A 57,671-nucleotide genomic window follows, 5' to 3' on the forward strand; every position below is an offset into this window, starting at 1 on the left:
TTCGCGCATGCGGATCATTGGTATCGGCTGAAGCTGAGCGGGCACGGCAAGCGCCGGCTGCGCTTCAATGGCCTTGCAACCATCACCGAAGTCTGGCTCGACGACGTCAAATTGCTCGACTCGGATTCGATGTTCATCGCGCATGATCTCGATGTCGAACTGAAGGGCGAGCACGTGCTGCACCTGTGCTTTCGTTCGATCGCGCCCGCGCTCGCCGCGAAACGGGGCCGTGCGCGCTGGCGTCCGAAGCTCGCGCAACCGGCCACCTTGCGCAACGTGCGCACGACGCTGCTCGGTCACATGGCGGGCTGGTGTCCGACAATCCAGCCGGCCGGACCGTGGCGCGCGGTGGAACTGATCGGCGAAGCGCAGGGCTGTATCGAGTCGATCGACATGCGTTCCCGCGTGGAAGGCAATGACGGCGTGCTCGATGTCACCGTGCGCTTCTTTCATGCGCAGGAGGCCGCGCCGGTGCGGCTCGAATGCGGCGAAGCGCATGCGGTCATGCAATGGCAGGACGCGCATACGCTGACCGGCCGCGTGCAGGTTCCGGACGTGCGCCTGTGGTATCCGCATACGCACGGCGAACCCTTCCGCTATGCCGTCAAGCTTGGCGATATCGCGCTGGGCCAGATCGGCTTTCGCACCGTGCATGTGGATCGCGGCGCGGATGGCCAGGGCTTTCAGCCGGTCGTGAATGGCGTGCCCGTGTTCGCGCGCGGCGCGTGCTGGACCTCGGCGGATATCGTCGCGCTCGACGCGCCGCATGAGAAGCTCGAAGCCCTCTTCACGCTGGTCCGCGACGCGGGCCTCAACATGATTCGCGTCAGCGGCATCACGCTGTACGAGTCGGATACGTTCTATGAACTCGCGGACCGTTACGGCGTGCTCGTCTGGCAGGACTTCGCGTTCGCCAATTTCGATTACCCCGATGACGAAGCCTTCCATCTGAGCGTGCAGCGTGAAGCCCGCCAGTTCCTCGCGCGCACGCGGCGTTTTGCTTCGCTGGCGGTGCTGTGCGGCGGAAGCGAGGTGCATCAGCAGGCCGCGATGCTCGGCCTGCCCTGCGACGCCTATCAGCAACGCCTGTTCACCGAGTGGCTGCCCGAGGCGATCGCTGCGGAGCGGCCCGATGTCGCCTATGTCGTGAACTCGCCGAGCGCCGCGCCCGGCGATACCGAGTCGATGCCCTTCGGCACGCGCGGCGGCATCACGCATTACTACGGCGTGCCCGCGTATCAACGCTCGTTCGATGACGTCCGCCGCGCACAGGTCCGCTTCGCGTCAGAGTGTCTGGCGTTCGCCAACGTGCCCGACGATGTCGCCTTGCGCGCGCTGCCGAATCCGCGCGCGCACGAGCCGCGCTGGAAAGCCGGCGTGCCGCGCGATCCGGGTTCCGCCTGGGACTTCGACGACGTGCGCGAGTACTACATGCAGTCGCTCTATCGACAGGACGTGCCGCGCTTGCGCTATGAGAATCCCGAGCGCTATCTGGAGCTGTCGCGCGCAGTGGTCGCCGATGTCATTGGCGCTGTGTTTTCCGAATGGCGCAGGCAGGGCTCGACCTGTGCGGGCGGCATCGTCTGGAATCTGCTCGATGTGAGACCCGGCGCGGGCTGGGGCGTCATCGACGTGCTGGGCGCGCCCAAGAGTGCACTGCATGGCCTCGCGCGCGTGCTTCAGCCCGTGCAGGCGCTGTTGCTCGACGAAGGGCTCGAAGGCCTCGACGTGCATCTCGTCAACGAGACGGCGCACGAGATTCGCGGGCGTGTGGAACTGGCGTGCCTGCGTGAAGGGTCGGTGAAGGTCGCGGGCGGCGCGTGCGATATCGTGCTGCCCGCGCGCAGCGTGCAGCGCATTTCATCGAACCGGCTGATCGGCGCCTTCTTCGACAGCGCGTATGCGTACCGCTTCGGCCCGCGCGCGCATGATGTCACGCACGTGGTCCTGCGCGATGCCGGCACCGGCGAGACCTTGTCCGAAGCCTTCCATTTCCCGGATCCGTCGATCGGCGAGCGGCGCGACATCGGCCTCAAGGCGAGCGTGGAGAAAGACGGGGCTGGCTGGAGTCTCGTGATCGAGACCGCGCAGCTGGCGCGCTGGGTGCACATCGATGACCCGGACTATCGCGCACGCATCGACTGGTTTCATCTCGCCCCCGGCCAGCCGCGACGCATTCCGCTCGTGGCACGGCACGCAAATGTGCGCGCCGCGCCGGAGGGCGATGTGTGCGCGGTCAATGCTTCGCGCAGTGCGCCTTATCGGGCGTCATGAACGCCCGAAGGCCTCGGTGCCGACGATGCGTCCGTTCAGGAACGCATCGGCAACGAGGCGCAACGGACGCACATCGACGTCGCTCGTGTTCGTCGCGATGAGTTCGTGAAAGCGCTCGTACAGCGCGGGATATTCGCGCTCCGGGCCTGCGTCGGTGTCCTTGCCCGCAATGGCAAGACGCTTGCCGCCCTCACGCAGCGACAGACGGCCGCCTTCCGTTTCGATATCGATGTCCCATTCCTCGACCGGGCCATGCCGCCAGTCGAACACTGCGCGCACGGGCGCGCCGTTGCTTGCAACGCAATCGAGTTCGGCGGCGATGGGCGTCGCGGTATCGGCGGGCGTGGTCAGCGTCGCGCCGCGCAATGCGACCTCATGCGGCAGGATGCGGGTCACGATGGAGAGCGCGTTGATGCCGGGATCGAATACGCCGAGACCGCCTGGCTCCCAGATCCACTCCTGTCCCGGATGCCAGCGCCGCACGTCCTCTTTCCAGCGCACTTCCACTGACCGCAGCGCGCCCGCTTCCCGCGATGCCAGCCATGCACGCGCCGCTTCGACAGCCGGCGCTGCGCGTGAATGCCACGTCGCAAACAAGGTGCGGCCACGCGCCCGGGCGATCTCATGCAGGGCCTCGACCTCGCTCACGCTCGCGCCCGGCGGCTTCTCCAGCATCACATGCTTGCCGGCTTCGAGCGCGGCCCGCGCCTGTTCATAGCGCACTTGCGGCGGCGCGCACAGCGACACCGCGTCGATCCCTGGCTCGGCAGCCAGCAGCTCGCCGACATCCCGATAGTTGCGCACGCCATCCACGCTCGCATGACGGCTCGCGCAGGCGACGAGCTCGAACCCGGGCTGGGCGGCGATGGCCGGCAGATGCTGATCGCGCGCGATCTTGCCGATGCCCACTACGCCAAGCCGAACGACTCCTTCCATGTCCTCTCTCCTTTGCATGAAGGCGTCACGATACCCTAGCGGGCCCAGCGCAACACCAGCGGATCGAGACGGCGCGCGATGGCGATGAGTTCGTCGCGCGTTTCGCGTCCTATCGCAGGCAGCGGATGACGCGGCGCATCGCAGGCAATGACGCCGCCTTCCTTCATCAGCGCCTTGGTCGCCAGCAAGCCGGCCTGACGGTTTTCGTGATTGATGAGCGGCAGCCAGCGCTGATAGAGATCGAAGGCATCGTCGGTACGTCCTTCGCGATGCGCCTCGATGATCGGCCGGATGCCGTCCGCGAAGCCGCCGCCCGTCATCGATCCGGTCGCGCCCGCGTTAAGGTCCGCGAGCAGCGTGATGGCTTCCTCACCGTCCCACGGACCTTCGATGGCTTCGCCGCCGAGGCCGATCAGCTCGCGCAGCTTGTTCGCCGCGCCCGGCGTTTCGATCTTGAAGTACGACACCTGCTCGATCTCGCGCGCCATGCGTGCCAGGAAGGCCGCTGAAAGCGGCGTGCCTGCGGCGGGCGCGTCCTGGATCATGATGGGGATCGTCAACGCGTCCGAGAGGCGCGCGTAGAACGTGTAGATGGCGCTCTCGGGCACCCGGAAGGTCGCGCCATGATACGGCGGCATGGCCATGATCATCGCGGCGCCCAGCTCTTGTGCGCGACGGCTGCGCTCCACGCACACGCGCGTGCCGTAGTGCGAGGTGGTGACGATCACCGGCACGCGGCCCGCCACATGTTCGAGGATCGTGCCCGTGAGGACGTCGCGCTCGTCGTCGGCCAGAGAGAACTGCTCGGAGAAGTTGGCGAGGATCGCCAGGCCGTCCGAGCCCGCGTCGATCATGAAATCCACCGCGCGCTTCTGGCTCTCCAGATCCAGTTCGCCGCTGTCGGTGAAGGTCGTCGGCACGACCGGAAAGATGCCGCGATAGCGTGGACTGACGTGACGGCTCATGCTGGCGTCCTCATGGTCTCGGGTTCTTCAAGCGCACTCAGTGCGAATGTCTCGGCACCGCCGCACCGCGCATGCCGACGAGAAAGTCGAGGTCGCAGCCCTCGTCCGCCTGCAACACGTGGTCCACATACAGCCGCTGATAACCGCCGTCGCCATGCGAACGCGGCGGCTTGCGGTCGCTCATGCGGCGCGCCAGCTCCTCTTCGCCGATGTCCAGATGCAGCGTGCCGGCGTCGCAATCGAGTTCGATCCAGTCGCCGTCGCGCACGACCGCCAGCGGCCCGCCCGCCGCCGCTTCGGGCGCCACGTGCAGCACCACCGTGCCGTACGCCGTGCCGCTCATGCGGGCGTCGGAGATGCGCACCATGTCCTTGATGCCCTGGCGCAGCAGCTTCGGCGGCAAGCCCATGTTGCCCACTTCGGCCATGCCCGGATATCCCTTCGGCCCGCAGTTCTTCAGCACGAGCACGGAGTCCTTGTCGACATCGAGCGATTCATCGACGATGCGTTCCTTGTAGTGCTCCAGATCCTCGAACACCACGGCGCGGCCGCGATGCTTCAGCAGTTCCGGCGTGGCGGCGGAAGGCTTCAGCACCGCGCCGCGCGGCGCGAGATTGCCGCGCAGCACGCGGATGCCGCCGTCCGCGATCAACGGATGATCCAGCGTGCGGATGACTTCGTCATTGGTGATCGGCGCGGTCTTGACGTTGTCCCACAGGGACTTGCCGTTGACGGTCAGCGCGTCCGGATGCGGAATGAGCCCGGCTTCGCCCAGCCGCCGCAGCACGGCGGGCAGCCCGCCCGCGTAATAGAACTCTTCCATCAGGAAGCGGCCCGACGGCATCAGGTCGACGATGGTCGGCGTGTCGCGGCCAATGCGCGTCCAGTCTTCGAGTTCCAGCGGCACGCCGATGCGCCCCGCAATCGCCTTCAGGTGAATCACCGCATTGGTCGACCCGCCGATTGCCGCGTTGGTGCGGATCGCGTTCTCAAAGGCCTCGCGCGTCAGGATCTTCGAGAGCGTGAGACCTTCCAGCGCCATCTCCACGATGCGGATGCCCGACATGTGGGCGAGCACGTAGCGGCGCGCATCGACGGCGGGAATCGCGGCGTTGTGCGGGAGCGAGGTGCCGAGCGCTTCGGCCATGCACGCCATGGTCGAGGCGGTGCCCATGGTGTTGCAGGTGCCCGCCGAACGCGACATGCCCGCTTCCGCCGAGAGGAACTGATGCAGGTCGATCTCGCCCGCCTTCAGCGACTCGTGCAGTTGCCACACCGCCGTCCCGGAGCCGATGTTCTTGCCATCGAGCTTGCCGTTGAGCATCGGGCCGCCGGTCACGACGATGGCCGGAACGTCGCAGCTGGCCGCGCCCATCAGCAGCGCGGGCGTGGTCTTGTCGCAGCCCGTGAGCAGCACGACGGCGTCGATGGGATTGCCGCGAATCGCTTCTTCCACGTCCATCGCGGCGAGGTTGCGCGTGAGCATCGCGGTCGGGCGCAGGTTCGATTCGCCGTTTGAGAACACCGGGAACTCCACCGGAAAGCCGCCCGCCTCGTAGACGCCGCGCTTCACGTGTTCCGCGACCTTGCGGAAGTGCGCATTGCAGGGTGTGAGTTCGGACCAGGTATTGCAGATGCCGATGATCGGCCTGCCGTCGAACTCATGGTCCGGAATGCCTTGGTTCTTCATCCAGCTTCGGTACATGAAGCCGTTCTTGTCATTGGTGCCGAACCATTGCGCGGAGCGCAGCTTGGGCTTGGGGGCGGACATGTGTCTCTTCCGTGTCAGTTCGTTATGCGCCCGAGTGTATGCCTGCGGGTGATAATCTACTAATGAAAAGATGGACTTCATCGATAACCATTCCGGCATCAGTAATAACCCGGGTTCATTCATGAATACGAGTGTCTCGAACGTCCGCAACCATCTGAAGACGCGTCAGCTGCTGCTGATCGCGGCGCTGGCGGAGGAAGGCAATGTTCATCGCGCGGCGGCGGCGCTCAACATGACGCAGCCGGCTGCATCCAAGACCCTGCGCGAACTGGAAGAAGCGCTCGGCGTCACGCTGTTCGACCGCGAACCGCGCGGCGTACGGCCCACGCTGTATGGCGAAGCGGTCATCCGCCACGCGCGCGCCGTGCTCGGCAGCCTCGATCAGGCGCAGGAAGAACTGCTTGCGTTGAAGTCGGGAAGGCTCGGTCACGTGAGCATCGGCGCGATCACGTCGCCCGGCGTGCGGCTGCTGCCCGCCGCCGTCGCGGCCGTCAAGCGCCTGCATGCGGACATTCGCGTGTCCGTCGAGATCGACGGCAGCAATGCGCTGCTCGAACGTCTCGCGCAGGACAAGCTCGACATCGTGATCGGGCGCCTCTCGGCGGAACAGGACAACGTGCAGTTGCGCTATGCGCCGCTCGCGGGCGAACCGGCGCGCGCCGTGGTGCGCGCGGAGCATCCGCTGCTGAAGAGAAAGAACCTGGCGCTCGCCGACGTGCAGCAGGCCGCGTGGCTCGTGCCGCCGGCGGGCAGCGTGCTGCGGCATCGCTTCGACCTGATGTTCCAGCGCGCCAGTCTCGCGCCGCCGTCGAACGTGGTCGAAACGGCGGCGATCCTGTTCGTCACCCAACTGCTCGAACAGAGCGACATGATCGCCGTGCTGGCGGAAGACGTGGCGCGCTATTACGCGCGTCATCGGATCGTCGAGATCCTGCCCTTGCAGATGGATTGCCGCATGGACGACTACGGCATCGTCACGCGCGCCGACCGCCTGCTCACGCCCGCCACCGAAACCATGGTGCGTGCGCTGAAGGCCGCCGCGCTCGACGTGTATGGCGCTCAGGCCGTCGCCCTGGATTCCACCGGCGCGCGATAGCTTGCAAGCAGCCGCTCGCGCTTGACCTGCACCGCCGCCATGTTGCGTTCCTTCACATGGCCGAAGCCGCGAATCTCATCTGGCAGCTTCGCGAGTTGCAGGGCCGTATCGAGGCGCGCGTCGTCGAGCGTGGCGCAGAATTCATCGGCCAGCGCCATGTAGTCCGCGATCAGACGGCGTTCAGTGCGGCGCTCCGCGGTCTTGCCGAAGACATCGAAGGGCGTGCCGCGCACGCCCTTGAGCCGCGCGAGCGCCCGGAACGCATGCAGCGTCCAGCCGCCGAAGCGCTGCTTGACGAGATGCCCGTGCTCGTCGCGTTTTGCGAACAGCGGTGGCGCGAGATGAAACGACAACGCGTAGTCGCGGCCCGGCTCGCCTTCGAACTGGTCGCGCAGCTTGTCGAGCCACGCCGGATCGGCATACAGGCGCGCCACTTCGTATTCGTCCTTGTACGCCATCAGCTTCGCGAGGTTCACCGCGACCGCGCGCGTCAGCGGCAGCTTCGCATGGCCGCCCAGGCCTTGCTCCCTGGCGCGGATACGCTCGACCACGTCGCGATAAGCGCGCGCATACGCCGCGTTCTGATACGCCGTCAGCAGGGCTTCGCGCGTGGCGATCACCTGTTCGAGCGACTCGGGCATCTTCAGCACGATGGTCTGCCGGCCTGCATCGAGCAAGCTGCCCACGCCGTGCTGCGCCACATGACGTCCCCATCCGAACGCCAGCCAGTTCTTCTCCACCGCCACGCCGTTCAGTTCGATCGCGCGCTTCAGGCTCGCCAGTTCCAGCGGCAGCCAGCCCTTCTGCCACGCGAAGCCCAGCAGCAGCGGATTCGCATAGAGCGTATCGCCGAGCAGCTTCAGGGCGAGCGCATTGGCGTCGATGAACGCGCAGCCCTCGCCCATGCTCTCCGACAACGCCTGTTCCGTCTGCGTGGCCGGGAAGCGCCAGTTGGCGTCGGTGATGAAGTCCGCCGTCGGCGTGGCGCCGCTGTTGATCGCCGCCTGCGTGATGCCGTGCCGCGTGCGCGACAGCACGTCCTTCGACGCCGACACCACCGCATCGCACCCGATCACGAGCCGCGCCTCGCCGGTCGCGATGCGCGTCGCGTGCAGCGCCTGCGGCGTGGGCGCGATCTGCACGTGGCTCAGCACCGCGCCGCCTTTCTGCGCGAGTCCGGCCATGTCGAGCACGGTCACGCCCTTGCGTTCGAGATGCGCGGCCATGCCGATCAAGCCGCCGATCGTCACCACGCCCGTCCCGCCGACGCCCGTCACGAGCACGCCATACGGCTTCGCCAGCTCGGGCAGTGTGGGCAGCGGCAGCGCGTCGAAGTCGGGCGTGGCGCCTTTTGCTGCGCGCGGCTTCCTGACCTGTGCGCCCTCGGCGGTGACGAAGCTCGGGCAGAAGCCCTTCACGCAGGAGAAGTCCTTGTTGCACGCCGACTGGTTGATCTTGCGCTTGGTGCCGAGCGCCGTGTCCAGCGGCTCGACCGAGAGACAGTTCGATTGCACCGAGCAGTCGCCGCAGCCTTCGCACACGGCGTCATTGATGAACGCGCGGCGGGCCGGATCGGGATAAGTGCCGCGCTTGCGGCGCCGGCGCTTTTCGGTGGCGCAGGTCTGATCGTAGATGAGGATCGTGGTGCCCGGCGTGTCGCGCAGTTCGCGCTGGATGCGGTCCAGTTCGTCGCGATGATGCACGCTCACGCCTTGCGGCAGCACGACCGTCGCATCGTACTTCTGCGGCTCGTCCGTCACGATGACGATCCGCTTCGCCCCTTCCGCGAACACCTGATGCGCGATCTGCGGCACCGTCAGCACGCCGTCGACGGGCTGGCCGCCGGTCATCGCCACCGCATCGTTGTAGAGAATCTTGTAGGTGATGCTCGCGTTCGCGGCAATCGCCGCGCGCACCGCCAGCAGGCCCGAATGAAAATACGTGCCGTCGCCGAGATTGACGAACACGTGCTTGTCGCCCGAGAAATGCATCTGGCCGATCCACGCCACGCCCTCGCCGCCCATCTGGCTGAAGGTTTCCGTGTTGCGGTCCATCCACATCGACATGTAATGGCAGCCAATGCCCGCCAGCGCGCGCGAACCCTCGGGCACGCGCGTCGACGTGTTGTGCGGGCAACCCGAACAGAACCACGGCTTGCGTTCAGCCTCCACGCGCGGCTTGCTTGCTTCGCGCTCCTTCGCCTCGATGGTCGCGACCCGCGCCAGCATGCGCGCGCGCACGTCGGCGGGAAGGTCGAGATGCGCAAGACGCCGCGCGACCGCCTTCGCAATCAACGCCGGCGAGAGTTCATGATGCGCCGGCAATAGCCAGTCGCCGCGCGGCACGGACCACTCGCCGCCTTCGTTGTTGCGTTCGTCGAACTTGCCGTAGATGCGCGGTCGCACATCCTCGCGCCAGTTGTAAAGCTCTTCCTTCAGCGCATATTCGAGGATCTGCCGCTTCTCTTCCACGACGAGAATCTCTTCCAGACCCGTGGCGAACGCGCGCGCGTCCTGTGCATCGAGCGGCCAGACGCAGCCCACTTTCAGCACCCGCAGGCCGATCTGCGCGCAGGTGTCATCGTCGAGACCAAGGTCGATCAGCGCCTGGCGCACATCGAGATAAGCCTTGCCCGCCGTGATGATGCCGAAGCGCGGCGTGGGCGAATCGATCACGACGCGGTTCAGCTTGTTCGCGCGCACGTAGGCGAGCGCCGCGTACCACTTTTCGTCGAGCAAGCGGGCTTCCTGCGCGAGCGGCGCATCGGGCCAGCGGATGTTGAGGCCGCCTTCCGGCATCGCGTAATCGGTGGGCGTGACGATGTGCACGCGGTCCGGATCGAGATCGATCGACGCAGTCGACTCCACCACGTCGGTCACGCATTTCATCGCCACCCACAGGCCCGAATAGCGGCTCATGGCCCAGCCGTGCAGGCCGTAGTCGAGATATTCCTGCACGTTCGACGGATACAGCACCGGCATGCCCGCCGCAATGAACGCGTGATCCGACTGATGCGCGACCGACGACGACTTCGCCGCATGATCGTCGCCCGCCAGCACCAGCACGCCGCCATGCGGGTCCGTGCCTGCCGAATTTGCGTGCTTGAAGACGTCGCCGGTGCGGTCCACGCCCGGTCCCTTGCCGTACCACATGCCGAACACGCCTTCGCGCGTGGCGCCGGGCCACAGGTTGATCTGCTGCGTGCCCCAGATTGCCGTGGCCGCGAGATCCTCATTCACGCCCGGCTGGAACACGATGTCGTGCTCCTTCAGGTGCGCCTTCGCCTTCCATAGCGACTGATCGAGCGCACCCAGCGGCGAACCGCGATAACCCGAGATGAAACCCGCCGTATTCAGCCCCGCCAGCCGGTCGCGCGCTTTCTGAAGCATCGGCAGACGGACCAGCGCCTGCGTGCCGCTCAGGTAGACGCGGCCTCGCTCCAGGGTGTATTTGTCGTCGAGTGAAACGTCGGCGGAAGCCAGCGCAGCGCGATCGGGTGCATTCATGGGGCTCGTCTCCAGATTCGGGATTTTTTAGTTTTCCCCGAGTATAGGAAGGCGGTCCGCCATCGTAAAATCATGAATAAACAACTCTGGTATCTGAAAATCAGATGACGTTCGATCTCACCCTGCGGCAATTGCGCTATTTCGTGGCCGCTGCGCAAACCGGGCAATTCTCGATGGCGGCCGCCAACCAGCACGTGTCGCAATCGGCGATCACCCACGCGGTGCAAGCGCTCGAAGACGCGCTCGGCACGAAGCTGTTCGAACGCCTGCCGCAGGGCGTCGCGCTGACGCCCGACGGTCAGGACTTCCACAATCACGCGCGCCGCGTGCTCGACGCCGCCCGCGACGCCATGCACAAGCCGCCGTTCCGTTCGCACGACATGCGCGGCGTCGCGCGCATCGCGGCCTCCTACACGCTGCTCGGCTATTTCCTGCCCGAGTTGCTGGCGCGTTTTCGCGCGACCTATCCGTTCATCGAATTCGATCTCCGCGACATGGAACGGGCCGACATCGAAACCGCGGTGGCGAACGGAGAGATCGACATCGGCGTGGTGCTGCTCTCCAACCTGGAACGCGCCAGCCGCTTTCATACGCAAGTGCTGATGCGCTCGCGCCGGCAGTTGTGGGTCGCGCCTTCGCATCCGCTGGCGCAGCGGGAGGCGGTGTCGCTCAAGGACATCGCCGCGCATCCGTACATCATGATTACCGTCGACGAAGGCGAGCACTCCACGATGCGCTACTGGCGCAAGAAGCGCATCGAGCCGGCGGTGACCTTTCGCACGAGTTCGATGGAAGCGCTGCGCGGGCTCGTGGCGCACGGCTTCGGCGTCACGGTGCTGTCCGACATGGTGTTCCGGCCGTGGTCGCTGGAAGGCAAGCGCATCGAGGCGCGGCCCGTGCACGACGTGATTCCCCACATGGAAGCCGGCATGATCTGGCGCAAGGGCGCCGCACTGAACGGCCCCGCCACCGCATTGCAGCAGTTCCTGATCCACGCGTGCGGCGGCTGAAGTCGCCCGGACTCACGCGCATTCCGCTATTTTTTCGCAAGCGACGCCATTAAAAAGCCGCAGTAGAATCTGAGCAGTGCCGGAAATCTCGCATCGCCCGTTCCATCCGAAATTTGACATGCAATCTGATTGACATGCAAACCATGGAGGTTTGGAGATGAAGAAGAGTTCGTCCGCCGTCTGGATCCTGGTCGCGATGGTTATCGGCATCGGGCTTGGCTACATGGTCTTCACCAGCTTTCCAGACAAGAAAGCCGCGACCGAGATTGCCGGTTACATCTCCCTCGTCTCCGATGTCTTCCTGCGGCTGATCAAGATGCTGATCGGTCCGCTCGTCTTCTCCACGCTGGTCGTCGGCATCGCGCACATGGGCGACGCCGCCTCGGTCGGACGCGTGTTCGCCAAGGCGCTCGCGTGGTTCGTCACCGCGTCGCTGGTCTCGCTGCTGCTCGGCCTGCTGATGTCCAACCTGCTGCGGCCCGGCGATAACCTCGGTCTGCCGCTGCCCGACATCGGCGCCTCCGCCAATCTCGCCACTTCCAAGTTCACGCTGAAGGACTTCGTCGGCCACATGGTGCCGCGCTCGTTCGCCGAATCGATGGCGAACAACGAGATCCTGCAGATCGTCGTGTTCTCGATGTTCTTCGGCGTCGCGCTCGCCGCGCTCGGCGAGAAAGGCAAGGTGCTGCTGGATGCCATCGACCAGCTCTCGCACGTGATGCTCAAGATCACCGGCTACGTGATGAAGCTCGCGCCGCTCGCAGTGCTCGCCGCGATGGCCGCGACCGTCGCGGTGAACGGGCTGTCGATCCTGATGAAGTTCGCCGTCTTCATGGCCGACTTCTATCTGAGCCTGTTCATCCTGTGGGGGCTGCTCGCGCTCGCGGGCTTCTTCTTCCTCGGGCGGCGCGTATTGAAGCTGCTCTCGCTCATCAAAGAGGCGTTCATGCTGTCGTTCGCAACGGCGAGTTCGGAAGCGGCCTATCCGAAGATCCTCGACGCGCTCGACCGCTTCGGCGTGCGCCGCAAAATCTCCAGCTTCGTGATGCCGATGGGCTATTCGTTCAACCTCGACGGCTCGATGATGTATTGCACCTTCGCGTCGCTGTTCATCGCGCAGGCCTACAACATCCATCTGTCGCTGACCACGCAGCTCACCATGCTGCTGATCCTGATGCTGACGTCGAAGGGCATGGCGGGCGTGCCGCGCGCGTCGCTGGTCGTGATCGCCGCGACGCTCAATCAGTTCAACATTCCGGAAGCGGGCTTGCTCCTGATCCTGGGCGTCGATACCTTCCTCGACATGGGCCGCTCCGCGACCAATGCCGTGGGCAATTCCATCGCCAGCGCGGTGGTGGCGAAGTGGGAAGGCGAGTTGCTGTCAGAGCGGGACGCGGACGCCAACGCCGCGCGCATCGAAGCCGAACAGGACGCCTCGCTGGCGCATCCCGCACAGGTCTGAAGAGGAGCGTCTCATGAAGATGCCCCGCTTCTGGAAGTGCGCGGCGCGGGCTGCGCTCACGCTGTCCTGCGCCACGCACGCCGTCTACGCCGCCGATGACGACGTGCAGCCCGCGCGCCCCGTCAACGATCCCTACGCGCCCGCTACGCTGACCGGCACGCTCGCGAAGGTGCGCGACTCCGGCACCATCGCGATCGGTTATCGCGATGCGTCGGTGCCGTTCTCGTATCTCGACGCACGGCGCACGCCCATCGGCTATTCCATCGAACTGTGCAAGTCGCTGGTTGCGGCCATCGAAACGTCCATACACCGGACGCTCACGATTCGCTGGGTGCCGGTCACGCCGGATACGCGCATCGATGCCGTTGCCGGCGGCAAGGTGGACCTCGAATGCGGCTCGACCACCAGCAATCTCGCGCGTCAGCAGCGCGTGGCCTTTTCGCCGATCATCTTCGTCGCCGGCACCAAGGTGATGGTGAAGAAGGATGCGCCGATGAACTCGTTCCGCGATCTCGCGGGCAAGCGCGTCGCGGTGACGTCCGGCACCACCAACGAAACCGCGCTGCGCGAACTGGACAGGAAGTTCCAGCTCGGCATCCATCTCCAGGTCGTGCCGGATCATGCACAGGGCTTCGCGCAAGTGGCGGACGGCCAGGCCGATGCCTTCGCCACCGACGACGTCCTGCTCTACGGCCTGATCGCCGCGAACGCCGGCAAGGGCGGCGCGTACCGCGTGGCGGGCGATTATCTGTCGTATGAACCCTACGGCATCATGTTCCGCAAGGACGATCCGCAACTGGCACAAGTGGTGAAGGACACCTTCCAGGAACTCGCGGCCGACGGCGAGATCGAGCGCCAGTACAAGCGCTGGTTCCTGACCCGCCTGCCTTCAGGCACGAGCCTCGACATGCCGATGAGCGCGCAACTCGTGGGCATCATCGAAACGCTCGCGGGTGGCGAACGGCGGTAATCGTGCTCATGCCCTCCGGTGCTTGAATTGCCTTGACCGCTTGCCCAATATCCGCGTACGTCCGTTCTTGATGCCCCCGACGACCTAGTCATTCTTTCGCGGGTGCAAGCGCCCCCCTTGCCCCGCATCAAGGTTCGGACGATCCGAACGCATGTTTCGTTGCCCGCCCCCTGTTCCGCAAAGCACCCCGTGTCTATGTTAAAGCCTTACTCAGACACGGGGCTACGCGATGAACACCAACCAGCGCGAGGTCTCGACCGTTGCCGGATTGCTCGACGCCGCGGCGAATCCGGCGATCCGGCAAATCACGGTGACCGCCGACATCGCGGACATGCCGGGCTTCCGGCTATCCCCCGGACAAACGCTGACGGCCACCAGGGCCGAGGGGCGGCGGCTTCAACTCCATCTGGCAGCACACGGCGACGCATCGTTCCCGCAAGCAGAGGGTGGCGCATGCGCGGCGCGTGATCTCTGCTGAAAACACCGCGACAAAGGATTGAATCGATGAGCACGGTAGACACCGCGTTGCACTGGATCGGCGGCGAGTGGCTTGACTCACCGCAACATCGCGATTCAATGGACCCCGCCGCCGGCGAAGTCGTCGGCCGCTATGCCGGCGGCTCTGAATCCGGGGCACAGGCCGCCATCGATGCGGCGAATCAGGCGTTCTCATCCTCCAACTGGAAGCGCGACTCGGCATGGCGGGCATTGCTCAAGCCTGCCGCCTAGGCCTGGCGACGTTATATCGATCAGACTCCTGGGAGGCAGTCATGAAAGGCAAGATCGTTCTCGAGGAACACTTGAGTACCGCGCTGAACAACAGCCTCTGGGACAGCGCCGGCGAGGCCGCACGCAACGGCAAAGCCTGCATGAGCGACGTCAACATGCGGCTTATGGACGTCGAACGACGTCTCGAAGAAATGGACCGCAACGACATCGACATCGCCGTACTTTCGCTCACTTCCCCTGGTGCCCAGTCGATCGTCGATCTCAATCAGGCCGTTGACTTCGCGCGGCGGACTAACGACGAGATCGCCGAGCGTTTCACCTCGCGCCAACCACGCCGTCTTCGTGCGTTCGCGACCGTCGCTCTGCAGTCGCCCAAAGCGGCCGCCGATGAACTGGAGCGTGCCGTTAAACAGCTAGGCATGGTCGGCGCATTGATCAATGGCTATACGAACCTTGGCAGCGCTCATTCGGCCGAGTATCTCGACGAACCTCCACTATGGGAATTCTGGGCGCGAGTCGCCGAGCTGGGCATACCGGTTTATCTGCATCCGCGCGAGCCTTTGCCGTCGCAGCAACGCATCTACCAAGGCTATCCCGCACTGGTCGGATCGGCGTGGGGATTCGCGCATGAGACGGCGACGCATGCGATCCGCTTGATGTTGAGCGGTCTGTTCGACCGCTATCCGAAATTGAAAATCATTCTTGGTCATCTGGGCGAAGGCCTGCCTCTCATGCTGCCGCGACTCGAGCACCGCTTGCAGATGCAGCACGAGGGCGCCGGCCGCGGTGCTGCACGGAAAACCGTCGGCAAGTACATGCGCCGCAATTTTTATCTCACCACGAGCGGACACTTTCACACGGGCGCCCTGCATGCCGCTCTCGAAACAGCCGGTGCCGACCGTGTGATGTTCTCCGTCGATTACCCCTACGAAAGCATGGCGACAGGAAGCGAGTGGTTCGACAAGACCGACATGAATGAAGAGGTCCGGGAGAAGATCGGCCGGCACAACGCGATGCGTCTGCTCAACCTGTGAAAGTTCGAATGCTGGTCCGGGTGAGCTGTAGCGTTTGCGAAGCGGATTCACCCTGGTCGGTCGCGGTAAGTGAACGCGATGCGCGACTACAACGAGCAACTTCATGAGCACGTCAACGAAAGCAAGTGTGACCGTCGGTCGGGACAGCTGTCTTTTGGCGATGCGACGGTCCGCGCTCGCGTGCTTTCGTCTTCTTCCATGGATAGCGCATGCGACGCAGGCTTCGGCGGACTCGTCGGGAGAGGTGCTCGCGCTCATCGAACGTTGGGTAAAAGGCTGGAACGCGCATGACGCGCGGGCGCTCGGCGAGCTGATGACTCCCGACGTCGATTCCGGGCCATGGGTGTGGACAGGTTGGGAATCAGGGAAACCGACCAGATCACTGTCGATCGGGCGGTGCCGGTTGCGGCTGAAGTGTCCGAGTCGTGCAAGGAAATGCCGACGGTTCGAATCGTTGACAAGGTGAGGTCGCTCGAACAGGAAGGCCAGTCAAGTATCTTTGACCGTCATTGAAGCGGTTACCTTGGGCGCGTGGCGTCACCTTCCAGGAACTCGCGGCCGATCCGCCTGCCTTCAGGCACCCGCCTCGACATGCCGATGAGCGCGCAACTCGTGGGCATCATCGAGACACTGGCGGGCGGCGAACGGCAGTAAGCGCCGAACGCTTTCGCCTGGCAGTTCGAACCCGCCGAACCCCGCTTTCGTGCGCCGCCCTCTAGGCGGCGCTCTCGTCTGTGACTATTTTTGACACAAATTTTCGTCACGGACCTCTCTCATGAGCGCAAGCGAGCGCAACGTCTCGACCCTGGCCGGCTTGCTCGAGGCCGTATCGAGCGCGGAAGTTCAGCACATTGCGGTCACCGCCGACATCGCGGACCTGCCGGGCTTCAGGCTGCTGCCCGGCCAGACGCTGAGCGGCGCCGGCAGCGATGTGAAGCTGCACTTCGCGAAGGGCGAGGACGGCGTGCAGCTGACCACGGACAACTGCGTCGCGCGCATCGAACTGAACGCCGATGCAGACCGGCGCGCCATTCACAACGACACGAGCGTGACGCGCCTCGGGCGCATCGACCTGCACGATCTCCGCACGCGCGGCGTGGTGCAGCTGCTCGCGCGCGACAACGTCCGCAGCGGCCATATTGCGGCGGAAAACATAGACATCATTGCGGCCGATGCACGTGCCCACGCAACCCGGCATCGCGGCTATGGCGTCGAGGTGATCCCGGGCGTCTTCACCGTCTGGAACCAGCACGACGATCATTACGTGACCATCACGGCCGACCTCACGGCCGTCAGCGCCGGGCGCGGCGGCGCGCCGGTGAACGGCAGCGGCGTCTTCGTCGGCGGCGCAGGCGATGCCGGCGGCCAGCTGATCGTCGGCCGCATGGAGACCGGCGCCATTCACAGCGACGGCGGCATCGAACATGGCACGGCGGACCGCATTGCGGGCGGCGTGTTCGTTTCATCCGGCGCCTGTGTGGAGACCGTGCACAACCGCGGACCCGTGACGACCTACGGCGCGAACGACATGGTGCTGGACAACTGGGGCACGGTCGGCTCGTGGATCGCAGAGGAAAAGGTCACGTCCTACGGCCCGAGCGCCACTGGCTTCGTCAACTTCGGCACGCTGGGTATGCTGCGGACCCACGCGACGATCGAAACCTTTGGCTTCGGCGCGCGGGGCTTCAGCGACTACGACGGCACCGTGCAACTCGCCGATATCGACCGCATCGTCACGCATGCGGATGGCGCCGTCGGCATCCAGGTGAGCCGTCCACTCGGCTTGCTGACGGTCCGGCGCGGCGTCGAGACGCATGGGGCGACGGGCGAATCGATGGTGAAGGGTGTCGTCGTCACGCTCGATGCCACCGCGCTCTGCATCCGCAACGGCGCCGCCGTGCGCAAGATCGCCGTCGATGGCGGGCTGCTCACGCACGGCCTGGGCGCCATGCCGCTCCGGCTGCACGGCAAGGTGGAGGACCTGCGCATCAGCGACGGCGCCGGAGCCATGGGCGGCGGCTTTGCAGCGACGTGAGCAAGAACAACAGCGCCCGTGCGACGCGCTCAATCAGCATGGCGAGAGGAACCCAGGCATGAAAACGGCAATCATCGGTCTCGATCAGATCGGCGCCAACCTGTCGCGCAGTCTCGCGCTCGCAGGCGAGTCCATCCTGATTGCGGATCGCGATCACAGGAAGTCGCTGGCATTCGCGATGCAATGCAATGGCCGCGCGCGCGCCGTCAGTGTCAGCGAGGCGATCCGTCGTGCCGACATCGTGATTCCGTGCATCCGCTTCGGCGCCATTCAGGATCTGTTCGAGCGTTACCGCGAAGCGTTGAAGGGCAAGATCGTGGTCGATCCGTCGAATCCGATTGCGCCTGATGGCCAGGGCGGCGCCATGAAGATCGTTCCCGACGATGAATCGGCCGGCCAGATCCTCGCGGCGCTTATGCCGCCCGGCACGAAGTTCGTCAAGGCATTCGCGTCGATCCGTCCGGAGTCGATGCATGCGGCCGCCAACCGCTGGCCCGATCCCGCCGTGCTGTTCTATGCCGCCGACGACCTCGCGGCCGGCGACGCCGTCGCGTATCTGATTGCGCTGAGCGGCTTCGTGCCGCTGTGCGTGGGCGGTATCGACCAGTCGATCCGCATCGAGGCGTTCGGCGATCTGAGCGAGTCGGGGGGGCTCGGCAAGCTGGTTTCGTACTGGGAGGGCCGCGCGCTGCTGAAGGCGTCGCCGCGGCATGCGTGCACCTCTGCGATGAAGGAGGCCAAGCCGGTCTAGACAATCCGAAAAAAGCGGAAGGGACTTCACAGAGCCGAACCGCACGCCTGCACGAAGAGCGCGCCTCTTCGTGGTTTGTGCCACGTCCTCTACCTCCTCCGGAGGACTTGCCCGCTTCCCGAAGCGGGTTTTTTTTGTGCGGCTCCAGGCAACCGGACGCGCTGTTCGGCACGCGGCAACAGGTGATCGGCAGGCTGTCTCGCCGGACCCGACACCCGGCCGCGGCGCACGCGCGCTCAGGCGAGGCATCAACGCATAATGAATTCAAAATGCATTAATACAATCAACGACTTACGAAAAATATCAAGCGCTGGCACCGCGCCTGGCACGGCTCTCGCAAATGATGCTGCGAGCGCAACGAGACATGCTCAACCAACCCAACCAGCCATCCAGGAGATTCATCATGTTGAAGATCGACAACCTCGCCGTCAGCAAAGAACTCGACCGTGCCGAAATGGGCGCCATCGTCGGCGGCAGCGTGTTCCAGAACAACGGCGTCAACGCCAACCTGCAAGCCGTCGGCGTGTCCTTCGCCAGCCCGCAGACCAACGTCGCGCCCGTCACGCAAGTCGATGCCTCACAGCACCTCGACCTCGACGTGAAGTCGATCACGAAGTCGGTCGGCGCACTCGGCAGCGCGCTGGGCGGCATCGCGATCTGATCCACATCCATTCCATACCGACAGGCCATCAGGAGACCCGTCATGTTGAAGATCGACAACCTCGCCGTCCACAAGGACCTCGACCGTGCCGAAATGCGCGCCATCGCAGGTGGCTTCAGCATCATGCAGAACAACGGCATCAATGCGAACTACCAGAGCGGCGTCTCGTTCGCGAGCCCGCAAGTCAATGTGGCGCCCGTGACCCAGGTCGATGCCTCGCAATACACCAAGCTCGACCTGACGAACGTGACGAAGTCCCTCGATTCCCTCGGCAGCCTGCTGCAGGGCGTCAAGTTCTGATTCACCTGTTGAAGACCCCTCTCATCTCAAGGAGCATCATCATGTTGAAGATCGACAACCTCGCAGTCAGCAAGGACCTGGACCGTGCCGAAATGAGCGCCATCGCTGGCGGCAGCGTGTTCCAGAACAACGGCGTCAACGCCAACGCAGAAATCGGCGGCGTGTCCTTCGGCAGCGCACAGACCAACGTCGCACCGGTCACGCAAGTCGATGCGTCCAACCACACGAACCTCGACGTGAAGACCATCACGAAGTCGGTCAGTGCGGTGGGCAGCCTGATCGGCGGCATGGCGCTGTAAGCAGGACGTCACGCGGGGAGAAGGAACCAGGACGACTGCCTCCTTCTCCCCCTCTGCTTCACCGCTTCACCGCTTCACCGCTTCACCGCTTCATCGTGTCATTGCCCGCCTTCCTGGATCGTCAGCGAGTTCTTCACCGAGCGCACGCCGCTCACCCCCTTGGCGATCGACGTGGCCTGATCGATCTGGCTCGCATCCTGCGCATAACCCGCCAGCGTGATCGCGCCGCTCTTCGCAATCACGTTCATGCCGACTACATCCACTCCGCCCTTCTGAAGCGCCTGCGCCACCTTCCTGCTGAGCGCGCGATTGGCCTGCCGCATTGCCTTCTTCGACGTGCCGGCGCTCGCCGCGGGCGTGCCGGACTGACCCGCGGCCGCGCCGGAATCGCTGGTCTGCGACCACGCACTGACGGATGAAACGAGCACCACTGCCACGCCGGCCAGTCTGAGCATCTGAATCAGTTTCATTGTCGAGCTCCTGTCCTTGAGGCTACGCTTGAGGTCATGATTGAGGTCATGTTCGAGACCACGATGGGCCGCGCCGTTTCATCAGGGCGCGCCTCGAATCATTCTAGTCGGCGCCTTGCAGGATGAAAGTCGAACTTGCACGCCTTCTTGCCGGAAAGCGCGCTGCCAGACACGCTTTCAGGTCTGATCAAAGCACGCGTGCTTCAGTGCGCGATGACCGTCGTATCGCCGCCTTTGTCAGGCTTCGTGATCCAGATCAGCGGAATGATCGCGATCATGACGATGGCCGCGCCGTAGAACACGTCGTCGAGGCCGAGCATCGCCGATTGCGTCTGCACCGTGCTCTGGAACAGCGCGTACGACGCGCCCTGCCCGAGGCCGAGCAGCGAATGGTAGGCCTGCATCTGCGCGTTGAACAACGGGTTGTTCGGGCTGGAATGCTGGGTCAGGATGGCGTGATGCAGGATCGTGCGGTCGTTCCATACGACACTCGCCAGCGACGTGCCGATACCGCCGCCCAGCGTACGCGCGAAGGTGGAGAGGCCGGCTGCGGCCGGCACTTTTTCCGGCGGCTGTCCCGACAGGATGATGACGGTCAGCGGCGCGAAGAACAGCGCCATCGGGATGCCCTGGAGCAGCGTGGGCAGCACGATGTAGTCCTCGCTCAACTGGACATAGAAAAACGAGCGCATGTAGTACACGATGGCGAAGCCGATGAACGCAAACGTGCCGATCACGCGCGCGTCCGAGCCCGGCAGCATGCGCCCCACGAGCGGCGAGCCGATCACCGCGAAGATGCCGAGCGGCGCGGTGGCGAGGCCGGCATCCACCGCGCGGTAGCCGAGATAGTCCTGCATCCACTGCGGCAACAGGACGAGCGTGCCGAAGAAGATCGCGTAGGCAATGGAGATCGAAATCGTGCCGCCGAGGAAGTTACGCTGCCTGAAGAGCGTCAGGTCGACGATCGGGTTGGGGTCGGTCAGCTCCCAGACCACGAACAACGAGAACCCCACCACCGCGCAGATGCACAGCACGACGATCGTGCCCGACGAGAACCAGTCGAGGTCCTGCCCCTTGTCGAGCATCACCTGCAGGGATGCGACCCACAGGATCAGCAGCACGAGTCCGACTACATCGACGGGCAGCTTGTGCACCGGCGTATCGCGGCGGCGATAGATCATCCATACCGTCGCGGCCGCGAACAGGCCGACCGGCACGTTGATGAAGAAGATCCACGACCAGCTGAAGCTGTCCGTCACCCAGCCGCCCAGCGCGGGGCCGATGATCGGGCCGGTCACGACCACCATCGAGAACAGCGAGAGCGCGAATGACGACTTCGCCTTCGGCCATGAACTGAGCAGCAGCGCCTGCGACATCGGGATCAACGGCCCGGCGACCGCGCCTTGCAGCACGCGCGCGAGCAGCAGCACCGGAAAGGTCGGCGCCATGCCGCACAACCATGACGCGAGCGTGAACAGCAGGATCGCGGTGACGAACAGGCGCACCTGTCCGACCCGCGCCGTGAGCCAGCCCGTCAGCGGAATCGAGATGGCGTTGGCCGCGGAAAACACCGTGATGACCCACGTGCCCTGGTCGCCGGACACGCCGAGGTTGCCTGAGATGGTCGGAATGGCGACGTTGGCGATCGACGAATCGAGCACCGTCATGAAGCCTGCGAGGCCCACGCTGAATGAGCCGAGCGCGAGCGTCGCACCCGTCAGCGGAGGAAGTTCCGTGGAGTCCTTGGACATGGGATCGTCGAAGCTCGGGCGGGGATTATTTGTTGTGGTCGACGATGCGCGCGATCGCGGCTTCGGCTTCTTCACCGTAACGGGCGAAGACGTCGGTCCGGTCCGCGGCGCCGGCGGCAAGGACCGGCATCGTCGAAACTTGCGCGCCCGACGTGTTCTTCACGTCGACGTCCGCGTTCATCGAAAGCCCCACGCGCAACGGGTGCTTGCGCAACTCCTCCGCCGGAATGCCGATACGCACCGCCAGCCGCTGCACGATCTTGATCCAGTTGCCGGTCGCGTTCTGCGCGGGCAGCAGCGCGAGCGCCGAGCCGGTGCCGGGCGTGACGCCCACCACCTTGCCGTGATAGACGACCGAGGAGCCGTAGACATCGGCGGTCAGATCCACGGCCTGACCCATGCGGATATGGCGCAGCTGCACTTCCTTGAAGTTGGCATCGACCCATACCTGATCGAGCGGCACGATCGACATCAGCGGCATGCCGGGCGAAACGCGCTGCCCGACCTGCACCGACCGTTGCGCGACATAGCCCGTCACCGGCGCGGGCAAGGTGGTGCGTGCATAGCCGAGCCAGGCGTCGCGCACGCGCGTGGCGCTCGACAGCACGTCGGGATGATCGGCGATCGTCGTGTTGGCCGTCAGCGCGAGATTGGCGTTCAACTGCTGCCGGGCCGCGTCGAGCGCGGCTTCCGCGGACACGACCGCCTCGCGCGCATGTGAAACGTCTTCCTGCGAAACGGCGCCGCTCGTGCCGGTATCCAGGCGCCGCCGCAGATCGGCCTGCGCCTTGGCGAGATCCGACTGGCGTTGCTCGATCTGGGCGCGATACAGGTCGTTGTCCACGTACAGGCCGCGCGTGCGGCGCACCGTCTGCCCCAGATCGGCTTCCGCCTGCTTGAGCGCGATGCGCGCATCGGCGGGATCGATCTGCACGACCGTGTCGCCCACGCTCACGAGCTGGGTGTCGTTCGCATTGACCGCGATCACCGTGCCCGAGGTCTGCGGCGTGATCTGCACGATGTTGCCGTCCACATAGGCATCGTCGGTCTCGATGTGATAACGCGCGACCAGCAGGTAATAGACGCCCCAGCCTATGCCCGCCAGCACGGCCACGGCAAGGATCAGCGTCAGCAGCCATTTGCGGCGCGCGGCTTTGACGGGCGCCGGTGACGCGGGAGAGTTCATCGATAGCTCCGGCAAGACTCGAAAATGCGGTTATTCCTGGCCCGGCCGCGGGGCAGGAATCGGTGTCGTGGGTGTGGTGGGCGTAGCGGGCGTCGTCGCCGCGAGGGCTGCGCCGGAGCCGTCGAAACCGCCGCCCATCGCCCGGATCAGCGCGATCTGCATGCTGCGGCGGCTCATCTCCAGCGTGACGACCGTGGTCGCGGCGGCGAGCCGGTTGTCGTCGGCATCGAGCAGCTGCAACTGCGCGATCAAGCCGGCCCGGTAACGCACCAGCGCAAGCTGCCAGGCCTTGGTCTGCGCGCTCAGCGCACGGCGCGCCTCCACCAGTTGCGCGTCCGTCGAATGAATCTGCGCGACCTGGGTTGCCACGTCCGAAAGCGCATTGACGAGCGTCTGGTTGTAGGACGCGACGTCATAGTCGAAGTCCGCGTAGCGGCCCTTCAACTGGGCGCGCAACGCGCCGGCGTCGAAGATCGGCAGATGGATGGCGGGCGCAAACTGGATGGCGCTGCTCTGGGCGGTCAGGAACTGCCCCCAGCCGAAGGCGTCGAGTCCGGCCACCGCGGTCAGGTTGATGTCGGGGAAGAATTCGGCCTTCGCTTCCTTCACGTTCTGCATGTCGGCATCGACCTGCCAGTACGCAGCGACGATGTCCGGACGGCGCGACAAGAGGTCGGCCGGCAGGTTGTCGGGCAGCATGATCGGCTCGCCCGTCCCGAGCGACGGCCGCGCGATGCTCAAGCCGCGATCCGGGCCCGCGCCGAGCAAGGCGGCGAGCTGATAGCGGGTCGCGATGATCTGCCCGTCGAGACTCTTGACGTTGGTGTGCGTGGTCGCCGTTTCGCCCTCGGCGGTCTGGCGCTCGACGTCGGTATCGAGTCCCGCAGTCACGCGCCGGTCCGTGATCCGTCCGATGTCCTGACGGTTCTGCACCTCGCTGTCCTGGAGGTCGTGCAACGCATAGAGGCGCGCCAGGTCGTTATAAGTGCTCGCCACCGATGCCGCGAGCGTGATGCGCGCCAGTTGAGCCTCGGCGTCCGCAACTTTTTGCTGCGACACGGCCTGGTGCAGGCGATCGCGGTTCTTGCCCCACAGATCGAGATCCCACGACGCGCTCAGGAGCGCCGTGTTCTCGCTTTGCCAGGTGCCGCCATAGGGCGGCGGATAGAGGGTGTTCAGCGTGAAGCGTTGCCGGTTCCATTGATAACTGCTGGTCACGTTCGGAGCCAGTCCGGCGCGCGCGCCGCCGACCAGCGACACCGCCTTGTCGATGCGGCTGAGCGCCTGCTCGATCGTCGGCGCGTCCTTCAGCGCTTCGTCGATCAGCTGCGGCAATTGCGGATCGCCAAACTGCATGGCCCAGTCCATCGCCGGCCACGCGCCGTGCTCGGCGGGCAGGCTCGCGCCGGTTTCGTAGTGCGATGCCGGCGCAATCTGTTTGTCGCTGCCGATGCCCATGTAATTGACGCAGCCGGCCAGGCTCAGCGCCGCGACAGACGCGGGCCAGGGGGACAGACGCCGCCGTCCGTGCTTCCTGAGAGGGTCGTTCATGTGTCCGGCTCGACTGCGCGTGATCGCTTCCTGAAGAACAAGGGCATGGGCGCGACGATTCCTTCGACGGGAAGTGACGAGCGGGTCGCGCAGCACGTATCGCTACGCCGAGTCCGCGATGCCATGACGGCGTCTGTGCAACGGGAACAGATGGATCCCCGCGCGATTCCCGCGGCCCGTGTCGACCACGCAATCCGTGTAGTCGTCGAAGTTCGTCTGGATGAGCCCACAGCCTTTCTGCGAAGTTCCGGCAAACGCCACCATCGATAATATCGACCCTGCTATGAGGATCGAAACCGTTATCGTCACTGCTCGATTCATGACAGCCACTGTTGAAGAAGTTGAAGCTCGACGACGCTCTTTCATCGGCGCGATCCCTTCGGATCTCGAAGCGTTGAACGAAACGTCCGGACGGTTCAAAGCATAGTCGCGGCATGTCGGCCGGAACAGAGCGCGGCGGATGAATCGCCGGTTCGACGCTGTCGAACGGCTGCGTGGGAGCTGTTGTCGCGATGGTTGGTCCGTGGCCGACACATTGCGGCTTGCCGTTTCATCGGCGCCGACAGTCCGGTGGCCGCCGAGATGGTTTCGCAACCGGGATCAAACCCCACTCAGGCTTTCCGCACAAGGCTCCGGCGTGATCTTCAGGTTGCGTGCGCGCTCCTGGCACACCTCTCGCATAAGAAGGTGCGAGCGCAACGATTGGTGCTCAACCAACCCACCGAACCACCCAGGAGACTGACCATGCTGAAGATCGACAACCTCGCCGTGACCAAGGACCTCGACCGTGCCGAAATGGGCGCCATCGTCGGCGGCACCATTTTCCAGAGCGGCACCATCTTCCAGAACAACGGCATCAACGCCAACGGGCAGATGGGCGGCGTGTCGTTCGCAAGCCCGCAGACCAACGTGGCTCCCGTCACGCAAGTCGATGCCTCGACCCACACCGACGTCGATCTGACCAACGTCACGAAGCAACTCACCGCCGTGGGCAGCGCGCTGGGCGGCATGAAGCTGTAAGCATCGCCGGGCAGCACACGAGGAGAAGACGCGCACGCGCGTCCTTCTCCTTTTTTCTTTTCAGGATTCGAACGCCTCCACGACGCGCCCCAGCGTCGCAATGCCCTGGCGAATCTCCTCCACGGTCAGGCTCGCGTAGCCGAGCATCAGCCCCGCGACGCGGGCCGAAGCCGCGCGACGCGCACTCGCGAACAGCGGCGACACCGGATAAACGCCGATGCCTGCTTCGTGCGCCGCGGCGACCAGCGCGGGTTCATCGTCGGGCCGCAGCGATGGCAGCCACAGCACCACATGCAGTCCCGCGGCCGTGCCTGCCACGCGCGCGTCGGCGGGCAAAGATGCGGCAATGGCGTCCAGCAGCGCCGCGCGCCGCCGCTCGTACTCGCGACGCATGCGGCGCACATGCCGTTCATATGAGCCGCTTTCGATCAACGACGCCAGCACGCGCTGTTCGAGCACCGGCGCGTGACGGTCGCTCAGACGCTTGGCCTGACGGAACGCGTTCACCAGCGCGTCGGGCAGTACCAGATAGCCGAGCCGCAAATGCGGCGACAGCGCCTTCGAGAATGTGCCGATGTAGATCACGCGGCCGCTCGAATCGATGGACTGGAGCGCATCGATCGGACGCTGGCCGTAGCGGAATTCGCCGTCGTAGTCGTCTTCGATCACCCACGCTTCATGCGCCTGCGCCCATTGAAGCAGGCCGAGCCGACGTCCCACCGGAAGCACCCCGCCGAGCGGAAACTGATGCGAAGGCGTCACGTAGACCAGCCGCGCGCCGTCCGCCGGCAGACGGCGCGTGTCGAGGCCGGAGTCGTCGACGGGCACCGGCACGAGCCGCCCGCCGGCCGCCTCGAAACTATGCCGCGCGATGAGGTAACCGGGATCCTCGAAGGCAAAGGCATCGCCGGGATCGAGCAGCAGCCGCGCGCACAAGTCGATGCCCTGTTGCGCGCCGCTCACGATCAGGATGCGTTCGGCGTCGCAGACCAGTCCGCGCGCCCGCCGCAGATACGTCTGCAATGCGCGGCGCAGCGCGGCCTCGCCTTCGGGCGGCACGTAGTAGAGGCTGTCTTGCTGGCGCAGCAACTCGGCTTGCCAGGCGCGCCGCCAGAGTTGCGCCGGAAACTCGCGCGCGGCCACCGCGCCATACAGGAAGTGGATGCCGCCCGGCGCGGGCAGCGGCAGCGGCGGCGTTGCGATGCCGGCCACGCGCCGCCCGAAGTCCGACAGCACCGGCGCGCGCACCGACGAACGCGGCGCTCCCGTCACGGCGGGCGCAACGGGCGGACTCGCGACCCGCGCCGCGCGTCCCGCCGACGTGAGCACGAAGCCTTCCGCCGCAAGCTGCTCGTAGACGGCGGTCACGGTGGTGCGCGAGACCGCGAGGTCCGCCGCCAGCGCGCGGGTCGAAGGCAGGCGGGCGCCTGCGGGCAGCGTGCCGTCGGCCATCTGGGCGCGCAGCATGTCGTAGATGCGCCGGCTGGTTCCGGCACCCGGCTCGCCAAACTGGCCCATGCAAATTCACCAAAACTGGATCTTCTCATTGTGCCTGTTTCACGCGAGAGTGTCGTCTTCCGCACCCACCCCGTTCGAGGACTCACGATGTACATTCCGCCGCACTTCGCCGTCACGCGTCCCGACGAACTGCATCGCATCATCCATGCGCATCCGCTCGGCATGCTCGTCACGCATGACGCTACCGGGCTGGACGCGAACCACATTCCCTTCGAGTTCGATCCGGACATCGGCACGCATGGACTGCTGACGGCGCACGTCGCGCGCGCCAACGACATCTGGCAGCGCTGCCCCGCCGGCACGCCGGTGATGGTCGTCTTCCGGGGCGCGCAGGCCTACATCTCGCCGAACTGGTATCCGAGCAAACACGAGGCGCACAAGCAAGTGCCGACCTGGAACTACGAAGTGGTCCACGCGCATGGCACGCTCACGATCCGCGACGACGAACGCTTCCTGCGCGGCATCGTGGCGCGCCTGACGCGCCGTCATGAGTCGAACGAACCCGCGCCGTGGAAGATGGGCGACGCGCCGGCCGATTTCATCGAAGGCATGCTGCGCAATATTGTCGGGATCGAGATTGCGCTGACCTCGCTGGTGGGCAAGTCCAAGCTCAGTCAGAACAAGGAAGCGCGCGACCGCGAAGGCGCCGCCGATGCACTCGCCGCGCGGGAACACGACGAACTCGCCGAACAGATGCGCCGGGCTGGTCCGGCTTGAGCCGCAGCGGGGCGTTTTCAGCTCGCAAGTCGCCTTGCGCATCGGCTTGCTGCATCGCTTCTGATCGCGCGTGTCAGAAGCGCTCGATCATGCCCAGCTGCACACCGCGTATCGGCGCGCCAGGATAAGCCGCCGGCAAACCGACCACGTTCACGCCGCGCAGCGTGAACGTCGCGTCGCTCCGATTGCGCAGCAGCGCGCCGCTCGCGTACAGCAGCAGCGCCGGCGACACATCGTATTCGCACGCGACGCTGAACTGGTCGGCATCGTTGTCGCCGCCCGAGCGGTCGCGCGCGAATGCGTAGCCCAGCGATGCACGCAAGCGCGGTGAAAATGCATAGCGCATCGATACCGATACGCCGTCGTCGTGATAGCGCGGCGTGCCGCCGTCGCCGTTGAAGTACGAGACGAAGGCCGTCGCATGGCCAAAGCGATACGACACGCCGCCAAGATTCGAGCGCAACGCGCCGCTGCCGTTGGTCTGCTGATGCGCATACGAGACCCGGAACGGGCCGTTGCGATACGCAAAGGTTTCATACGAGCCGCCGAGGCCGTTGCCGTCGCCGGTGTCGCGCAACGCGAGCATCAGCGTGGTCGTGAAGCCGTGGAAGTCCGGCGACAGATACGCAATGCCGTTGTCCGTATAGGGCGTGATCTTCGACAGGTTGTTGAGCCCCGATGCAATCGTGCCCGCGCCGAATGCGTCGAGCCCGCCCTTGAACGGGATATAGATCGGCGAATACTGGCGGCCCATGCGCAGTTCGCCCCACGGCGCGCCGACGCCGATCCACGCCTGCCGGTTGAAGATCGTGTTGGCGGTGGCGAAGGTGCCGTCGGCCGAGCTGAAGCCGCTCTCCAGATCGAACAGCAGGCGCGTGTCGCCGCCCAGCGCCTCCGAGCCGCGCACGCCGAAGCGCGAGCCGCGATACGCGCCCGAATCCATGCGCGGCGTCCATGAGGAACCGGGATCGGTGACTTCGATGCTGGTGTCGATCACGCCATAGAGCGTGACGCTGCTCTGCGCGTGCGCTGCGCCACAGGTGAGCAAGGTGGCGAGTGAGAGAAAGGAATGTCGGATTGCGCGGGCGGTTCGGTTCGGCACCATCGATGAAGTATTGTTATTCGATTGAAAGCGCGAATGAAAGCGCCCGCATGCAGGACGGCCGGGCGCGCCGCCCGACATCATAACCGTGGCAGAAACAATCCGTGCCTTCGTGCAAAAACCGGCAACAGGTATTAGCCTCCTTTCTGGCTCACATTAGAACTATTCGATTCTCCGTCGCCGCAGCGCCCACTAGACTGCAGGTTCCTTCCTGTCATTCCGTCCGGAGACGCACCGTGTCCCTGAACCAAGACGCACACTTCTGGCGCAACGCTCAAGACCATCTGATCCGCTACGGCGCCACCTTCCAGCCGATGATCATCGAACGCGCGCAAGGCAGCTTCGTCTATGACGCCGACGGCCGCGCCATCCTGGACTTCACCTCGGGACAGATGAGTTCGGTGCTGGGCCACAGCCATCCAGAAATCGTCTCGGTGATCAACGAGTACGCGGGCAAGCTGGACCATCTCTTCAGCGGCATGCTGTCGCGGCCGGTCGTCGATCTCGCGACGCGCCTCGCCGAAGTCGCGCCAGGCGCTCTCGAACGCGCGCTGTTGCTGAGCACCGGCGCTGAATCCAACGAAGCCGCCATCCGCATGGCGAAACTCGTGACCGGCGGCTATGAAGTGGTCGGCTTCGCGCAGTCGTGGCACGGCATGACCGGGCACGCGGCCTCCGCCACATACAGCGCGGGCCGCAAGGGTGTGGGACCGGCCGCCGTGGGCTCGTTCGCGATTCCCGCGCCCTTCACCTACCGGCCGCAATTCGAGCGCAACGGCCATTACGATTACCTCGCCGAACTCGACTACGCGTTCGACCTCGTCGACCGCCAGTCGAGCGGCAATCTCGCCGCCTTCATCGCGGAACCCATCCTGAGTTCGGGCGGCATCATCGAGCTTCCCGAAGGCTACATGGCGGCGCTCAAGCGCAAGTGCGAGGAGCGCGGCATGCTGCTGATCCTCGACGAGGCGCAGACCGGCGTCGGCCGCACCGGCACGATGTTCGCCTGCCAGCGCGACGGCGTCACGCCCGACATCCTGACGCTCTCGAAGACGCTCGGCGCGGGCCTGCCGCTCGCGGCCGTGCTGACCACCGCCGAGATCGAGGAACGCGCGCACGAACGCGGTTATCTGTTCTATACGACGCACGTCTCCGATCCCCTGCCCGCCGCAGTCGGCTTGCGGGTGCTCGACGTGGTCGAGAACGAAGGACTGGTCGCCCGCGCGGGCAAGATGAGCGAACGGCTCAGGAGCGGCCTGCTGGATCTGATGGAGCGCTTCGACTGCATCGGCGACGTGCGCGGACGCGGCTTGCTGCTCGGCGTGGAAATCGTCAAGGACCGGCGCACCAAGGAACCCGCCGATGGCCTCGGCGCGAAGATCACGCGTGCATGCATGGAACTGGGTCTCAGCATGAATATCGTGCAGTTGCCGGGCATGGGCGGCGTGTTCCGCATCGCGCCGCCGCTGACCGTCAGCGAGGAAGAGATCGACCTCGGTCTCGACCTGCTCGGCCAGGCGATCCAGCGCTCGCTGTGAGCGTGGCGTTCAGGCGGCGTCGGCGGCGAAGCGGCTGCGCAATTCCGCGAACGACATCACGCTGCCTGCCAGCGCGCTGGCCGCGACCGTCGGCGGGCTGGCGAGCCACACCTTGCCCGGGCCCGAGCGGCCCGGGAAGTTGCGGTTGATCGCGCTGATCGTTACCTGCGCGGATTCCGTCGACGACCCCGGACCGCAGTTCGCGCAGGCCCCGCAAGCGGGCTGAAGCAGGATCGCGCCGACTTGCTCGAACGCCTCCACATAGCCTCGCGCGATGCAGTAGTCGCGCACGTCCTGCGTGCCAAATTGCAGATACAGCCTGACGTGGTCGGGCACGCGCAGTCCGCGCGCCGCCGCCCAGGCGAGCACCGCGTGATAGTGATCGAAGTCTTCGCGCTTGCCCGCCGTGCAGGAGCCGCCATAAGCGATATCGATACGCGGCCGTTCACCGAGCGCCGCCAGCGCGACGCCATTGCCCGGATCGCCGGGTGCGGCGAGCATCGGCGTGAGCTGCGCGCAATCGATCTCGATGCGGCCCGCGTACTGCGCGTGCGCGTCGCTGTGCATCCACGGTTCGATGACGAACTCGATGCCGCGCCGCTCCCTGAGAAAGCGCACCGTCTCCTCGTCCGGCGCGACGATGCCCGTGAAACCACCCAGCTCGGCGGTCATGTTGGTGAGCGTGGTGCGCTCATCGGTGGACAGGGCCGCGATGGCCATGCCGGTGAATTCGAACACCTTGCCCACGCCCGCGCCCGAGCGGATCGCCGGGTCCGCGAGAAGATGCAGCACGATGTCCTTCGCGGTCACACCGGCAGGCACCGGTCCGCGCAGCTCGATGCGCAGCGACTCCGGCACCGTCATGCGCACCGCGCCCGTGACGAAGGCGTTCGCCATGTCCGTCGTGCCGACGCCGAACGCGACGCAGCCCAGAGCGCCGCTATGCGGCGTATGCGAATCCGTGCCGGCCACGACCTGTCCCGGCAGCGCGTAGCGTTCGGCCATCATCGCGTGCGAGATGCCTTCGGAGCCTTCTTCGACTTCGCTGGCGTTTTCGTTCAGATAGCCGTGATTGCGCACGCCGTAGTCGCTCGCGAACGCACGATGCGCCGCCGACAGTTCGCGCACGTCCGGCAGCAAGCCGTTCTGTACGTGCAGTTCGCTGCGATGCGAATACGACAGATGATCCTCGAACGCGAGCATGCTGTTCGCGTCGTGCAGCGCGAGCGGCCGGCCGAAGGTCGCGTGCAGCATGTGCGCGGCCATGCCGGTGTAGTACTCGTGGATGAAGCGCCAGTCCGCGCGCACGAAGATGCCGCTGCCCGCTTCAATCGATGCATCTGTGGCGCCGGTATTCAACGCGTGGCGCGCGAGAATTTTCTCGACAAGGGTGCGCGGCGCGGCATCGTCGGAGGGCGCGTTGATGCTCACGCGGCACATATGCGCCTGGCCGTATCGCAACAGGCCGCCGCTGCGCAGAATCGCGGCTGCGAGCGGATCGCGCCCTTCGACCAGTTCGTCTATGTCGATCGCCTCGCCACGGCGGATGCGCTCGATCAGACCGAAGTCCGTCGAGGTGAACAGGCCGAGATTGTCCGCGTTCTGCCGATAGATGCGCTCGAAGCTGCGGGCGATCACGAGCCGGATGCCCGCGTAGTGCTCCGCGAGCGGGCTGTGTTCGCGCGATGAACCCTTGCCGTAGCGGTTGCCCGCGACGGTCACCTGGAAGCCGCCGGCGCGCACGGCATCGCGGCCCAGCGGACGTCGGCCATCCACATGGAAGCCGACATACGGACACTGGCCGAGCCGTTCGTCGAAGCGCGTGAGTACGCTGATGGGCGTGATTTCGTCGGTGGAGACATCGTCGCGCAACGGGGCTGCCGCTTCCGCCGACAAGTCTTCGCCCGCCAGTTGCCGCTCGACCTTGTCCGCGTCCGCGCTCAGAAACAGAATCCGCCCGTTCAATTGCAGTGTGGCCATCGCATTCTCCCTGCCTGCCAATCTAGACCGGGACGCATGCGCGGCGGAAGTGCCGGATGGGCAGCGGGGACATCGCGGAATGCGATGTCCGGGTTAACCCTCTTGCTCCACCAACACGTCGATCAGCGCCTGCACGACCTTCAGCCGCGAAGACTTGCGCGGCGCATGCACGCACAGCGAACGCGCGCTGGCCCAGGTCTCGTGCAGCGGCACGCGCACGAAGCTGTGCGATCCCGCGAAGGCGGACGCCGCGCTCGTCGGCACGATGCCGATGCCCAGCCCCGCCTCCACCATGCGGCACTGCGCGTCGAAGCTGTTGACGGTCACGGAGACGTTGAGCGGCGCGCGGGCGGCGTCGGCGTGTTCCTTGAGCGTCTGATCGAGCGAGCCGCCCGCCTGCAATGCCACGAGCGGAAAGCGCACCACGTCCGCGAAACTCAGGGCATCGGCTTGCGCGAGCGCGTGATCGGGCGGCAGCACGACCATCAGCGGATCGGCGGCGAAATGCCAGGTATCGAGACCCGCCGGTGCATTCGAGCGCGCCGAGATGCCGACGTCCGCGCGGTCGTCCAGGCACGCGCGGATGACTTCGTCGCTGATCTGCTCGGTCAGGGCGATGTCGACGAGCGGATAGCACGCCTTGAAGCGCGTCAGGCGCTCGGGAAGAAAACCCACGATGGCCGACGCATTCGCATGCAGCCGCACCACGCCGGCCACCTGCCCGCTCAGCGACTGGATCTCGCGCGCCATGCCTTCGAGCTGACGGTGGATGGAGCGCGCGCCGGCATAGGCATGCTGGCCTGCCTCGGTCATCTGCACGCCCGCCGGCGAGCGGATCAGCAGCGCCGCGCCGATGGCGCTCTCCAGGTCCGCGATCCGCCGGCTCAACGCCGAAGGCGCGATGTGCGCGCGGCTCGCGGCGCGCGCGATCGATCCCTCCTCGACCACGGAGATGAAGAGTTCAAGACTGTAGGGATCGATCCGCATGCGTCATCGTTTTTTGTTCTGGGGTGCGCCGGTCAGCGCCGTGATGATCGCATAGGCGGCCTTCACCCTGTCGTCGTTCGGGAGGTTGCGGTTCGCCAGCATCACGATGCCCACGCCCTCGCTCGGCACGAACGCGATATACGTGCCGAAGCCGTTCGTCGAACCGGTCTTGTTGATCCAGACTTCATCGCGCGGCGGCTGCGGCGGATCGATTGCGGTGACGGGCGTCGGGTTCAGGATCATCGCCTGGCCGTTTCCTTCCAGCAGCGCGGGCAACGCCGCCGGATACGGATACTGCTCCCAGATCAGGTCCTGCGTCATCGGACCCGCCTTGAAGTAACCCGTGTGCGTCGCGGTAACCGCGCGCTGCCATGCCGGATCGACACGTACCTGATTCATGTTGATCTGCATGAAGCGCGTCAGGTCGGCTGCCGTCGTGCGCACGCCATACGCCTCGGAAGACAGCACGCCGCCTTTCATGCGGATCGGCCGGTCGTCCTGTGCATAGCCTTGGGCATAGTCGCGCTGCTTCGCGGCGGGTACGTGCATGTAACTGTGCCTCAGGCCGAGCGCGGGAAAGAGGCGCGTCTGCATCAGCGCGTCGAAGTCCTGGTTCATGGCCTTCGCGGTAATGAACCCCAGCGTGCCGATACCGGGATTCGAATACGTGCGCACCGTGCCGGGCGGCCGCGCCGGACGCCACGTGCTGAAGTACTGCAACAGCTGGGCGTTGTCGTGGATGTCGTCGGGAACCTGGAGCGGCAAACCGCCCGGCGTGTGCGTGCCGAGATTGAGCAGCGTGACCTTGCCGAACTCGCTGCCGTTCAGGGACGGCAGATACTTGCCGACGGGATCGTTCAAAGACAAGTCGCCTTTCGTCTGGGCATACGAGGCGAGTGTCGCGGTGAAGGTCTTGCTGACGGAGCCGAGCTCGAACAGCGTATCGCGCGTGACGGGCTGCTTCGTCTCCTTCGATGCCACGCCGTAGTCGAACACATACGCCCGGCCTCCCACCACAACACCCACCGCCATGCCCGCAATGCCGTGCAGCGCCATGAGGGGCTTGATGGTTTCATCGACCGTGTGCTGCACGCTCGCCTTATCAGAACCTGCGGCGAACGCCGCACTGCTTGCGCCGCCAAAAGAAAAACTGGCCAGTGCCAGACACACCATCTTGCGGATTTTAATGTTCATCGAAGCTTCTCATAATTGCCGTGATTGAGCCGAAGCGAAATATCCGCCGTTTCAGGCTGCGCCGCAATCGACGATAATTTGCCCCAGCCAAAAGAAAAACTTATGCAAAACCTGCGTCCTTATCTTCCGCTGAATGCGTTGCGCGCCTTCGAAGCCTCGGCACGGCATCTGAGTTTCACGCGCGCCGCACAAGAACTGAGCGTCACCCAGGCCGCCGTCAGCCAGCAGGTGCGCGCACTCGAAGAACGTCTCGGCACGCCGCTCTTCAAACGCCTGCCGCGCGGTCTCGGCCTCACCGACGAAGGCCGCGCGCTGCTTCCCGTGCTGAGCGATTCGTTCGGCCGCATGGAAGCGGTGCTCAAGCAGTTCGAGGGCGGGCATTTCCACGAGGTGCTGACGGTGGGCGTGGTCGGCACGTTCGCGGTCGGCTGGCTGATGCCGCGCATGAAGGCCTTCGCGCAGACGCATCCGTTCGTCGAATTGCGGCTGCTCACGCATAACAATCTCGTCGATCCGGCATCGGAAGGACTCGACTTCGCCATTCGCTTCGGCACCGGCGCCTGGCCCGCGACGCACAGCGCCATGCTCCTCGACGCACCGCTCGCCGTGCTCTGTACGCCCGAGATCGCACGCAACCTTCGCACGCCTGCCGACCTTGCAAACCAAGTGCTGCTGCGCTCCTATCGCGCGGACGACTGGACCAGCTGGTTCGAAGCCGCCGGGCTCGACGCCTGGACCCTGAACGGCCCCGTGTTCGATTCCTCGCGCCTGATGGTCGAAGCCGCGTTGCAGGGCGCGGGCGTCGCGCTCGTGCCGTCGCGCATGTTCGAGCGCGAGTTGCGTACCGGACTGCTGGCACGGCCGTTCGACATCGAAGTGAAGACCGGCAGCTACTGGCTCACGTGGCCGCGCTCGCGGCGCCTCTCGCCGGGCATGCGGCTGTTTCGCGACTGGATCGTCGCCGAAGCAGGCGCGACGCCCTGAGCCTTTTCGACGGCCCGCTCCAGCAAGCAAGCAAGCTGAAAGAAAATTCCTCCGTTGTTTATCGTTCGATAGGAGGCTAACGAATAGAGTTCTGGCTATAATCGCGGCCCATGACCTCTCTCGACCTCCTGCGCCGCTCCGTCAGCAGCACGCTCGTGCTCGCGGCGCGACGCTGGCGCCGCACCAGTCACGGCGTGCTCGCCTCGTACGGTGTATCGGAAGCCTGCGCGGTGCCGCTCCTGACCGCCAACCGCCTCGGCGAGGCCGTCCGCCAGGTGACCCTTGCGGAACATGTCGGCATTGAAGGGCCTTCGCTGGTGCGGCTGCTCGACCAGTTGTGCGCGGCAGGCCTCGTGCGCCGCGACGAAGACCCGGAAGACCGCCGCGCCAAGACCATCACGCTGACCGACGAAGGCCGCGCCGTCACCACGCGCATGGAAGAGCGGCTGATCACGCTGCGCGCGCGGCTGCTCAAGGGCGTGAGCCGCGCCGATCTGGAAACCACGTTGCGCGTGCTCAACGCCTTCAGCGACCTGTCCGACGGCAATCTCCTCGCCGCGATGGCCGCCGTCGAACCGCAGCCCAAGCCGGCCCGGCCCGCCGCGAAACGCGGAGCCTAGCCACATGTCCTTTCCTTCCGCGCGCGAATGGCTCTTCTCCGCCAAGACCTTCGCGGCCGCGATGATCGCGCTGTACATCGGCCTCGCGCTGCAATTGCCGCGTCCCTACTGGGCGATGGCGACCGTCTATATCGTGTCGAATCCCTTCGTCGGCGCGACGCGCTCGAAGGCGCTCTACCGCGCGCTCGGCACGATGATCGGCGCGGCGGGCGCGGTGCTGATCGTGCCGCCCTTCGTGGAATCGCCGTATCTGTTCAGCGTGGTCGTCGCGCTGTGGACCGGCACCCTGCTCTATCTCTCGATGTTCGACCGCAGCGCGCGCAGCTATGTGTTCCTGCTGGCGGGCTATACCTTGCCGCTGATCGCGCTGCCCGCCGTCACGGACCCGACCATCGTCTTCGACCTGGCGATGACCCGCACCGAGGAAATCCTGCTCGGCATCGTGGTGGCGAGCGTGGTGGGCAGTGCGGTGTTTCCGAGCCGGCTCGCGCCCACGCTGGTCGAACGCACGGACGCCTGGTTCCGCGACGCCGCGTTCTATGCGAGCGAAACGCTCTCCGGCCATATCGCGGGCGCGACGCTCTCGGCGACGCGCCAGCGGCTCGCGGCCACGGTCAATGGCCTGGAACTGCTGCTGAGCCAGCTGACCTACGATCACGCGCGGCCCGACATCATCCGCCGCGCGCGCGCTTTGCAGGGCCGCATGCAGATTTTCCTGCCGCTGATTTCATCGATGGCCGATCCGCTGATCGAACTGTTCGACAAGCACCGGCAATATCCGGAAGGGCTCGAAGCGCTGCTGAAGGACGTGGCCGACTGGGTCGGCACGCCTGCGCCGCGCTCGGCGGAAGAGATCGAGCACGAAGCCGCGCCGGATGCGTTCCGCGCGCGCATCCTTGCCATGCGCCCGTTCGTCGAGGCGCTGGCCACGCTGGACGGCGCGCTGCTCTCCAATGCGCTGTGGCGGCTCGGACAGGTGATCGACGTGTGGCAGGACATCCGCGCGCTGCGCGCGGCCATCCTCAACGAGACGAGCGAATGGCGTCCGCACTTCCGCCACTGGCGGCTGGGCGGCACGGCGCGCTTCTTCGACCGCGGCATGATGCTGTTCTCGACCGGCGTCGCGGTGAGCGCGATCATCGTCGCGTGCAGCCTGTGGATCGAATCCGGCTGGAACGACGGCGCCGGCGCGGTGACGCTCGCAGCCGTGGCCTGCTGCTTCTTCGCCGCACTCGACGAACCCGCGCCGCAAGTCTTCACATTCTTCGTCGCGACCTGCATGAGCGTGGTGCTGGCGGGCCTGTACGTGTTCGCAGTGCTGCCGCACGTGCATGATTTCCCGATGCTCGTCATCATCTTCGCGGTGCCGTTCCTCATCATCGGCACGCTGATTCCGCGCCCGCGCTTCAATCTCGTGACCATGCTCGTGGCGGTGAACACGGCCACCTTCATCAGCATCCAGAGCGCCTACGAGGCGAACTTCTTCGTCTTCATCAACAGCAACCTCGCCGGCGTGGCGGGCCTGCTGTTCGCGTTCATCTGGACGCGCATGACGCGGCCGTTCGGCGCGGAACTCGCCGCCGCGCGGCTCACGCGTTCGGCGTGGGCGGATATCGTGGTGAGCGCGTCCTCGGCGGAAGTCATCGACGATCAGCGCAATCTCTACGCGCGCATGCTCGATCGCCTGATGCAACTGCTGCCGCGTCATGCATCGAGCGATTCGCAGCGCCATCCTTCCATCGAGAGCTTCCGCGATTTCCGCGTCGCGCTGAATGCTCTCGATCTGCGCCGCTCGCGCCGCAAGCTGCCGGCGGAACTCCAGCATTCCGTCGATGCCGTGCTCGACGCGCTGCGCGGTTATTTCCAGTCCTGCATCGCGCGCCGCGCGCGCCAGCCGGTGCCGCCGGAACTGATTCGCGGCATCGATTCGGCCAGCGCGCAAGTGGCTGCCCGCGCCATTGCGCAGTCGCCCGCCGCCGATGCCGTCGCCGAAAGGTGGCTGCGCGACACGCTGCATGCGCTGGTCGGCATGCGCCTGTCGCTGCATCCGCCGGAAACACAAACGGCCGCGCAGAACGGCGCCGCGCCGCGTGAGGAGCCGGCATGATTCTCGTCACCTCCTTGTCAACGGAACGCCCAACATGATCGGCGAAATCGACATCCTTGGCGTGTTCGTGCCGGCCGTGCTGGTGCTGATGTTCGTCGCCTACCTCGTGAACCTGGCGATCCGCACCGTGCTCGCGCGCGTCGGCTTCTACCGGTTCGTCTGGCATCGCTCCATTTTCGATCTCGGCATCTACGTGCTGGTGCTGGGTCTTGTCGTCATCGTTTCGCAGCGGCTCATCTCGTGAAAAAAACCTGGTTCTCCCTCGGGCAGATTCTGCTTACGCTCATCGTCGTGACCATTGCGGCCGTCGTGCTGTGGAAGCTGGTCGATTACTACATGTTCGCGCCCTGGACCCGCGACGGGCACGTGCGCGCCGACGTCATCCAGGTCGCACCGGACGTGTCCGGGCTCATCACCGAAGTGCATGTGACCGACAACCAGCAAGTGAAGAAGGGCGACGTGCTGTTCGTGATCGACCGCGCCCGCTATGCGCTGGCGCTGCGCAACGCCCAGGCCGCCGCGCAGCAGCGCCGCGCGACGCTCGATCAGGCGCGCCGCGAAGATGTGCGCAACCGCTCGCTCGGCAATCTGGTGGCGCGCGAAGTGACCGAGGAAACCCATTCGCGCGTCGAGACGGCCACGGCCGCGCTCGCGGACGCTGAAGTCGCCATCGATACGGCCCGGCTCAATCTCGACCGCACCGAAATCGTCAGCCCCGTGGACGGCTATCTGAACGACCGCGCGCCGCGCGTCGGCGAATACATCGCGGCCGGGCGTGCGGTGCTCTCCGTGGTCGACATGCATTCGTTCCGCGTGGATGGCTACTTCGAGGAAACCAAGCTGCACGGCATCGACATCGGCCAGCCGGTGGACATCAAGGTGATGGGCGAGCCGAACGTGCTGCGCGGACATGTGCAGAGCATTGTCGCGGCGATCGAGGACCGTGACCGGCAACAAAGCCCGAGCCTGCTGCCGAACGTGAACCCGGCCTTCAGCTGGGTGCGGCTCGCGCAGCGCATTCCGGTGCGCGTGACGCTCGATGAAATTCCGGCCGACTTTCGTTTGATCGCGGGCCGCACGGCGACGGTGTCGGTGCGCGGCATCGGGCCGGCGATCGGCAAGCGCGCGGCGTCGGAGACATCGCCCGCTTCCGCGCCCGCGCCGACGTCGAGCGTTGCTGCACCGGCTTCAGGTGCCTCGCAATGAACGGCGTGCGCACGATGAAGGGGCTGGCATTCGCGGCGGCGACGGCCTTCGCGCTGGCCGGCTGCATGACGGTCGGACCGGACTACACGCTACCCGACAAGGCCGCCGTCAACGCGCCCTACGCGAACGCGCCGCTCGACGGCGCCGATCAGGCGCCCGTCACGCAGGGCGCGGTGCCGTCGAAATGGTGGCGGCTCTACGACGATCCGGTAGTCGATCAACTCGTCGAGCAGGCGCTCGCGTCGAATGCGGACCTGCGCGTCGCGGCGGCGAACCTCGCGCGTTCGCGTGCCGAAGTGGAATTCGCGAACCAGCAAGGCGGCTTCTCCGGCAAGTCGTCGGCGGCGTTCCAGCGCGCGCAGGAATCGGCGGAACAGTATCTGTTGACGGAGAAACTTCCGGTCGTCAACGAAGGCGCGCTCGATTTGTCCGTGTCCTACGAGCTCGACCTGTTCGGCAAGATCAGGCGCGGCATCGAAGCCGCGAACGCCGATGACGAAGCGGTCGAAGCCGCGCAGGACCTCGCGCGCATCACGGTGGTCGCCGATGTCGTGCGGGCCTATGTCGAATCGTGCTCGGCGGCAGAGGAACTGGAGATCGCGCGCAAGTCGCTGGATCTGCAGAAGCAGCGCGTGAAGCTCACGCAGCGTCTGCGCGACGCGGGCCGCGGCAACCAGTCCGAAGTCACGCGCGGTCAAACCCAGGCCGATACGCTCGCCGCCGACATTCCGCGTTTCGTCGCCCGCCGCCGGGTCGCGCAATATCGCCTGGCGATGCTGCTGGCGCGCTCCCCCGCCGATCTGCCCAAGGCCGCGCTCGCCTGCCGCAAGCTGCCGCGGCTGCGCGCGCCGATTCCAGTCGGCGATGGCGCCGCGCTGCTCAAGCGCCGTCCCGACGTGCGGCAGGCCGAACGGCAACTGGCGTCGTCGACGGCGCGCATCGGCGTGGCGACGGCGGCGCTGTATCCGTCGGTGAGTCTGGGGGCGTCGGTGGGATCGGTGGGCGTCGCGGAAGACCTGTTCGGCGCGAATACGAACCGCTGGGCATTCGGTCCGCTGATCAGCTGGAACTTTCCGATCAACGGCCAGCGCGCCCGCGTACTGCAGGCGGAAGCATCGAGCAGCGGTGCGCTCGCGCACTTCGACGGCGTCGTGCTGAAGGCCTTGCAGGAAACGCAGAGCAATCTCGCCACGTATGCCTCGGACACGACGCGCGCTGATGCCTTGCGCGTCGCATACCGTTCGGCCACCCAGTCCGCCGATGAAACCAACCAGCTGTATCGCGCGGGCCGAGAGTCGTTCCTCAACGACCTCGACGCCACGCGCACGCTGACCGGCGTGGCCGCGCAGGTCGCCGCAGCCGAGGGCCAAGTGGCGGTGGATCAGGTGAACCTGTTCCTCGCGCTCGGCGGCGGCTGGGAAACGGACGAAGCCGTCGCGCAGAACGGCAAGGGGAAGTAAGGGCGTTGGCGTGGTGCGGTGCGCGAAGCACAGCCCACGCTCATCTGAAGCGCGTCAGCCGGAAGCGGGCCAGTTGAACTGCACGTCGGCGCGCAAGCGGGTGGCGTCGATCAACCGGGCATTCACATCGTCGGTGTGGCTGACCCACTGTTCCGCCGCCTCCTCGCTCCGGCCGAAGCTCACGTGCCGCGCCAGCAGCCGCGAGCGCCGCAGGTTCTGATCGACGTTCACGTACCAGACTTCGTCGAGCAGCGGCTTCACGCCCTGCCAGTGACCGTGTTCGAGCAACAGGTAATTCCCTTCGGTCACGATCAGCGGCACGTCCGGCAGCACCGGAATCGCTCCGGCGATCGGTTCCTCGATCTCGCGCCGGAACGCCGGCGCATACACGACCTCATCCGGCCGCTGTTCACGCAGCCGCCGCAGCAGCGCGACATAGCCGGCGCTGTCGAAGGTGTCTTCCGCGCCCTTGCGCCCGGCGCGTCCGAGCCGCTGAAGCTCCACGTTGGCGAGATGGTAGCCGTCCATCGGCACGACGACGGCCTGGTCCGGCAAGGCATCCAGAATGGCCTGCGCCAGCGTGGACTTGCCCGCGCCCGGCGCGCCGACCAGACCGAGGATGCGGCGTCCGCCTGCATCGGCGAGACGTCGCAGGCGTTCGAGATAAATTGCGTCGATCATCAGTGATGCGCCCTGGCCTTTGCCGCGGCGTCGATGCCGCCGGCCATGAATGCGCGGGCGTGTTTCGCAAGGTCCATGCCGTCGTCCCACAGGTTGCGCCAGATCGCGAGCGCGTTCGACAACTGCTCGTTGACGACCGTCGACGAGAAACTCTCGAAGGTCACGACGCCCTGGTAGTCGATCATCGCAAGCGCGTGAAAGAACTGCGAAAAGTCGATGGTACCCGAACCGAGATAGCCGCGATTGCTCTCGCCGATATGCACATACCCGAGCCGCTTGCCGCATTGCAGGACCGGCTGCATGAAGTCCGATTCCTCGATGTTCATGTGATACGTGTCGAGATGCACGACCACATTGGGCGCATCCACTTCGTCGATGAACGCCAGCGCCTGCGAGGCCGTGTTCAGCAGATTGCTCTCGTAGCGGTTCACCACTTCGAGCCCGAGCGTCACGTTCTTTTTGAGCGCGAAATCGGCGATGCGCTTCAGTGAATCGATCGCATTGCGGCGGCCCTTCTGCGTGATCGGGGCCGAGTACTTCGCCATCGCGCCGTACAGGATGCCGCCGAAATAACCGCCGCCGAGTTCCGAAGTGATCGTGATGCCTTCCTCCAGCAACGCGACGCCGCGCGCCACGATGGCCGGGTCTTCGTTCGACACGTCCGCATCGAAGGTCAGGCCGCGCGAGCAGCCGATTCCGAGCCCATGCTCCTGCAACAGATCGCGCGTCAGCGCGAGATCCATGACCTTCGGGCCATGCAGCGACAGCTCGACCAGATCGAAACCGGCCTCCCTGGTCTGGCTGATGACCTTGCGCGTCGATTCCGGCGTCAGGTCGCCCGCCCAGACCAGTGCATGTACGCCAAGCTTGTTCATCGTGCCACTCCCTTCGATGCGGTCGCGCGTCTGCGGACCCGGGTTCTTGAAATGCCGCGGGCCCAGGCCCAGCGGACGAGCATCACGACCAGCAGGAACACGCCCCACAGCGCGGTGGCGAGGTGCTGGTTCGCGCCGAGCAAATTGAGCCCCGACGCGATCACCTGCAGGATCACCAGCGCGATGACGACCGGCGCCACGCGCCCGAAGCCGCCGAACGGATCGACGCGGCCGAGAAAGCACGCCAGCACCGAGATCAGCAGGAAGGCCTCGCCGTGACCGACGCGCACCGAATTGAACTGCGCGGCCATCACGATGCCGGCGACGCCGCACATCAGCCCCGACAGCATATAGATGCGCGTGACGGCGCGTGTCGTGGCGATGCCGGAATAGCGTGTCGCTTCGAGATTCGAGCCGATCATGCGGGTGGCGAAGCCGAGCCGCGACCGTGTCATCACGACATGCCAGACCAGCGCGCAGCCGATGAAGATCCACAGCGGAATCGGCACGCCCAGCAGCGCGCCGTTGCCCATCTCGCGCACGAACGGCGGGAAGCCCGAGATGTCGCCGCCGCGCGTGAGGAATTCGCCGAGGCCGCGCAGGAAAATCATCATCGAGAGCGAGACGAGGATCGGACTCGCGCCGGTGCGGGCGATGACCGCGCCCATCACCCAGCCGGACGCGGCGCCCGTGGCGAGCGCGGCGGCCATGCCGAGCGCCACGGCGGCGGCGCCCGCGTCCGCGCCGCCATGCGTGTGCAGCACGTAGGCCATCGCCAGGCCCGAAATGTTCGCCGTGAACGTCACCGCCAGATTGAAGCCGCCGGAGATGAGCGGCATCAGCATGGCCAGCGTGAAGAAGCCGAGTTCGGGCAACTGGAACGCCACCGAGACGAAGGTGCTCGTCGTGAAGAAGCGCTCGGAGGCGAAGCTCATCACGACGATCACGATGACCAGAAAGCCCAGCAGGCCGGCGACATCGGCGGACACGAACGCGCCGGTGGAAGCACGCGTCTTCATGGCGCCGCCTTCGCGCCCGACGACGCCAGACGCGCGCCGACCAGCTTCGTGAAGCCGCCGCTCGACAGGGTGATCGCAATCAGGATGATCGCGCCGATGATCATCTTGAACGCATACGGCGAGATGCCGAGCAGGTTCAGTCCGTTGGCGGTGATGGCGGTCAGCAGGATGCCGAGTATCGCGCCGAGGATCGTGCCGCGTCCGCCGCCCAAGCGCGCGCCGCCGAGCACCACGGCGGCCAGCACATCGAGTTCGCGGCCGTACAGCGCGTTCGGCACGACTTCCTGCACGTAGTGCGCCTGCATCAGTCCCGCGATGCCCGCCATCATGCCGAGCCAGCCGAACGCCACATAGTGCATCGCGCCGATGTTCACGCCCACGCGCCGCGCGGCCTCGGGGTTGTCGCCCATCGCGTAGAGCTGGCGGCCGGTGGTCGTGCGGCGCAGGAGCAGCCAGGTGGCCAGCACCGCCGCCGCCATCACCGCGACCGGCAGCGCGAGCGTAGCGACGCCGCTGGGCGTATCCACATGGACGATGGACACCCGCTCGACCCACCAGTCCGGCAGGTCGTAGATGGACACGCCGCCCGTCAGGAACATCAGGCCGCCGAAGAAGACGTTGAAGGTGGCGATGGTCACGACAATCGATACGATGCGAAACCGGTAGATGATGGTCGCGTTGATCGCGCCGAGCAGGAAGCCGAAGCACGCGGCAACGAGAAAGCCCAGCGCCCAGTTGCCGCCGCCGAGCCGCATGACGGTGAGCGCGGTCAGATACTGCGCCACCGATGCGCCCACCGCGAACGAAATGTCGATGCCGCCCGCGATCAGCACCACCAGCAGGCCCACGGCGAAGATGATGTTGACCGAGCTCTGGTTGAGCAGGTCAAAGAGATTGGAGAGCGTGAGGAAGGTGCTGGTCGTGAGGCTCAGGCCGATCATCATCGCGACGATGACGAGCAGCAGCAGCGCCTCGATCGATCCGATTCCGAGTCTGCGCAAGTCAGGCATGGACGTCTCGCTCGATGTGTTCCATCGTGGTCTTGCCCGGCACGTATTCCCCCGCGATGCGGCCGTCGCGCATGTGCAGGATGCGGTCGGCGTTGAAATACACCTCGGGAATCTCGTCCGAGATCAGCAGGATCGCCATGCCCTGCGCGGCCAGGTTGTGGATGATCGCGAATATGCCGGCACGCGCGCCCACGTCCACGCCGACCGTCGGCGAATCGAGGATCAGCAGCTTCGGATTCGTGGCGAGCCACTTCGCCAGCACGATGCGCTGCTGGTTGCCGCCCGACAGCGTGGACACCGCGTCGTCCGGCTGGCCGATCTTCACGGCGAGTTGCCCGATCCAGTCGTCGATCAGCGCGCCGCGCCGGCGGGCCGAGATCAGGCGCGCGGCATCGAGCAGACGGTCGAGCACGGCCGCGACGGTGTTGTCGCCGATCGATTGCGGCTGCACCAGCCCGAGTTGCAGCCGGTCTTCGGAGACATAGGCGATGCCGGCGCGGATCGCATCTCGGTTCGAGCGCAGCGCGATTTCCCGGCCTTCCATGTGGATCGATCCCGCGCGCGGCCGCGTCATGCCGAACAGCGACAACGCCAGCTCGGTGCGGCCCGCGCCCAGCCGTCCGGTGATGCCGAGAATCTCGCCACGGCGGATGCTGAGCGCGATGTCGCGATACTCGCGCCCGCGCGACAGGCCCCGCACCTCCAGCACCACGGGCGCCGCCGGACGATCCGCCGCGCGCACCGCGTAATCGAAGGTGCGGCCCGTCATCAGTTCCGTGAGACGCGTCTGCGTCATGCCTTGCGTGGGAAAGGTGCCGACATACTGGCCGTCGCGCAGCACGGTCACGCGCGTGCAGACTTCGAGCACTTCCGCGAGCCGGTGGCTGACGAACACCACGGCAATGCCGTCCGCCGACAGCCGCCGCACGATCTCGAGCAGCGCGCCGGTTTCGGCGTGACTCAGCGAGGCGGTCGGTTCGTCCATGAAGACGAGGCGTGCGTCGCGCACCAGCGCGCGGGCAATGGCCACGATCTGCCGCTGCGCAATCGACAGCGCGCGCACCGACCGGCCCAGATCGAGCGTCACGCCGAGCCGCTCCAGAATGCGCCGCGCGGCCTGCTTCATCCTGCCGTAATCGACGAGACGCGGCCACCCGCCGAGGTTCTGCTCGAAGGCGATGTTCTCGGCCACCGTCATCTCCGGGAACAGCGCGAGATCCTGCCAGATCACCTGGATGCCGAGGTCACGCGCCTTCGCTGGATCGAGGCCCAGGATGGACTCGCCGTCCATCAGCATCTGCGCGCCGGCCTCGGGCTGATACACGCCGTTGATGATCTTGATGAGCGTGCTCTTGCCGCAGCCGTTCTCGCCCGCGAGGCACAGGACTTCGCCCGGCAGCACGTCGAACTGCACGGAGCGCAACGCCCGCACGCCGCCGAAATCCTTCGAGATGGCGTCGAGCTTCAGCAGGGGCGGGCGCGCGTCGGCGGCGGTCGGGTTCATGGGCGCGGCGGCTGGGCGCGTTCAGAGGCCGGTTTTGGCAAGATCGTCGACGGTCTTCTCGTTCAGGTCCACGAGTTGATCGACGATCAGGTTGTGGCCGTCAGGATGCACGACGCCCAGTCCCGGAATATTCGTGCCGTCCTTCACCGGCTGGCCCTTCGCGACCATCGTGCCGAGCGTCACGAACACTTCGCCCGCCTGTTCCGGATTCCACATGTAGCCGCCGGTCAGCACGCCGTCGTGAACCAGCCGCCGCCCCTGTCCCGGCGAGAACGGCCCGAGCACCAGCACCTTGCCCTTCATCTGCTTTTCCTGCACCGCGCGCGCCGCGCCGATCGGGCCCTGGCTGCCGAACGCGAGGATCGCCTTCAGGTTGGGATGCGCGCGCATCAGGTCGAGCGCGGTCTTGCGCGACGCATCGACGTCTTCCGCCACGCCGTAACGATCGCCCACCAGCGTCATGTCCGGATAGTTCGCCTTGATGTAGGCGTTCGCCGCATCGGCCCAGGCGTTGTGCAGCGGCACCGTGAGCGAGCCGACGAACACCGCGTATTCACCCTTGCCGCCGAGCGCCTCGCCGAGACGCTTCGCATAAGCCTCGCCGAAGCCCTTCACGGACGCCAGCTCGAAGTCCCAGTCGGCGTTCTGCTGTTTCGGCGATTCATGCGTGATGACCTTGATGCCCGCCGCGCGCGCCCGTTGCAGCACCGGTTCGAGCACTTCGGCATCGTTCGGCACGACGCCGATCACATCCACCTTCTGCGCGATCAGATCTTCGATGGCCCGCACCTGGAGCGCGGGATCGGCGCTGGTCGGCCCGATCATGAAGGCCTTGACGCCGAGTTGCGCGGCGCGCTTCTTGATGCCCGCGTCCATCGCGTTGAACCACGGAATCCCGCCGATCTTCACCACCACGCCGATCACCGGCTGATCCGGCGATGCCGAGGCCGGGACGGCCGCCAGCATCAGCGCAACCGAGGCCACGCCTGCACACCATGCGCGAAACAGTTTCATGGACTTGTCTCCTGCGGAGGACTTCCGCCGCATGTCAGGCGGACGCCCGGTCGGGTTGGTCGGAACTCCGCTTGCCGTGCTGCCGCGCCGCCTGCTGAAGTTTTTGCTAAATCCATTCAGCAGTTCGGGCTGAGGTATGCTGAATCTATTCAGCAAGGCGGTCGACTCGGACAAACCCTAAAGAATCCGAGTTCTGCCTTGCCCGTACCGTCCGGACAAGCACGCGCCTGGAGTCAGCCTGATGGCCAGTCACAAGCCCGCAAGAAAATCGACGATCTACGATATCGCCCGCGCCACGGGTTCATCCACCTCGACGGTCAGCATGGTGCTGAACGGCACGTGGACGCGTTATCGCATCAAGGAGGAAACCGCGCAGCGCGTGCTCGAAAGCGCGCGCAAGCTCGGCTACAACGTCAATCTGAAGGCGCGCGGCCTGAGGTTGTCACGCTCGGGGCTGGCGGGCATGGTGCTGCCGCACTATCGCAACCGCTTCTTCGCGGGGCTCGCGCAGACGTTTGAAGATCAGGCGCGCAATCGCGGCCTGTGTCCGATCGTGGTCGGCACGCAGCGCGACCCGGCCGTGGAAATCAGCGTCACCGAAACGCTGCTCGCGCAACGCGTGGAACTGCTGTTCATCGCGGGGGTGCGCAATCCGGCGCCGCTGAACGAGCGCTGCGCGGCGGCGGGCGTGCCGTCAATCAACCTCGACCTGCCGGGCGACGGCGCGCCGTCGGTCGTGTCGGACAATCGCGGCGGCGCGCGCGCGATCACCGACGTGCTGCTCGACAAGCTGCTCGCGCAAGGCAAGTCGCCGCACGAGCTGGTGCTGCTCGGCGGCATTCCCGGCGAATACGCCACCGATTCACGCATCGCCGGCTTCCGCGACGCTTTCGCCGCGCGCGGCATCGAGCCCGCCGCGGATGCCGTCGATTCCTGCGGCTACAACGCCGCCGCCGCGCGCCGCGCGCTGGCGGCGCGCCAGGCGGCGCTGGGCCGGCTGCCGGCAGGATTGCTGATGAATTCGATCACCGCGTTCGAAGGGCTCGTGCAGTTCACCTCGACACTGCCTGCCGAGGCGTGGCGTTCGCTGGTGGTCGGCTGCTTTGACTGGGATCCGTTCGCAGCGCACCTTTCCTTCGACGTGACGATGCTGCGTCAGGACGTGGAAGCGATCATCGCGGAGGCGTTCGCGCTGACGGATATCTACGATCCCGCCGGCCGCTCCGTCGTGGTCGTGCCCACGCGCTTCGGGGCGATCTTTGAAGAAGCCGAACAGACCCGCGAGTTCGATCGCTAGCTCCGGCGCTCATGCACCGAGCGCGGCTTCCTGCCCCGGCATCGTGTCGTCCGGCACGGCCAGCGCCAGGCGGCCGATCGCGCCGCGATCCACCTTGCCCTGCTCGGTGAGCGGCACGCGCGGCGCCGTCATCAGGTGCACGGCCTCCGCGACCTGCCGGCCGCAGTTCAGCTCGATCGCCCGCCGGCACAACGCGAGATTCAGTGACAGGCCGGGCCACGGCATCACGAGGACATTCCATACCTTGCTGGCAGCGGGATAGTCATTCGACACCGCCACGGCGTAGCGCACCTGATGCAACGCGCACAGCGAGGCTTCGATCTGAGCGGGTCCGAACGGCACGCCGCCCATGTCGATGACCTCCGTCGCGCGGCCGAGCACATGCAGAAAACCCTGCGCGTCGACCATGCCGACGTCGCCGGTCATGCACCAGCCGCCGCAGAACTTGAGCGCCGAGTCGACCGGCTGGTTGCGATAGCCCTGCGCCACCGAAGCCGACTTCACCTCGATGCGGCCGCTTTCGCCCGGCGCCGCCAGCAAGCCGTCGGCACGGCGCAGGCGCAGGTCGACGCCGTTGCGCACGCGCCCCGAGCTTTCCAGCGCGGCGGGATGGGGGAGATAGTCTGACGGCGTCAGCGCGCTAACGAGACCGGCCTCGCTTGCGCCGTACATGTGCGTGAGCACCGGACCGAAGCGTGCGAGCGCGCGCCGCAGCAGGACGGCCGGCGCCGAACCGCCGATATGCACGATCGAGCGCAGCGAAGACAGGTCGCGGGTGCGCGCGTCCGGATGATCCATCGTCTCGAACAGTTGCGGTTCGACCAGCAGCAGGTCGGTGATGCGTTCGGCTTCGATGGTCGCGAGCGTGTCGGCGGCGTCGAAGCCGGGGCGCAGGATCACCGTGCCGCCGCCCGTCAGCGTCTGATCGACGAGCACTTGCGACAGATAGGCCAGCGCGCCGTTGACCAGCTGGCGGCGCTGCGGCGCAGGCGTGGCGCCGACCATCGCCGAATACGCGGCGAAGCTGCGCAGGCTGGCTTTCGGCACGCCGGTCGAGCCACCCGACGACGCCACCATGGCGAGATCGCAGGGACGCGCGCGGCTCGGCAGCGGCGCGGCGGACTGCAAGGCCGCGCGAAAGTCGAGGCGCATGGAGGCCAGGCCCGTGCCGATATGCACGACCCGCACGCCCACATCTTCCGGCACGAGATGCGCGGTCTCCGCGAACGCGACGAGCAACGCGGGGCGGATGCGTTTCAGCAACGCGGCCCGATCATCGACAGAGGCGGCCGCGGGCAGGAACATCGAGGCCGCGCCGAGCAGGTTGGCCGCGTAGTGGATGGCGAGCGCGTCGGGGCAGTTCGGCGCGAACAGCGCGACCAGCGAACCGCGGCCGATGCCGAAGGTTTCGAGCGCGCGCGCGTGACGGAAGATCGATGCACGCAGCGTGCGGCCGTCGATATCGGTATCGCGATAGCGCAGCACCGGCCGGCCGGCGTGCTGCAGCAACTGGTCGAGCAGGATCTCGACGTAGGAGCGGAAGGCCGCTTGATTTTGATGGTCCATGACGGTGTCTCCCTCGACGATCAATGGACGCAGTCTGCGCGGGCAAAATGAGTTGGGAATGAGCAGGCTTGCGGTGTGTAAGGGCCAAATTTTGTGCCGGCGGGCTCGCGTCACGTTCCTGGTCACGCTCCAGATCCATACTGATGCTCTCGCCGTCGGCCGTTTTGCCCATCGATTCGCCGGCACGCCACGTGCCGCGAGCGCACAGTAAAGGGAGCACGCGATGTTTCGTTTCGCCGGGAAAGTATTCGCGCCACGCAGGAAATCGAACCAGCGCAGGCGAGCCGCTCATCCGCGTCGAATGGGTCCGCCGGCTTCCACCAGGCCGCCGAACCGGCGTCTTACATCGAAGAGGACGATCTATGATGGAGGAAACCTCGCCAGGCGCAACGACTGGTCACGTGCACCGCCTTCAATCAAGCCGCTCCGACGCAGAGTCTGTCCGGCAGCACCAACGAGCACTACGCGCGCTGGTCCTTCAACGTGGTCCGCGACAACTTTCGTTCGGGCGGAATCAAATCGGGCAACAAGTTCCGCAGAGGCGACATGCAGAGCATTCACCGCCTGCACGCCGCCATGGCGACTGTCCCGGAGGTTCAGTCCGCCACTTACCGAAGCACGCCGACGGACTACTCTCCCGCCTTGTTCACGCTGGTCGGCCGCGTGCCGGCAAGCGCGCAAGATCACGTGGGCTTGACGGACTATGAGAACTGCTGGGTCGTCGATCCCTGGCGGGACTCGTCTGCCCGGCACACGACTACTGCCACGCGTTCGATCAGAAAATGGCCAAATGGGCCGGCCGGCACAAAGCGCTGTCCTGGAATAACGAATGGATCGAGCCCACGGATCCACACTGGCTCCTGGCCGTCATGAACGGACCCAAACACCCCGTTGCCGCACAACGCGCGTCCAGCGTGGCTCCGTTCCCGGCGTAGTTATCCGTCCGTCTCCTCGTCCCCGTTCGCCCGCAGCCAGTCGACGAAATCGCGCATGTGAACCGGCTTGTCCGCATCCAGCGGCACCAGCGCGTGATACGTCGCGCCGTTCGACGTCAGTTCCGGAAACGGCATGCACACGCGGCCGGACGCGCAGTCGGCGTCGAGCGTCGGCAACGGGCCGATGCCAAAACCCAGCCCGTCCACCACTGCCTGAAGCGTCACGAAGAAGTGATCGAACCGCAGCATGCGATGCGCGCGTAGCGCGGCGTGACCGGCGGCATCGAGCCACGCTTCCCAGTCGCCCGGACGCGTCTCGCTGGTCAGCCAGGTCGCGGCGGCCAGCTCTTCGACACGGCTCAGACCCGTGCGCTCCAGCAGCGCCGGGCTCGCGATCACCGTCATGCGCTCCCGGAACAGCGGCCAGCTCTGGAACTGGCCGCCCGGCGGGACGTAGCGGCGGATCGCCAGATCGAAACTGCCGCGCAACGCGGGTTCGGTGGACATCGCGGTGGACACGCGCACGTCCACGTCCGGATGACGCTCAGCGAAACGCGGCAGCCGCGGAATCAGCCAGCGCATCGCCACGGTCGCCGACGCGCTCACCCGGATCACCTTCACGCGATGATCGCGGCCGTAGCGCTCGGCGGCATCGGCGATATGGTCGAACGCCGCGCTGATTTCCCGCGCGAACGCCCGCGCATGCGGCGACGCCGCCATGCTCTGCCCTTCACGCGCGAACAACGGCTGGCCGAGCCACTCCTCGAGGATCGCAATGTGCCGGCTGACCGCGCCGTGCGTCAGGTTGAGCTCGCGCGCCGCCGCCGAATAACTGCCCGCGCGCGCGGCGACTTCGAACACACGCAACGCATTGAGAGGAGGAAGCTTGGATCGCATATGTGATTTTTTCTGACAGGTATCGCGTCTTTATTTCGATTGTGTGAGCGAAACGCTCATCTTACGCTGGGAACCGACTCAACCAGACAAGGTGCGCTCATGTCCTCCCCGATCATTGTCAACTCCCGTTCCTATCAGATGCCTGCGGCGCCGACCATCGTGGTGTGCGTCGACGGCTGCGAGCAGGAATACATCAACCAGGCCATCCTCGCGGGCGCGGCGCCGTTCCTCGCGCGGCTCGCCGACACCGGCACCGTGCTGACCGGCGACTGCGTGCTGCCGTCGTTCACCAACCCGAACAACCTGTCGATCGTCACCGGCGCGCCGCCTTCGGTGCACGGCATCTGCGGCAACTTCTTCTTCGACGAGGAAACCCGCACCGAAGTGCTGATGAACGACCCGAAGTACCTGCGCGCCCCGACCCTGCTCGCGGAGATGGCGCGCGCGGGACAGCGCGTGGCCGTCGTGACGGCGAAGGACAAGCTGCGCGCGCTGCTGGGTCACGGTTTGCACGGCATCTGTTTCTCGGCGGAAAAGGCCGATCAGCTCGATATCGAGGTGCACGGCGTGACCGGCATGATCGAGCGGACCGGCATGAGCTTGCCTTCGGTGTACAGCGCGGAGCTGTCGGAATTTGTGTTCGCGGCCGGGCTGTCGCTGCTCCAGCATGAGCGCCCGGATCTCATGTATCTCTCGACCACCGATTACGTGCAACACAAGCACGCGCCCGGCACGCCGGAGGCCAATGCCTTCTACGCGATGATGGACCGCTACTTCGCGCAGTACCACGACGCCGGCGCGGTGCTCGCGATCACCGCCGATCACGGCATGAACGCGAAGACCGATGCGCTCGGCCGCCCGCGCATCGTCTTCCTGCAGGACCGGCTCGATGCCCGCTTCGGCGCCGACGCCGCCCGCGTGATCCTGCCGATCACCGATCCCTACGTCGTGCATCACGGCGCGCTGGGTTCGTACGCGACCGTGTATCTCGGCGAGCGCGCGCCGCAGCGCGACGTGACGGAATTCCTGGCCGGTCTCGCGGGCGTCAGTGCGGTGCTCACGCGCGCGCAGGCCTGCGAGCGGTTCGAATTGCCGCCGGACCGCATCGGCGATCTGGTCGTGCTCGGTGAACGTTTGACCGTGCTCGGCAGCGCCGCCGACAAGCACGATCTCTCGGGTCTTACCGTGCCGTTGCGCTCGCACGGCGGGGCATCGGAGCAACAGGTGCCGATGCTCTTCAACCGCAGGCTGAGCGGTATCGATGCAAGCCGCCGGCTGCGCAACTTCGACGCCTTCGACCTCGCCCTCAATCACCTCGCCTGATATCACCCGACGAGCGCGACACAGAATCGCGCCCACCAGGAGACACCATGCCCTCTGATACGCCCGACGTTCTGGATTACCAACTATCGCGCCACGAAACGACGCGCGCGCAATATCGCTGGCGCGCGCTGATCGGCGTGACCTTCTGCTATCTGTTCTATTACACCGGGCGGCAGACGCTCGGCTTCGCGGTCGCCGGCATCCAGCACGACTTCGGGCTGTCGAAATACGAGCTCGGCTGGATCAGCGCGACCATGCTCTGGTGCTATGCGGGCGGGCAGTTCGTCAACGGCAATCTCGGCGACAAGCTCGGCGGCAAGACCATGATGATCGCGGGCGCAGTGTTGTCGCTCGCGGCGAACTGGCTGTTCAGCTTCGGCCACGGCTTCGTGTTCTTCCTGCTCGCGTGGGGCCTGAACGGCTTCTTCCAGTCGATGGGTTTCGCCCCCGGCAGCCGCCTGCTCTCGAACTGGTGGGACGACCGCCATCGCGGCTTCGTGTACGGCGTGTACGTGGGCTTCTCGGGATTCTCGTCGGTGCTCGCGTACATCCTGCCTGTGCTGATCCTGGGCACGCTGCATCTCGGCTGGGTGTGGATCTTCCGGCTCGCGCCGCTCTCGATGCTGCTCGGCGCGCTCGTGCTGCTGTGCTTCGTCGCGGAGCGCCCCGAAGACAAGCAATTGCCTGCCGCAGAATCGTCCGCTGCACCCGCCTCTCCCGGCGACGACCTGAGCAGCGCGCAACGCTACCGGCTCGTGCTCGGCAACTGGAAGCTGTACATCACGGGACTCGCCATCGGTCTGCAGAACGCGGCGCGCTATGCACTCGTCGTGTGGGTGCCGGTGCATTTCCTCGGCATGGACTGGAAGACCTCGTCCTCGCTGATCGATCCGAAGTGGATCACCATCGCGTTGCCGGTCGGCATGGCGCTCGGCTCGCTGTCGAACAGCTGGATCTCCGACGTGCTGTTCCAGGGCAAGCGCTATGTGGCGATCGTCTGGTACATGGTGCTCGCCTGCGCCACCGCCATCTGCATGATGTTCGTGCCGCACGGCAGCCTGCTGGGCGTGGCGCTGCTGTTCCTGTGCGGCTTCTTCGTGTTCGGACCGGCCTCGTCGTTCTGGGCGCTGTGCCCGGATCTCTTCGGAAGGCGCGCGGCCGGCACCGCGACCGGCGTGCTCAATACGATGTCGTACGCGTTCGCGGGCATCGGCGAGCCGGCCATCGGTCACGTCATCGATGCGACCGGTCACACGACCATCATCTTTCCGATCGTTGCAGGCCTGTGCGCGGGCAGCGCACTGATGTCGATGCTGATCCGGCGCTGAGCCTGACGGTCGTCGTGGCAGGGGCGGCAGGACCGTGCACGTCCGCGCGGAACCGCAGCCGCAGGGTTAACGAGAACATCGCCGATTGCGATGCCCCCGCTGCCGAAGCAGCACTTTTCGCACGCCGCCGCCCCGTCTAGATTGGCCAGCAATGAGATGGAGGCGCGCGCGGAGTGATACGAGCCTGCGTCATCCAGAAAAACGACTGGAGACAATCATGGCCATTTCGGAAAGCGCCCCGCTACACGAAACCCTTCATGCCGCGCCTTCTCGGGCCGTAGCTGCGGACACCGAGCCGCCCGGCCCCGGCGGCCTGATTTCAGCGCGGCTCGACCGCCTGCCCGCGACCCGCGCCGTCTGGAAGCTGATCCTGCTGCTGAGTCTCGGCTTCTTCTTCGAACTCTACGACCTGCTGTTCACCGGCTATATCGCGCCGGGCTTGGTGAAGAGCGGCCTGCTCACCCCGACCACGCCCGGCCTGTTCGGCACCTCGGGCGTCGCGAGCTTCATTGCGGCGCTGTTCTGCGGACTGTTCATCGGTACGGCGGCGTGCGGCTTTCTCGCCGACCGCTTCGGCCGCCGCGCGATCTTCACGTATTCCATGCTCTGGTACGTCGCCGCCAATACGGTCATGGCCTTCCAGGACAGCGCCGGCGGCCTCAACTTCTGGCGCTTCGTGTCCGGACTCGGCATCGGCGTCGAGCTGGTCACGATCGGCACTTATCTCTCCGAGCTCGCGCCCAAGCATCTGCGCGGCCGCGCCTTCGCGGTGTGTCAGGCGGTGGGCTTTTCAGCGGTGCCGGTCGTGGCGTTCTGCTCCTGGCTGCTCGTGCCGCGCGCGCCGTTCGGGCTCGACGGCTGGCGCTGGGTCGCGCTGCTGGGCGGCGTGAGCGCGCTGTTCGTCTGGTATTTCCGGCGCAACCTGCCGGAAAGCCCGCGCTGGCTCGCGAGCAAGGGCCGCATCGACGAGGCCGATGCCGTGCTGAAAACCCTCGAAGCCACCGTGGCGCGGCAGCACGGCGCAGCGTTGCCGCCGCCGGGCGCACCCGAGCCGGTCGCGCGCCGTGCCGGTTTCGCGGACATGTGGAGAGCGCCGTATCGCCGGCGCACGGCCATGCTGATCCTGTTCCACATCTTCCAGACAGTGGGCTTCTATGGCTTCGCCAACTGGGTGCCGACGCTGCTCGTCAAGCAGGGCATCACGGTGACGTCGAGCCTGCTGTACACCACGATCATCGGACTCGCGGCGCCGCTCGGCCCGCTGCTCGGCTATCTGATCGCGGACCGCTTCGAGCGCAAGCATGTCATCGTCGCCATGGCGGCGCTCAACATCGTGAGCGGGCTGTTGTTCAGCCAGACGTCGTCGGCGCCGTTCATCGTCGTGCTCGGCGTGTTGCTGACGCTGGCGGGCAACATCATCTCGTTCACGTATCACGCCTATCAGCAGGAGCTTTATCCGACCGCCATCCGCGCGCGCGCCGTGGGCTTCGTGTATTCATGGAGCCGGCTGTCGGCGGTGTTCAGTTCGTTCGTGATCGCGTTCACGCTGAAGGAGTTCGGCGTCACGGGCGTCTTCGTGTTCATCGCCGGGGCGATGACGCTCGTGATTCTCGCCATCGGGCTGATGGGACCGCGCACGCTCGGGAAGTCGCTGGAAAGCATTTCGCATTGAAGCGAGGCGTTGACGCGCGGTATTCGTCTCGTCTCGTGCGATCTGATGCGCTACTATCTGCGCTGGTATCCACCGTTGCGAGATCGACTGCCCATGAGCGACTCGAATCAACAGCGCATCCAGTTCGCCTGCAATATTTGCGGGACTGCCAATGAGGTGGAAAAATCACGCCTCACGCGGGAAGAGCCGAGTTGCTCGTCGTGCGGTTCGACCGTGCGGATGCGCTCGATCGTTCAGGTACTCACGACCGAACTCTTCGGCAAAAGCCTGACCATCGACGAGATATGGCCGCCGCGCCCCGACATCGTCGGCATCGGGATGAGTTGCTGGGACGTCTATGTGAACCGGCTCATGCACAAGCTTCGGTACACGAATACCTTCTACCATCAGGAGCCGTTCCTCGACATCACGAAGATCGATCCTTCAATGGAAGGAACGCTCGATTTCATCGTATCGACGGACGTCTTCGAACACGTGGCGCCGCCTGTGTCCAGGGCCTTTGAAAATGCCCGCCGCCTGTTGAAACACAACGGCGTATTCGTCATGTCGGTGCCGTTCGGTACCGGCGACGCCTCGCAACCCGACACCATCGAATGGTTTCCCAACCTGCACGACTGGCATCTCGAGAATCCGGATGGCGACAAGTGGGTGCTCCACAACACCACCGTCGATGGCAGACGTGAGGTCTTCGAAGACCTGTGTTTTCACGGCGGGCCGGGCAGCACACTCGAGATGCGGCGTTTCGTACGGCACGACCTCATCAGGCAACTGGTCAACGCCGGCTTCAACGACATCACGTTCTACAGCAAGTCACACTTCGCGCATGGCATCCATTGGCCGCACAACTGGTCGGTGCCGCTCGCGGCGCGCGTGAAGAAGCGGCGGCGGTCCTTGCTGGACTGGCGCGCAGCCCCGCCAGTGGTTCGGGAAGCCTGATGCGCGGCGCCGTCCTGGCCGGACCGCCGCGCGCATCCTTACTTCAGCCCGTTACGCGTCTTGTAGTCGAGCGCATAGGCCAGCTTGCCCGGCTTCGAAGCACTGAGCGGCTTCAGCAAATCGCCGAACTCGCCCTTGCTGTACTTCTTGCCCGCATTGATCGCGTCGAGCCGGCCGAGGTCCTTGCCAGTCTTGCCGTCGATGACGGGATCCGTCGTCGCGACCATCTTCAGCGAAGCATTCCACACCGCGTTCAGATAGCCGCTATCGGCGGTTGCGGGATCCGGATCGGTCGCGCCGGGCGTGGTCAGCGTGTAGCTGGTCAGCGGGAAGTTCGCGCGCAGCCAGTCGGCCCAGTAGAACTCGAGGAAATCGGTGGACGGCGTGGGCTTGCCATAGCCGATGTCACGCGTGAAATACACCA

Annotated in this window: 50 protein-coding genes (2 of these 50 running past the window's edge); 28 read left to right on the forward strand and 22 right to left on the reverse strand. The window is 65.8% G+C overall.

Annotated elements, in window-relative coordinates; all coding sequences use genetic code 11:
* Positions 1-2,274: the 3' portion of a glycosyl hydrolase 2 galactose-binding domain-containing protein gene (locus QCE62_RS25035; RefSeq protein ID WP_309924283.1), read on the forward strand. Its footprint begins 192 nt before the window's first position; only the last 2,274 of its 2,466 coding nucleotides appear in the window; its start codon lies off the left edge, out of view; its stop codon occupies positions 2,272-2,274.
* On the opposite strand, the gene QCE62_RS25040 is transcribed toward QCE62_RS25035, so the two are convergent.
* The 3 genes from QCE62_RS25040 to QCE62_RS25050 are packed head-to-tail and all read right to left on the reverse strand — an operon-like array spanning position 2,269 to position 5,946.
* Positions 2,269-3,210 carry a Gfo/Idh/MocA family oxidoreductase gene (locus QCE62_RS25040; protein ID WP_309924284.1) on the reverse strand — a complete coding sequence of 314 codons (942 nt, stop codon included), beginning with the start codon at positions 3,208-3,210 and terminating at the stop codon, positions 2,269-2,271. The two genes, QCE62_RS25035 and QCE62_RS25040, sit on opposite strands and share 6 nt — an antisense overlap.
* A gap of 35 nt (positions 3,211-3,245) precedes the next feature.
* Positions 3,246-4,175: a dihydrodipicolinate synthase family protein gene (locus QCE62_RS25045; protein WP_309924286.1), complete on the reverse strand. Its 930-nt coding sequence runs from the start codon at positions 4,173-4,175 to the stop codon at positions 3,246-3,248.
* 37 nt (positions 4,176-4,212) lie between these two features.
* Positions 4,213-5,946: an IlvD/Edd family dehydratase gene (locus tag QCE62_RS25050; RefSeq protein WP_309924288.1), complete on the reverse strand. Its 1,734-nt coding sequence runs from the start codon at positions 5,944-5,946 to the stop codon at positions 4,213-4,215.
* 121 nt (positions 5,947-6,067) lie between these two features.
* On the opposite strand from QCE62_RS25050, the gene QCE62_RS25055 reads away from it, so the two are divergent.
* Positions 6,068-7,042, forward strand: coding sequence for a LysR family transcriptional regulator (locus QCE62_RS25055; RefSeq protein WP_309924290.1), 975 nt, complete (start codon positions 6,068-6,070; stop codon positions 7,040-7,042).
* Here the strand turns inward: QCE62_RS25055 and QCE62_RS25060 are convergent.
* Entirely contained in the window at positions 7,006-10,548 is a 3,543-nt protein-coding gene (locus QCE62_RS25060) for an indolepyruvate ferredoxin oxidoreductase family protein (protein ID WP_309924292.1), read from the reverse strand. The two genes, QCE62_RS25055 and QCE62_RS25060, sit on opposite strands and share 37 nt — an antisense overlap.
* A gap of 104 nt (positions 10,549-10,652) precedes the next feature.
* Between QCE62_RS25060 and QCE62_RS25065 the strand changes: the two genes are divergently transcribed.
* The 12 genes from QCE62_RS25065 (at position 10,653) to QCE62_RS25120 (ending at position 19,799) form a co-directional block, all read left to right on the forward strand.
* On the forward strand, positions 10,653-11,558 hold the full coding sequence (locus tag QCE62_RS25065) for a LysR family transcriptional regulator (protein WP_309924295.1): 906 nt from the start codon (positions 10,653-10,655) through the stop codon (positions 11,556-11,558).
* A gap of 157 nt (positions 11,559-11,715) precedes the next feature.
* Positions 11,716-13,020, forward strand: a complete 1,305-nt coding sequence (locus QCE62_RS25070; RefSeq protein ID WP_309817039.1) for a dicarboxylate/amino acid:cation symporter — start codon at positions 11,716-11,718, stop codon at positions 13,018-13,020.
* Between the two features lie 13 nt (positions 13,021-13,033).
* Positions 13,034-13,990 (forward strand): amino acid ABC transporter substrate-binding protein, encoded by a 957-nt coding sequence (locus QCE62_RS25075; protein ID WP_309924298.1) that lies wholly within the window; start codon positions 13,034-13,036, stop codon positions 13,988-13,990.
* A gap of 229 nt (positions 13,991-14,219) precedes the next feature.
* Positions 14,220-14,468 (forward strand): hypothetical protein, encoded by a 249-nt coding sequence (locus QCE62_RS25080; RefSeq protein WP_309924300.1) that lies wholly within the window; start codon positions 14,220-14,222, stop codon positions 14,466-14,468.
* 26 nt (positions 14,469-14,494) lie between these two features.
* On the forward strand, positions 14,495-14,719 hold the full coding sequence (locus QCE62_RS25085) for a hypothetical protein (RefSeq protein ID WP_309924303.1): 225 nt from the start codon (positions 14,495-14,497) through the stop codon (positions 14,717-14,719).
* A gap of 41 nt (positions 14,720-14,760) precedes the next feature.
* Positions 14,761-15,753, forward strand: coding sequence for an amidohydrolase family protein (locus tag QCE62_RS25090; RefSeq protein ID WP_309924306.1), 993 nt, complete (start codon positions 14,761-14,763; stop codon positions 15,751-15,753).
* Between the two features lie 531 nt (positions 15,754-16,284).
* Positions 16,285-16,407, forward strand: coding sequence for a hypothetical protein (locus QCE62_RS25095; protein WP_309924310.1), 123 nt, complete (start codon positions 16,285-16,287; stop codon positions 16,405-16,407).
* A gap of 121 nt (positions 16,408-16,528) precedes the next feature.
* Positions 16,529-17,788 carry a hypothetical protein gene (locus QCE62_RS25100; protein ID WP_309924312.1) on the forward strand — a complete coding sequence of 420 codons (1,260 nt, stop codon included), beginning with the start codon at positions 16,529-16,531 and terminating at the stop codon, positions 17,786-17,788.
* 58 nt (positions 17,789-17,846) lie between these two features.
* Positions 17,847-18,539 (forward strand): NAD(P)-binding domain-containing protein, encoded by a 693-nt coding sequence (locus tag QCE62_RS25105; RefSeq protein ID WP_309924314.1) that lies wholly within the window; start codon positions 17,847-17,849, stop codon positions 18,537-18,539.
* 403 nt (positions 18,540-18,942) lie between these two features.
* Entirely contained in the window at positions 18,943-19,200 is a 258-nt protein-coding gene (locus tag QCE62_RS25110; protein WP_309924315.1) for a hypothetical protein, read from the forward strand.
* Positions 19,201-19,242: 42 nt separating this feature from the next.
* Entirely contained in the window at positions 19,243-19,500 is a 258-nt protein-coding gene (locus QCE62_RS25115; RefSeq protein WP_309924317.1) for a hypothetical protein, read from the forward strand.
* Positions 19,501-19,541: 41 nt separating this feature from the next.
* Positions 19,542-19,799 carry a hypothetical protein gene (locus QCE62_RS25120; RefSeq protein WP_309924319.1) on the forward strand — a complete coding sequence of 86 codons (258 nt, stop codon included), beginning with the start codon at positions 19,542-19,544 and terminating at the stop codon, positions 19,797-19,799.
* A 98-nt stretch (positions 19,800-19,897) separates the two neighbouring features.
* Here QCE62_RS25120 and QCE62_RS25125 read toward each other — a convergent pair whose 3' ends face one another.
* The 4 genes from QCE62_RS25125 to QCE62_RS25140 form a co-directional block, all read right to left on the reverse strand.
* Complete coding sequence (locus QCE62_RS25125; RefSeq protein WP_309924322.1) at positions 19,898-20,269, reverse strand: BON domain-containing protein; 372 nt, start codon at positions 20,267-20,269, stop codon at positions 19,898-19,900.
* Positions 20,270-20,472: 203 nt separating this feature from the next.
* Entirely contained in the window at positions 20,473-22,020 is a 1,548-nt protein-coding gene (locus QCE62_RS25130) for a DHA2 family efflux MFS transporter permease subunit (RefSeq protein ID WP_309924324.1), read from the reverse strand.
* 25 nt (positions 22,021-22,045) lie between these two features.
* Positions 22,046-23,206, reverse strand: coding sequence for an HlyD family efflux transporter periplasmic adaptor subunit (locus QCE62_RS25135; protein WP_309924326.1), 1,161 nt, complete (start codon positions 23,204-23,206; stop codon positions 22,046-22,048).
* A 30-nt stretch (positions 23,207-23,236) separates the two neighbouring features.
* Entirely contained in the window at positions 23,237-24,757 is a 1,521-nt protein-coding gene (locus QCE62_RS25140; RefSeq protein ID WP_309924327.1) for an efflux transporter outer membrane subunit, read from the reverse strand.
* Positions 24,758-25,501: 744 nt separating this feature from the next.
* Between QCE62_RS25140 and QCE62_RS25145 the strand changes: the two genes are divergently transcribed.
* Positions 25,502-25,777 (forward strand): hypothetical protein, encoded by a 276-nt coding sequence (locus QCE62_RS25145; protein ID WP_309924330.1) that lies wholly within the window; start codon positions 25,502-25,504, stop codon positions 25,775-25,777.
* Positions 25,778-25,837: 60 nt separating this feature from the next.
* Here QCE62_RS25145 and QCE62_RS25150 read toward each other — a convergent pair whose 3' ends face one another.
* The gene (locus QCE62_RS25150) at positions 25,838-27,295 is read right to left on the reverse strand and encodes a PLP-dependent aminotransferase family protein (protein WP_309924333.1); all 1,458 of its coding nucleotides are present in this window, start codon (positions 27,293-27,295) and stop codon (positions 25,838-25,840) included.
* Between the two features lie 87 nt (positions 27,296-27,382).
* Between QCE62_RS25150 and QCE62_RS25155 the strand changes: the two genes are divergently transcribed.
* On the forward strand, positions 27,383-28,012 hold the full coding sequence (locus QCE62_RS25155) for an FMN-binding negative transcriptional regulator (RefSeq protein WP_309924336.1): 630 nt from the start codon (positions 27,383-27,385) through the stop codon (positions 28,010-28,012).
* A 73-nt stretch (positions 28,013-28,085) separates the two neighbouring features.
* On the opposite strand, the gene QCE62_RS25160 is transcribed toward QCE62_RS25155, so the two are convergent.
* On the reverse strand, positions 28,086-29,117 hold the full coding sequence (locus tag QCE62_RS25160; protein ID WP_309924338.1) for a porin: 1,032 nt from the start codon (positions 29,115-29,117) through the stop codon (positions 28,086-28,088).
* A 233-nt stretch (positions 29,118-29,350) separates the two neighbouring features.
* Between QCE62_RS25160 and QCE62_RS25165 the strand changes: the two genes are divergently transcribed.
* Positions 29,351-30,652, forward strand: coding sequence for an aspartate aminotransferase family protein (locus QCE62_RS25165; RefSeq protein ID WP_309924341.1), 1,302 nt, complete (start codon positions 29,351-29,353; stop codon positions 30,650-30,652).
* 9 nt (positions 30,653-30,661) lie between these two features.
* On the opposite strand, the gene QCE62_RS25170 is transcribed toward QCE62_RS25165, so the two are convergent.
* The 3 genes from QCE62_RS25170 to ampC all read right to left on the reverse strand — a co-directional run bounded on the left by QCE62_RS25170 (position 30,662) and on the right by ampC (position 34,792).
* Complete coding sequence (locus QCE62_RS25170; RefSeq protein WP_309924343.1) at positions 30,662-32,632, reverse strand: aconitase family protein; 1,971 nt, start codon at positions 32,630-32,632, stop codon at positions 30,662-30,664.
* A gap of 93 nt (positions 32,633-32,725) precedes the next feature.
* Positions 32,726-33,619: a LysR substrate-binding domain-containing protein gene (locus QCE62_RS25175; protein ID WP_309924346.1), complete on the reverse strand. Its 894-nt coding sequence runs from the start codon at positions 33,617-33,619 to the stop codon at positions 32,726-32,728.
* 3 nt (positions 33,620-33,622) lie between these two features.
* Complete coding sequence (ampC, locus tag QCE62_RS25180) at positions 33,623-34,792, reverse strand: class C beta-lactamase (RefSeq protein ID WP_409017924.1); 1,170 nt, start codon at positions 34,790-34,792, stop codon at positions 33,623-33,625.
* Positions 34,793-34,915: 123 nt separating this feature from the next.
* Here ampC and QCE62_RS25185 point away from each other — a divergent pair, with 123 nt between their 5' ends.
* The 6 genes from QCE62_RS25185 (at position 34,916) to QCE62_RS25210 (ending at position 41,190) form a co-directional block, all read left to right on the forward strand.
* Positions 34,916-35,797, forward strand: a complete 882-nt coding sequence (locus tag QCE62_RS25185; protein WP_309924348.1) for a LysR family transcriptional regulator — start codon at positions 34,916-34,918, stop codon at positions 35,795-35,797.
* 110 nt (positions 35,798-35,907) lie between these two features.
* Positions 35,908-36,417 (forward strand): MarR family transcriptional regulator, encoded by a 510-nt coding sequence (locus QCE62_RS25190; RefSeq protein ID WP_309924349.1) that lies wholly within the window; start codon positions 35,908-35,910, stop codon positions 36,415-36,417.
* A 4-nt stretch (positions 36,418-36,421) separates the two neighbouring features.
* Positions 36,422-38,524, forward strand: coding sequence for an FUSC family protein (locus QCE62_RS25195; protein WP_309924351.1), 2,103 nt, complete (start codon positions 36,422-36,424; stop codon positions 38,522-38,524).
* Positions 38,525-38,558: 34 nt separating this feature from the next.
* Positions 38,559-38,768, forward strand: a complete 210-nt coding sequence (locus tag QCE62_RS25200) for a DUF1656 domain-containing protein (RefSeq protein ID WP_309817100.1) — start codon at positions 38,559-38,561, stop codon at positions 38,766-38,768.
* A complete protein-coding gene (locus QCE62_RS25205) occupies positions 38,765-39,730 on the forward strand; it encodes an HlyD family secretion protein (RefSeq protein ID WP_309924354.1) in 966 nt (321 codons plus the stop codon). Before QCE62_RS25200 ends, QCE62_RS25205 begins: the two co-directional genes overlap by 4 nt.
* On the forward strand, positions 39,727-41,190 hold the full coding sequence (locus tag QCE62_RS25210) for an efflux transporter outer membrane subunit (RefSeq protein ID WP_409017910.1): 1,464 nt from the start codon (positions 39,727-39,729) through the stop codon (positions 41,188-41,190). The genes QCE62_RS25205 and QCE62_RS25210 overlap by 4 nt, the downstream gene beginning before the upstream one ends.
* A 54-nt stretch (positions 41,191-41,244) precedes the next feature.
* Here QCE62_RS25210 and QCE62_RS25215 read toward each other — a convergent pair whose 3' ends face one another.
* From QCE62_RS25215 to QCE62_RS25240, 6 genes are read right to left on the reverse strand one after another with little or no spacing between them, the layout of a single operon-like run.
* Positions 41,245-41,871 (reverse strand): nucleoside/nucleotide kinase family protein, encoded by a 627-nt coding sequence (locus tag QCE62_RS25215; protein WP_309924357.1) that lies wholly within the window; start codon positions 41,869-41,871, stop codon positions 41,245-41,247.
* Positions 41,871-42,746 (reverse strand): sugar phosphate isomerase/epimerase family protein, encoded by an 876-nt coding sequence (locus tag QCE62_RS25220; RefSeq protein WP_309924360.1) that lies wholly within the window; start codon positions 42,744-42,746, stop codon positions 41,871-41,873. The genes QCE62_RS25215 and QCE62_RS25220 overlap by 1 nt, the downstream gene beginning before the upstream one ends.
* Entirely contained in the window at positions 42,743-43,765 is a 1,023-nt protein-coding gene (locus QCE62_RS25225) for an ABC transporter permease (RefSeq protein WP_309924362.1), read from the reverse strand. Before QCE62_RS25225 ends, QCE62_RS25220 begins: the two co-directional genes overlap by 4 nt.
* The gene (locus tag QCE62_RS25230; RefSeq protein ID WP_309924364.1) at positions 43,762-44,775 is read right to left on the reverse strand and encodes an ABC transporter permease; all 1,014 of its coding nucleotides are present in this window, start codon (positions 44,773-44,775) and stop codon (positions 43,762-43,764) included. Before QCE62_RS25230 ends, QCE62_RS25225 begins: the two co-directional genes overlap by 4 nt.
* The gene (locus QCE62_RS25235; protein ID WP_309924366.1) at positions 44,768-46,279 is read right to left on the reverse strand and encodes a sugar ABC transporter ATP-binding protein; all 1,512 of its coding nucleotides are present in this window, start codon (positions 46,277-46,279) and stop codon (positions 44,768-44,770) included. Before QCE62_RS25235 ends, QCE62_RS25230 begins: the two co-directional genes overlap by 8 nt.
* 21 nt (positions 46,280-46,300) lie before the next feature.
* Complete coding sequence (locus QCE62_RS25240) at positions 46,301-47,293, reverse strand: substrate-binding domain-containing protein (RefSeq protein WP_309924369.1); 993 nt, start codon at positions 47,291-47,293, stop codon at positions 46,301-46,303.
* A gap of 241 nt (positions 47,294-47,534) precedes the next feature.
* On the opposite strand from QCE62_RS25240, the gene QCE62_RS25245 reads away from it, so the two are divergent.
* Entirely contained in the window at positions 47,535-48,590 is a 1,056-nt protein-coding gene (locus QCE62_RS25245) for a substrate-binding domain-containing protein (protein WP_309924371.1), read from the forward strand.
* A gap of 9 nt (positions 48,591-48,599) precedes the next feature.
* On the opposite strand, the gene QCE62_RS25250 is transcribed toward QCE62_RS25245, so the two are convergent.
* A complete protein-coding gene (locus QCE62_RS25250; protein ID WP_309924374.1) occupies positions 48,600-50,156 on the reverse strand; it encodes an AMP-binding protein in 1,557 nt (518 codons plus the stop codon).
* Positions 50,157-51,091: 935 nt separating this feature from the next.
* Positions 51,092-51,988, reverse strand: a complete 897-nt coding sequence (locus tag QCE62_RS25255) for a LysR substrate-binding domain-containing protein (protein ID WP_309924377.1) — start codon at positions 51,986-51,988, stop codon at positions 51,092-51,094.
* Between the two features lie 99 nt (positions 51,989-52,087).
* On the opposite strand from QCE62_RS25255, the gene phnA reads away from it, so the two are divergent.
* From phnA to QCE62_RS25275, 4 genes are all read left to right on the forward strand, one after another.
* A complete protein-coding gene (gene phnA / locus QCE62_RS25260) occupies positions 52,088-53,311 on the forward strand; it encodes a phosphonoacetate hydrolase (RefSeq protein ID WP_309924379.1) in 1,224 nt (407 codons plus the stop codon).
* A gap of 47 nt (positions 53,312-53,358) precedes the next feature.
* Positions 53,359-54,639, forward strand: a complete 1,281-nt coding sequence (locus tag QCE62_RS25265) for an MFS transporter (protein ID WP_309924380.1) — start codon at positions 53,359-53,361, stop codon at positions 54,637-54,639.
* A gap of 217 nt (positions 54,640-54,856) precedes the next feature.
* Positions 54,857-56,311: an MFS transporter gene (locus QCE62_RS25270; protein ID WP_309924382.1), complete on the forward strand. Its 1,455-nt coding sequence runs from the start codon at positions 54,857-54,859 to the stop codon at positions 56,309-56,311.
* Between the two features lie 93 nt (positions 56,312-56,404).
* Positions 56,405-57,247: a methyltransferase domain-containing protein gene (locus QCE62_RS25275; protein WP_309924384.1), complete on the forward strand. Its 843-nt coding sequence runs from the start codon at positions 56,405-56,407 to the stop codon at positions 57,245-57,247.
* A gap of 38 nt (positions 57,248-57,285) precedes the next feature.
* On the opposite strand, the gene QCE62_RS25280 is transcribed toward QCE62_RS25275, so the two are convergent.
* A protein-coding gene (locus QCE62_RS25280; protein ID WP_309924386.1) for a ParB/Srx family N-terminal domain-containing protein crosses the window boundary here: on the reverse strand, positions 57,286-57,671 show its end. The gene runs 790 nt beyond the window's last position; 386 of the gene's 1,176 nt are visible here — the last part of the coding sequence; its start codon lies beyond the right edge, outside the window; it ends in the stop codon at positions 57,286-57,288.

It is taken from the genome of Caballeronia sp. LZ033 (genome assembly GCF_031451265.1).
Lineage (GTDB): Bacteria > Pseudomonadota > Gammaproteobacteria > Burkholderiales > Burkholderiaceae > Caballeronia.

Coding starts and splice junctions, on each gene's coding strand:
- QCE62_RS25065 (WP_309924295.1), top strand. CDS start 10,653: ATGACGTTCGATCTCACCCTGCGGCAATTGCGCTATTTCGTGGCCGCT.
- QCE62_RS25110 (WP_309924315.1), top strand. CDS start 18,943: ATGTTGAAGATCGACAACCTCGCCGTCAGCAAAGAACTCGACCGTGCC.
- QCE62_RS25215 (WP_309924357.1), bottom strand. CDS start 41,871: ATGATCGACGCAATTTATCTCGAACGCCTGCGACGTCTCGCCGATGCA.
- QCE62_RS25085 (WP_309924303.1), top strand. CDS start 14,495: ATGAGCACGGTAGACACCGCGTTGCACTGGATCGGCGGCGAGTGGCTT.
- QCE62_RS25155 (WP_309924336.1), top strand. CDS start 27,383: ATGTACATTCCGCCGCACTTCGCCGTCACGCGTCCCGACGAACTGCAT.
- QCE62_RS25075 (WP_309924298.1), top strand. CDS start 13,034: ATGAAGATGCCCCGCTTCTGGAAGTGCGCGGCGCGGGCTGCGCTCACG.
- QCE62_RS25130 (WP_309924324.1), bottom strand. CDS start 22,020: ATGTCCAAGGACTCCACGGAACTTCCTCCGCTGACGGGTGCGACGCTC.
- QCE62_RS25070 (WP_309817039.1), top strand. CDS start 11,716: ATGAAGAAGAGTTCGTCCGCCGTCTGGATCCTGGTCGCGATGGTTATC.
- QCE62_RS25195 (WP_309924351.1), top strand. CDS start 36,422: ATGTCCTTTCCTTCCGCGCGCGAATGGCTCTTCTCCGCCAAGACCTTC.
- QCE62_RS25270 (WP_309924382.1), top strand. CDS start 54,857: ATGGCCATTTCGGAAAGCGCCCCGCTACACGAAACCCTTCATGCCGCG.
- QCE62_RS25045 (WP_309924286.1), bottom strand. CDS start 4,175: ATGAGCCGTCACGTCAGTCCACGCTATCGCGGCATCTTTCCGGTCGTG.
- QCE62_RS25055 (WP_309924290.1), top strand. CDS start 6,068: ATGAATACGAGTGTCTCGAACGTCCGCAACCATCTGAAGACGCGTCAG.
- QCE62_RS25160 (WP_309924338.1), bottom strand. CDS start 29,117: ATGGTGCCGAACCGAACCGCCCGCGCAATCCGACATTCCTTTCTCTCA.
- QCE62_RS25090 (WP_309924306.1), top strand. CDS start 14,761: ATGAAAGGCAAGATCGTTCTCGAGGAACACTTGAGTACCGCGCTGAAC.
- QCE62_RS25115 (WP_309924317.1), top strand. CDS start 19,243: ATGTTGAAGATCGACAACCTCGCCGTCCACAAGGACCTCGACCGTGCC.
- QCE62_RS25230 (WP_309924364.1), bottom strand. CDS start 44,775: ATGCCTGACTTGCGCAGACTCGGAATCGGATCGATCGAGGCGCTGCTG.
- QCE62_RS25050 (WP_309924288.1), bottom strand. CDS start 5,946: ATGTCCGCCCCCAAGCCCAAGCTGCGCTCCGCGCAATGGTTCGGCACC.
- QCE62_RS25125 (WP_309924322.1), bottom strand. CDS start 20,269: ATGAAACTGATTCAGATGCTCAGACTGGCCGGCGTGGCAGTGGTGCTC.
- QCE62_RS25040 (WP_309924284.1), bottom strand. CDS start 3,210: ATGGAAGGAGTCGTTCGGCTTGGCGTAGTGGGCATCGGCAAGATCGCG.
- QCE62_RS25100 (WP_309924312.1), top strand. CDS start 16,529: ATGAGCGCAAGCGAGCGCAACGTCTCGACCCTGGCCGGCTTGCTCGAG.
- QCE62_RS25250 (WP_309924374.1), bottom strand. CDS start 50,156: ATGGACCATCAAAATCAAGCGGCCTTCCGCTCCTACGTCGAGATCCTG.
- QCE62_RS25150 (WP_309924333.1), bottom strand. CDS start 27,295: ATGGGCCAGTTTGGCGAGCCGGGTGCCGGAACCAGCCGGCGCATCTAC.
- QCE62_RS25185 (WP_309924348.1), top strand. CDS start 34,916: ATGCAAAACCTGCGTCCTTATCTTCCGCTGAATGCGTTGCGCGCCTTC.
- QCE62_RS25200 (WP_309817100.1), top strand. CDS start 38,559: ATGATCGGCGAAATCGACATCCTTGGCGTGTTCGTGCCGGCCGTGCTG.
- QCE62_RS25220 (WP_309924360.1), bottom strand. CDS start 42,746: ATGAACAAGCTTGGCGTACATGCACTGGTCTGGGCGGGCGACCTGACG.
- QCE62_RS25225 (WP_309924362.1), bottom strand. CDS start 43,765: ATGAAGACGCGTGCTTCCACCGGCGCGTTCGTGTCCGCCGATGTCGCC.
- QCE62_RS25145 (WP_309924330.1), top strand. CDS start 25,502: ATGCTGAAGATCGACAACCTCGCCGTGACCAAGGACCTCGACCGTGCC.
- QCE62_RS25120 (WP_309924319.1), top strand. CDS start 19,542: ATGTTGAAGATCGACAACCTCGCAGTCAGCAAGGACCTGGACCGTGCC.
- QCE62_RS25235 (WP_309924366.1), bottom strand. CDS start 46,279: ATGAACCCGACCGCCGCCGACGCGCGCCCGCCCCTGCTGAAGCTCGAC.
- QCE62_RS25210 (WP_409017910.1), top strand. CDS start 39,727: ATGAACGGCGTGCGCACGATGAAGGGGCTGGCATTCGCGGCGGCGACG.
- QCE62_RS25265 (WP_309924380.1), top strand. CDS start 53,359: ATGCCCTCTGATACGCCCGACGTTCTGGATTACCAACTATCGCGCCAC.
- ampC (WP_409017924.1), bottom strand. CDS start 34,792: ATGGTGTGTCTGGCACTGGCCAGTTTTTCTTTTGGCGGCGCAAGCAGT.
- QCE62_RS25255 (WP_309924377.1), bottom strand. CDS start 51,988: ATGCGATCCAAGCTTCCTCCTCTCAATGCGTTGCGTGTGTTCGAAGTC.
- QCE62_RS25240 (WP_309924369.1), bottom strand. CDS start 47,293: ATGAAACTGTTTCGCGCATGGTGTGCAGGCGTGGCCTCGGTTGCGCTG.
- QCE62_RS25275 (WP_309924384.1), top strand. CDS start 56,405: ATGAGCGACTCGAATCAACAGCGCATCCAGTTCGCCTGCAATATTTGC.
- QCE62_RS25135 (WP_309924326.1), bottom strand. CDS start 23,206: ATGAACTCTCCCGCGTCACCGGCGCCCGTCAAAGCCGCGCGCCGCAAA.
- QCE62_RS25060 (WP_309924292.1), bottom strand. CDS start 10,548: ATGAATGCACCCGATCGCGCTGCGCTGGCTTCCGCCGACGTTTCACTC.
- QCE62_RS25170 (WP_309924343.1), bottom strand. CDS start 32,632: ATGGCCACACTGCAATTGAACGGGCGGATTCTGTTTCTGAGCGCGGAC.
- phnA (WP_309924379.1), top strand. CDS start 52,088: ATGTCCTCCCCGATCATTGTCAACTCCCGTTCCTATCAGATGCCTGCG.
- QCE62_RS25080 (WP_309924300.1), top strand. CDS start 14,220: ATGAACACCAACCAGCGCGAGGTCTCGACCGTTGCCGGATTGCTCGAC.
- QCE62_RS25140 (WP_309924327.1), bottom strand. CDS start 24,757: ATGAACGACCCTCTCAGGAAGCACGGACGGCGGCGTCTGTCCCCCTGG.
- QCE62_RS25190 (WP_309924349.1), top strand. CDS start 35,908: ATGACCTCTCTCGACCTCCTGCGCCGCTCCGTCAGCAGCACGCTCGTG.
- QCE62_RS25175 (WP_309924346.1), bottom strand. CDS start 33,619: ATGCGGATCGATCCCTACAGTCTTGAACTCTTCATCTCCGTGGTCGAG.
- QCE62_RS25245 (WP_309924371.1), top strand. CDS start 47,535: ATGGCCAGTCACAAGCCCGCAAGAAAATCGACGATCTACGATATCGCC.
- QCE62_RS25105 (WP_309924314.1), top strand. CDS start 17,847: ATGAAAACGGCAATCATCGGTCTCGATCAGATCGGCGCCAACCTGTCG.